Annotated in this window: 53 protein-coding genes and 1 other RNA gene; 32 read left to right on the top strand and 22 right to left on the bottom strand. The window is 42.8% G+C overall.

Translation table 11 applies throughout. The features are described from left to right. Positions 1-33 precede the first annotated feature (33 nt). Positions 34-162, bottom strand: coding sequence for a hypothetical protein (locus JWG44_RS22645; protein WP_408611941.1), 129 nt, complete (start codon positions 160-162; stop codon positions 34-36). Between JWG44_RS22645 and JWG44_RS22465 the strand changes: the two genes are divergently transcribed. After that, entirely contained in the window at positions 104-232 is a 129-nt protein-coding gene (locus JWG44_RS22465; RefSeq protein ID WP_269752202.1) for a hypothetical protein, read from the top strand. The two genes, JWG44_RS22645 and JWG44_RS22465, sit on opposite strands and share 59 nt — an antisense overlap. A gap of 74 nt (positions 233-306) precedes the next feature. On the opposite strand, the gene JWG44_RS22640 is transcribed toward JWG44_RS22465, so the two are convergent. From JWG44_RS22640 to JWG44_RS09375, 3 genes are all read right to left on the bottom strand, one after another. Then, entirely contained in the window at positions 307-408 is a 102-nt protein-coding gene (locus JWG44_RS22640) for a diguanylate cyclase domain-containing protein (RefSeq protein WP_205274696.1), read from the bottom strand. Between the two features lie 360 nt (positions 409-768). Further along, entirely contained in the window at positions 769-1,716 is a 948-nt protein-coding gene (locus JWG44_RS09380) for a sensor domain-containing diguanylate cyclase (RefSeq protein WP_205274695.1), read from the bottom strand. Positions 1,717-1,743: 27 nt separating this feature from the next. Continuing rightward, entirely contained in the window at positions 1,744-2,730 is a 987-nt protein-coding gene (locus JWG44_RS09375; RefSeq protein WP_205274694.1) for a sensor domain-containing diguanylate cyclase, read from the bottom strand. A 622-nt stretch (positions 2,731-3,352) separates the two neighbouring features. Here JWG44_RS09375 and mutL point away from each other — a divergent pair. From mutL to JWG44_RS09355, 4 genes are read left to right on the top strand one after another with little or no spacing between them, the layout of a single operon-like run. Beyond that, complete coding sequence (gene mutL / locus JWG44_RS09370) at positions 3,353-5,143, top strand: DNA mismatch repair endonuclease MutL (protein ID WP_205274693.1); 1,791 nt, start codon at positions 3,353-3,355, stop codon at positions 5,141-5,143. Beyond that, a complete protein-coding gene (locus tag JWG44_RS09365; protein ID WP_205274692.1) occupies positions 5,112-5,732 on the top strand; it encodes a YqaA family protein in 621 nt (206 codons plus the stop codon). The genes mutL and JWG44_RS09365 overlap by 32 nt, the downstream gene beginning before the upstream one ends. Positions 5,733-5,792: 60 nt before the next feature. Beyond that, positions 5,793-6,020 carry a hypothetical protein gene (locus JWG44_RS09360; RefSeq protein ID WP_205274691.1) on the top strand — a complete coding sequence of 76 codons (228 nt, stop codon included), beginning with the start codon at positions 5,793-5,795 and terminating at the stop codon, positions 6,018-6,020. Further along, the gene (locus JWG44_RS09355) at positions 6,017-7,288 is read left to right on the top strand and encodes a replication-associated recombination protein A (protein WP_205274690.1); all 1,272 of its coding nucleotides are present in this window, start codon (positions 6,017-6,019) and stop codon (positions 7,286-7,288) included. The genes JWG44_RS09360 and JWG44_RS09355 overlap by 4 nt, the downstream gene beginning before the upstream one ends. On the opposite strand, the gene JWG44_RS09350 is transcribed toward JWG44_RS09355, so the two are convergent. Then, a complete protein-coding gene (locus JWG44_RS09350; protein ID WP_205274689.1) occupies positions 7,289-7,459 on the bottom strand; it encodes a hypothetical protein in 171 nt (56 codons plus the stop codon). It lies immediately after the preceding gene. Positions 7,460-8,209: 750 nt separating this feature from the next. After that, positions 8,210-9,313 (bottom strand): histidinol-phosphate transaminase, encoded by a 1,104-nt coding sequence (gene hisC / locus JWG44_RS09345; RefSeq protein ID WP_205274688.1) that lies wholly within the window; start codon positions 9,311-9,313, stop codon positions 8,210-8,212. Between the two features lie 156 nt (positions 9,314-9,469). Here hisC and JWG44_RS09340 point away from each other — a divergent pair, with 156 nt between their 5' ends. Beyond that, entirely contained in the window at positions 9,470-9,640 is a 171-nt protein-coding gene (locus JWG44_RS09340; RefSeq protein ID WP_205274687.1) for a hypothetical protein, read from the top strand. Here the strand turns inward: JWG44_RS09340 and JWG44_RS09335 are convergent. From JWG44_RS09335 to JWG44_RS09325, 3 genes are all read right to left on the bottom strand, one after another. Next, positions 9,633-10,790, bottom strand: coding sequence for a M48 family metallopeptidase (locus tag JWG44_RS09335; RefSeq protein ID WP_205274686.1), 1,158 nt, complete (start codon positions 10,788-10,790; stop codon positions 9,633-9,635). The two genes, JWG44_RS09340 and JWG44_RS09335, sit on opposite strands and share 8 nt — an antisense overlap. Before the next feature lie 5 nt (positions 10,791-10,795). Beyond that, positions 10,796-11,755, bottom strand: a complete 960-nt coding sequence (locus tag JWG44_RS09330; protein ID WP_205274685.1) for a YjgN family protein — start codon at positions 11,753-11,755, stop codon at positions 10,796-10,798. A gap of 93 nt (positions 11,756-11,848) precedes the next feature. After that, a complete protein-coding gene (locus JWG44_RS09325; RefSeq protein ID WP_205274684.1) occupies positions 11,849-13,459 on the bottom strand; it encodes a peroxidase family protein in 1,611 nt (536 codons plus the stop codon). A 284-nt stretch (positions 13,460-13,743) separates the two neighbouring features. On the opposite strand from JWG44_RS09325, the gene JWG44_RS09320 reads away from it, so the two are divergent. Together JWG44_RS09320 and JWG44_RS09315 are read left to right on the top strand one after the other, a co-directional pair. Continuing rightward, a complete protein-coding gene (locus tag JWG44_RS09320) occupies positions 13,744-15,453 on the top strand; it encodes an EAL domain-containing protein (RefSeq protein ID WP_205274683.1) in 1,710 nt (569 codons plus the stop codon). 116 nt (positions 15,454-15,569) lie between these two features. Then, positions 15,570-15,959 carry a response regulator gene (locus JWG44_RS09315; RefSeq protein WP_205274682.1) on the top strand — a complete coding sequence of 130 codons (390 nt, stop codon included), beginning with the start codon at positions 15,570-15,572 and terminating at the stop codon, positions 15,957-15,959. Between the two features lie 58 nt (positions 15,960-16,017). On the opposite strand, the gene JWG44_RS09310 is transcribed toward JWG44_RS09315, so the two are convergent. Then, positions 16,018-20,460 carry a PAS domain S-box protein gene (locus JWG44_RS09310; RefSeq protein ID WP_205274681.1) on the bottom strand — a complete coding sequence of 1,481 codons (4,443 nt, stop codon included), beginning with the start codon at positions 20,458-20,460 and terminating at the stop codon, positions 16,018-16,020. Positions 20,461-21,208: 748 nt separating this feature from the next. On the opposite strand from JWG44_RS09310, the gene JWG44_RS09305 reads away from it, so the two are divergent. From JWG44_RS09305 to JWG44_RS09290, 4 genes are all read left to right on the top strand, one after another. Beyond that, complete coding sequence (locus JWG44_RS09305; RefSeq protein ID WP_205274680.1) at positions 21,209-22,741, top strand: LA_0442/LA_0875 N-terminal domain-containing protein; 1,533 nt, start codon at positions 21,209-21,211, stop codon at positions 22,739-22,741. Positions 22,742-22,775: 34 nt separating this feature from the next. Then, positions 22,776-24,869, top strand: a complete 2,094-nt coding sequence (locus tag JWG44_RS09300) for a methyl-accepting chemotaxis protein (RefSeq protein WP_205274679.1) — start codon at positions 22,776-22,778, stop codon at positions 24,867-24,869. A 275-nt stretch (positions 24,870-25,144) separates the two neighbouring features. Beyond that, complete coding sequence (gene tmpT, locus JWG44_RS09295; protein ID WP_205274678.1) at positions 25,145-25,780, top strand: thiopurine S-methyltransferase; 636 nt, start codon at positions 25,145-25,147, stop codon at positions 25,778-25,780. Between the two features lie 70 nt (positions 25,781-25,850). Next, the gene (locus tag JWG44_RS09290) at positions 25,851-26,264 is read left to right on the top strand and encodes a hypothetical protein (protein ID WP_205274677.1); all 414 of its coding nucleotides are present in this window, start codon (positions 25,851-25,853) and stop codon (positions 26,262-26,264) included. Positions 26,265-26,743: 479 nt separating this feature from the next. Here the strand turns inward: JWG44_RS09290 and JWG44_RS09285 are convergent, their stop codons facing one another. Next, on the bottom strand, positions 26,744-27,787 hold the full coding sequence (locus JWG44_RS09285) for a hypothetical protein (protein WP_205274676.1): 1,044 nt from the start codon (positions 27,785-27,787) through the stop codon (positions 26,744-26,746). 159 nt (positions 27,788-27,946) lie between these two features. On the opposite strand from JWG44_RS09285, the gene JWG44_RS09280 reads away from it, so the two are divergent. The 4 genes from JWG44_RS09280 to JWG44_RS09265 all read left to right on the top strand — a co-directional run bounded on the left by JWG44_RS09280 (position 27,947) and on the right by JWG44_RS09265 (position 31,253). Further along, a complete protein-coding gene (locus tag JWG44_RS09280) occupies positions 27,947-28,300 on the top strand; it encodes a hypothetical protein (RefSeq protein WP_205274675.1) in 354 nt (117 codons plus the stop codon). After that, complete coding sequence (locus tag JWG44_RS09275) at positions 28,275-29,657, top strand: PP2C family protein-serine/threonine phosphatase (protein WP_205274674.1); 1,383 nt, start codon at positions 28,275-28,277, stop codon at positions 29,655-29,657. The genes JWG44_RS09280 and JWG44_RS09275 overlap by 26 nt, the downstream gene beginning before the upstream one ends. Before the next feature lie 8 nt (positions 29,658-29,665). Further along, positions 29,666-30,439 carry an enoyl-CoA hydratase-related protein gene (locus JWG44_RS09270; RefSeq protein ID WP_205274673.1) on the top strand — a complete coding sequence of 258 codons (774 nt, stop codon included), beginning with the start codon at positions 29,666-29,668 and terminating at the stop codon, positions 30,437-30,439. 364 nt (positions 30,440-30,803) lie between these two features. Then, complete coding sequence (locus JWG44_RS09265) at positions 30,804-31,253, top strand: DUF192 domain-containing protein (protein ID WP_205274672.1); 450 nt, start codon at positions 30,804-30,806, stop codon at positions 31,251-31,253. A 33-nt stretch (positions 31,254-31,286) separates the two neighbouring features. On the opposite strand, the gene JWG44_RS09260 is transcribed toward JWG44_RS09265, so the two are convergent. Next, positions 31,287-31,892, bottom strand: a complete 606-nt coding sequence (locus JWG44_RS09260) for a DUF3332 domain-containing protein (protein ID WP_205274671.1) — start codon at positions 31,890-31,892, stop codon at positions 31,287-31,289. A 177-nt stretch (positions 31,893-32,069) separates the two neighbouring features. Between JWG44_RS09260 and JWG44_RS09255 the strand changes: the two genes are divergently transcribed. The 4 genes from JWG44_RS09255 (at position 32,070) to JWG44_RS09240 (ending at position 35,273) form a co-directional block, all read left to right on the top strand. Continuing rightward, the gene (locus JWG44_RS09255) at positions 32,070-33,524 is read left to right on the top strand and encodes an MBOAT family O-acyltransferase (RefSeq protein WP_205274670.1); all 1,455 of its coding nucleotides are present in this window, start codon (positions 32,070-32,072) and stop codon (positions 33,522-33,524) included. A 138-nt stretch (positions 33,525-33,662) separates the two neighbouring features. Beyond that, complete coding sequence (locus JWG44_RS09250; protein WP_205274669.1) at positions 33,663-34,022, top strand: PilZ domain-containing protein; 360 nt, start codon at positions 33,663-33,665, stop codon at positions 34,020-34,022. An 84-nt stretch (positions 34,023-34,106) separates the two neighbouring features. Next, entirely contained in the window at positions 34,107-34,709 is a 603-nt protein-coding gene (locus tag JWG44_RS09245) for an RNA polymerase sigma factor (protein ID WP_205274668.1), read from the top strand. Between the two features lie 6 nt (positions 34,710-34,715). Further along, complete coding sequence (locus JWG44_RS09240; RefSeq protein WP_205274667.1) at positions 34,716-35,273, top strand: LIMLP_12425 family protein; 558 nt, start codon at positions 34,716-34,718, stop codon at positions 35,271-35,273. Positions 35,274-35,775: 502 nt separating this feature from the next. On the opposite strand, the gene JWG44_RS09235 is transcribed toward JWG44_RS09240, so the two are convergent. The 3 genes from JWG44_RS09235 to JWG44_RS09225 form a co-directional block, all read right to left on the bottom strand. After that, entirely contained in the window at positions 35,776-36,717 is a 942-nt protein-coding gene (locus JWG44_RS09235) for a tetratricopeptide repeat protein (RefSeq protein ID WP_205274666.1), read from the bottom strand. Between the two features lie 68 nt (positions 36,718-36,785). Then, on the bottom strand, positions 36,786-37,073 hold the full coding sequence (hpf, locus tag JWG44_RS09230) for a ribosome hibernation-promoting factor, HPF/YfiA family (RefSeq protein ID WP_069609281.1): 288 nt from the start codon (positions 37,071-37,073) through the stop codon (positions 36,786-36,788). A gap of 191 nt (positions 37,074-37,264) precedes the next feature. After that, complete coding sequence (locus JWG44_RS09225; protein WP_205274665.1) at positions 37,265-37,714, bottom strand: tetratricopeptide repeat protein; 450 nt, start codon at positions 37,712-37,714, stop codon at positions 37,265-37,267. 126 nt (positions 37,715-37,840) lie between these two features. Here JWG44_RS09225 and rnpB point away from each other — a divergent pair. From rnpB to JWG44_RS09210, 3 genes are all read left to right on the top strand, one after another. Then, an RNA gene (gene rnpB, locus JWG44_RS09220) (RNase P RNA component class A) lies at positions 37,841-38,239 on the top strand. A 19-nt stretch (positions 38,240-38,258) separates the two neighbouring features. Then, a complete protein-coding gene (locus tag JWG44_RS09215) occupies positions 38,259-38,600 on the top strand; it encodes a hypothetical protein (RefSeq protein WP_205274664.1) in 342 nt (113 codons plus the stop codon). 464 nt (positions 38,601-39,064) lie between these two features. Next, positions 39,065-39,487, top strand: coding sequence for an acyl-CoA thioesterase (locus JWG44_RS09210; RefSeq protein ID WP_205274663.1), 423 nt, complete (start codon positions 39,065-39,067; stop codon positions 39,485-39,487). An 80-nt stretch (positions 39,488-39,567) separates the two neighbouring features. Here the strand turns inward: JWG44_RS09210 and JWG44_RS09205 are convergent, their stop codons facing one another. Beyond that, positions 39,568-40,014, bottom strand: a complete 447-nt coding sequence (locus tag JWG44_RS09205) for a DoxX family protein (protein ID WP_205274662.1) — start codon at positions 40,012-40,014, stop codon at positions 39,568-39,570. Between the two features lie 277 nt (positions 40,015-40,291). On the opposite strand from JWG44_RS09205, the gene JWG44_RS09200 reads away from it, so the two are divergent. Beyond that, positions 40,292-41,650: a peptidase C69 family protein gene (locus JWG44_RS09200; protein WP_205274661.1), complete on the top strand. Its 1,359-nt coding sequence runs from the start codon at positions 40,292-40,294 to the stop codon at positions 41,648-41,650. Here JWG44_RS09200 and JWG44_RS09195 read toward each other — a convergent pair. After that, positions 41,637-42,356 (bottom strand): TerC family protein, encoded by a 720-nt coding sequence (locus tag JWG44_RS09195; RefSeq protein WP_205274660.1) that lies wholly within the window; start codon positions 42,354-42,356, stop codon positions 41,637-41,639. The two genes, JWG44_RS09200 and JWG44_RS09195, sit on opposite strands and share 14 nt — an antisense overlap. 76 nt (positions 42,357-42,432) lie before the next feature. Here JWG44_RS09195 and JWG44_RS09190 point away from each other — a divergent pair, with 76 nt between their 5' ends. Both JWG44_RS09190 and JWG44_RS09185 read left to right on the top strand, forming a co-directional pair. Beyond that, positions 42,433-42,996: a SelL-related redox protein gene (locus JWG44_RS09190; protein WP_205274659.1), complete on the top strand. Its 564-nt coding sequence runs from the start codon at positions 42,433-42,435 to the stop codon at positions 42,994-42,996. A 72-nt stretch (positions 42,997-43,068) separates the two neighbouring features. Beyond that, positions 43,069-44,355 (top strand): DEAD/DEAH box helicase, encoded by a 1,287-nt coding sequence (locus JWG44_RS09185; RefSeq protein ID WP_205274658.1) that lies wholly within the window; start codon positions 43,069-43,071, stop codon positions 44,353-44,355. A gap of 739 nt (positions 44,356-45,094) precedes the next feature. Here the strand turns inward: JWG44_RS09185 and JWG44_RS09180 are convergent. Then, positions 45,095-45,529: a universal stress protein gene (locus tag JWG44_RS09180; RefSeq protein ID WP_205274657.1), complete on the bottom strand. Its 435-nt coding sequence runs from the start codon at positions 45,527-45,529 to the stop codon at positions 45,095-45,097. A 157-nt stretch (positions 45,530-45,686) separates the two neighbouring features. On the opposite strand from JWG44_RS09180, the gene JWG44_RS09175 reads away from it, so the two are divergent. Together JWG44_RS09175 and JWG44_RS09170 are read left to right on the top strand one after the other, a co-directional pair. Further along, entirely contained in the window at positions 45,687-46,535 is an 849-nt protein-coding gene (locus JWG44_RS09175; protein WP_205274656.1) for a sigma-70 family RNA polymerase sigma factor, read from the top strand. A 310-nt stretch (positions 46,536-46,845) separates the two neighbouring features. Next, complete coding sequence (locus JWG44_RS09170; RefSeq protein WP_205274655.1) at positions 46,846-48,648, top strand: methyl-accepting chemotaxis protein; 1,803 nt, start codon at positions 46,846-46,848, stop codon at positions 48,646-48,648. 13 nt (positions 48,649-48,661) lie between these two features. Here JWG44_RS09170 and JWG44_RS09165 read toward each other — a convergent pair whose 3' ends face one another. Continuing rightward, positions 48,662-50,128: a M20 family peptidase gene (locus tag JWG44_RS09165; protein WP_205274654.1), complete on the bottom strand. Its 1,467-nt coding sequence runs from the start codon at positions 50,126-50,128 to the stop codon at positions 48,662-48,664. Positions 50,129-50,130: 2 nt separating this feature from the next. After that, positions 50,131-51,591, bottom strand: a complete 1,461-nt coding sequence (locus JWG44_RS09160; protein ID WP_205274653.1) for an amidohydrolase family protein — start codon at positions 51,589-51,591, stop codon at positions 50,131-50,133. A gap of 98 nt (positions 51,592-51,689) precedes the next feature. Here JWG44_RS09160 and JWG44_RS09155 point away from each other — a divergent pair, with 98 nt between their 5' ends. Beyond that, positions 51,690-52,370, top strand: a complete 681-nt coding sequence (locus tag JWG44_RS09155; protein WP_205274652.1) for a TetR/AcrR family transcriptional regulator — start codon at positions 51,690-51,692, stop codon at positions 52,368-52,370. Positions 52,371-52,390: 20 nt separating this feature from the next. Here JWG44_RS09155 and JWG44_RS09150 read toward each other — a convergent pair whose 3' ends face one another. Continuing rightward, positions 52,391-52,756: a hypothetical protein gene (locus JWG44_RS09150; RefSeq protein ID WP_205274729.1), complete on the bottom strand. Its 366-nt coding sequence runs from the start codon at positions 52,754-52,756 to the stop codon at positions 52,391-52,393. A 327-nt stretch (positions 52,757-53,083) separates the two neighbouring features. Between JWG44_RS09150 and JWG44_RS09145 the strand changes: the two genes are divergently transcribed. Further along, a complete protein-coding gene (locus JWG44_RS09145) occupies positions 53,084-53,536 on the top strand; it encodes an acyl-CoA thioesterase (RefSeq protein WP_205274651.1) in 453 nt (150 codons plus the stop codon). Between the two features lie 85 nt (positions 53,537-53,621). On the opposite strand, the gene JWG44_RS09140 is transcribed toward JWG44_RS09145, so the two are convergent. Beyond that, on the bottom strand, positions 53,622-54,602 hold the full coding sequence (locus JWG44_RS09140; RefSeq protein ID WP_205274650.1) for a patatin-like phospholipase family protein: 981 nt from the start codon (positions 54,600-54,602) through the stop codon (positions 53,622-53,624). A 366-nt stretch (positions 54,603-54,968) separates the two neighbouring features. Between JWG44_RS09140 and JWG44_RS09135 the strand changes: the two genes are divergently transcribed. Further along, positions 54,969-55,961 (top strand): LA_2444/LA_4059 family outer membrane protein, encoded by a 993-nt coding sequence (locus tag JWG44_RS09135; RefSeq protein ID WP_205274649.1) that lies wholly within the window; start codon positions 54,969-54,971, stop codon positions 55,959-55,961. A gap of 290 nt (positions 55,962-56,251) precedes the next feature. Next, positions 56,252-56,551: a leucine-rich repeat domain-containing protein gene (locus JWG44_RS09130; protein WP_205274648.1), complete on the top strand. Its 300-nt coding sequence runs from the start codon at positions 56,252-56,254 to the stop codon at positions 56,549-56,551. The last annotated feature ends 1,120 nt before the right edge of the window (positions 56,552-57,671 follow it).

Genomic DNA, 57,671 nt, shown 5'->3' with positions numbered 1-57,671 from the left:
CATCATAGATTGCAGATTGTAACCTGAATCGTTTTATCTACGACTTGAACCTCGAAAATGAGTAGAGCGATTTTTACGGTTCGTTTTGGATTCGTAAAGGGCTTTGTCAGCTTCGTTTATCAAATCGATTGTCTTTTTGTTTTCCTCCGAAGATACGTACATCGTCGCGATTTCGATGCTGATCGTAACGGATCTTTTTTTCACGAATACGACTTTGGATTACGATTCTTAAATTCTCCGCAACGTTGATCGATCTTTGACTATAAATTTTTCTCCCCCGAAACGCGCAAGGACGTCGTTTTATTTTCAGAGTTTTAGAAAGAAGACCGCTAATTCGGCCAAAACACAATCCTTGGCGGGGTGTCCGAATCGGTCGTTATAACTTTTGAAAGGATCAGCGTCGATCATCCGAAGCGAAATAAACTCATCCTCAATAACCGACTAGGAAAATCCAAATGTTCCGGATGGGAACCATCGATACGCCGACGGAGCAATCGATTAGAGGGGCATCCGAAGACGCGCTGAAAGGAAGAATTCATCCTGAGAAGATTGCCGTTCAATCTCATGACGCATAACGTACCGAAGGAGCGATCTGAAAATTTATCCCGGCTGTTTTTACCTTTCGCGAATTTTTACGATTCGGTTTTGTTCATTTTTGGAAAACGGATTTAGAAAGCGAAAGATGGACTTTTTTAAGGAGCATGTTTTGCTTATAAAAAAATTGGAGGGAAAACGATACGGATGAAAATGCGATTGAGAATTTTATTTCTATTTTATACATTCGGAATTCATTTTCAAACTGTGGGTCGCTTGATCTCTACCGTTGACCTTGGAATGATAGAGGGCTTTGTCCGCGGTTTCGATCAGTTGCTGAACGCAGTCCTTGCTCTTTAACGAATAGGAAGAATCGAATTGAAACGTCGAGATTCCGATACTGATCGTTATATTTTTTTTCTCCCAAGCAAAATTTCGAATCGTTTTCGCCATCTTTTCGGCGATCGTAAGTGCAGATTCGACGGAGGTGTTCGGCAGCGCAAGGATGAATTCTTCGCCTCCATAACGCGCTAAGAGATCGTTTTCTCGCGTAACGTCGGAGAAAAGTGAAGCGATTCGGGTAAGAACTTCGTCGCCAGCCGGATGTCCGAATTGGTCGTTGAACGCTTTGAAATGATCCACGTCGATCATCATAAGCGAAATTCGACCTTCCTGTTTTTGCGCGCGGTGAATTAGATGGCGTAATTCGTCGTTGAACGCTCTTCGATTTTTTAGTCTTGTCAGTGGATCCGTTGAAGCTTGCTCAAACAATCGATCGTTTGCTTCCTGCAGTTCGGCCGCGAGTTCGCTGACTTTTAGATTGGACTCGACGAGCTCGGTGATGTCGCGACCGGTAATATATACCAAGCCGGCTTCCAGATCGGGAAACCCCGTCCAAGATAAATATTTGTAATTTCCATCCGCACATCTAAGTCGATTTTGTATGGAAGCTTTCGGAACCCCGCTGTTGAGTTTAGAAAATTCCCGTATCGTTTCTTCCACGTCTTCCGGATGCAGAAGGTCGAAAGGACTTTTACCGAGAAGTTCATTTTCAGACCAGCCTAAGATTCTTTCAAAGGCTGGATTGACCGAAATGACGGTTCCGTCTATTCTCTGAATGGAGAATAAGTCCAGGGAATAATTGTAAAATTTCTCAAGATTAAATTCTTCTTTATAAAGCATGATTAAAATCCTCCAATTGGAATCGTATCAGTTCGGTTTGAAGTCGTCAGATTTTGGGTGAGAGCAAAAGAACAAACTGTTTCGATCGATAAACGAGTAGTGAGTCACATGATTTCGACCGCTCACTTTTGAATGATAGAGAGCTTTATCCGCGTTCTCTATGAGGATTTTTTGAAAGTCCATTTTATCCCCCTTAAAAGCGGGATGAAACTGAATCGTAGCAATTCCGACGCTGATCGTGATTCTCTTTTTTTCCCAAGCAAAATTTCGGATCGTTTTCGATAAATCTTCCGCGATTTCGATGGCTTCGTTTGCGGATGTATCCGGCAACGCGACGATAAATTCTTCTCCACCGTAACGGGCGACAAGATCGGCATTTCTGGATTCTTCCAAAAGAAGAGAAGCCAATTGAACCAAAACTTGATCTCCTTCAGGATGACCGAACTGATCGTTGAACGCCTTGAAATGATCCGCATCGATCATCAAGAGTGAAATTTGTCCTTCTTTTCTCTGTGTATGGTAAATCAGATGACGTAGCTCTTCGTTGAATGACCTACGGTTTTTGAGTTTTGTCAAAGGATCCGTCGACGCTTGTTCAAAAAGTCGACTGTTTGCTTCTTTGAGTTCCGCTGCGAGTTGGCTGATCTTCCGATTGGATTCCACAAGATCGGTGATATCGCGACCGGAAGTGTACAGCAAACCTTCCTTTAGATCCGGATAACAAGTCCACGCAAAGAATTTATAGTATCCATCGGAACATCGAAATCGATTTTGAAACGCAAGTGTGGGAATTCCCTGATTCAATTTTTCGATCTCTTTTAGGGTAGAATCCAAATCGTCCGGATGTAAAAGATGAAAAGGATTTCTCCCTAAAAGATCTTTTTCGGACCAACCTAAAATTCTTTCAAAAGAAGGATTTACCTGAATAACCGTTCCGTCCATTCTTTGGATGGAGATCAGATCCAAAGAATTGTTTACAAATTTTTCAAGATTATATTCATTCTGGAAGTTCATTGACTTTTCGCTCTTTCCTCGTAGATTCAAGTTACCTATAGAAAAATTTTGATCGGCATAAAAGTGTTGAATCACTGTTGATTTCCAAAAACTCAATGTTTATCTTCTGAAATGCGCTTTCAAAAAAAATCATAAAAACCCGTTCCAAAACTAGGACAGGTTCTTGCAGCTTGATCTTTCTCATAAAGGATAATCGAGTTTTAGAACACACTGTAAAAAATTTGATAAAAATTCTTCTTCTATCGGAATGGACGCCGATTCAAAAATATTTCTTACGAAAGAAGAATTTTATTTAGTTAAAGTTACAATGATTTAATTCAAAATGGTATATCTAAATTATATAATATATTAAAATAAAATTAGGATATTTATAACAAGACCGGACTCTGCGAAGGTTGTCATAAAATGCTGAATATTTTGTCTGGAATTCTATTTCATATTGTAACTTGGATTTTCTGACTGTGAAAACTCCGGTTCAAAGTTACAAAATTCAATGGAAGAATCCCGTTTTGGATCCGCATTAGAATTCGAATCTTAAGGAACGGTTGTCGGAAAAATGGAGAATCCATTCCTTCCCGTCCTTGACAGTGGCGCTTTCCCTCCCGAGACTGGAATGAAGTCCATGGGAAAAATCAGGGAACTCAGTCCCGAGCTTATCAATCAGATCGCCGCCGGCGAGGTTATCGAGTCTGCACATTCCGTCGTAAAGGAACTTATGGAAAATTCTATGGATGCCGGGGCGACCCAGGTCGATATCGAATCCAAAGACGGCGGACTTTCTCTTTTGAGAATCACTGACAACGGCTCGGGAATCGACCCGGAGGATTTGGAACCAGCTCTTAAAAGACACGCCACAAGTAAGATCAAGGACTTTGGAGATCTGGAAAACGTTTTGAGTTACGGGTTTCGCGGAGAGGCCCTTGCTTCCATCGCTTCGGTCTCTCGCCTAACGTTGGAAAGCGGGACCAAGGATCAAAAGACCGCGTGGAAGATTCAATCGATCGGAGGCAAAATTTCCGAAAAAGAGGAGATCCCCGGTTTTACGGGAACTAAAATCCTCGTGGAAGAATTGTTCTTCAATACTCCGGTTCGTAGAAAATTCTTAAAGTCGATCCGTTCCGAAGACAAAAAGATTCGGGACCGAGTTACGACCCAAGCCTTGGCGCGAGAAGACATTCGTTTTCGTTTGTTCCAAGACGGAAAGGAAGTCTATGTGCTTCCTGCGAGAGAGAATAAAAAAGATAGAATCATCGATCTTTTCGGTGAAAACTTTCGAGATCATCTTTTAGAAGTCAATTTAGAGCGCGGCGGAATCAAGGCCTTCGGTTTTATCAGCGATCCTGATTTTTATAAATCCAATCGAACCGGCCAGTTTATCTTTATTAACGGCCGTCCGATCGAAATCAAATACAGTTCTGTTCTTTTAAAGAAGGCGTATGACGAACTCCTTCCTCCGAACGGACATCCGTATTGTTTTTTATTTTTTGAAATCGATCCTTCGCGGGTCGATGTCAACGTTCACCCGGCAAAAAAAGAAATTCGATTTTTAGACGAAGAAGGATTCAACGGGTTCTTCTTAACCCTCATCCAAAAAGAACTTCGTTCCAGCACTCCCGTTAGTTTTTTAGAATTGAAAAAACGTCTCTTAAGACCGACGCCCGATACGTTTAAAACCAGTTCTCTTTATCAAGCTCATTCGCCGATCGGAAGCGGGCAAAGCCCTCTTTTGAGTAGGGAACTCTTTGCGGACGTTCCTCGTCAGGAAGGTTTTGATCTGGATCGGATGGGACCGGGAGCCTCTTTGAACGCACTGACGGATAACGTTGTAAAACATTCTTCTTTTATTCCCAAAAAACATTTCGGGGTTTTGTTTGAGACTTTTATTCTCGCGGAAGCCGAAGACGGCTTTTATATCATCGATCAGCATACGGCGCACGAACGGATTCGTTACGAAGAAGTTTTGAGAAAACTCGAAAAGAAGAATTACGGGATTCAGCCGCTTCTGACTCCGATTCGGATCGACGTTTCCAAACAAGAACAGGAAGACATTTTAAATCGAAGAAAAGAATATGAGGAAGTCGGAATTTTCTTGGACGCGCTCGGCGAAGACAGCGTCGTACTTCGGGAAATTCCGGCTTATATGGAACCGGGTCAGGAAAAGGAAATCATTCTCGATTTTTTAAACAGAACGGAAGGAAAAGAATCCAGCGAACCCGAGTTATACGATCTTATGGCGAAATGTGTGGCCTGTCGTTCCGCGATCAAAAAGGGAGATCATCTTTCCGATCCGATCCTCGCAGAAATTTTGAACCGATTGAGTTATTGTGAAAATCCTTCCCGTTGTCCTCACGGACGACCTACCTTAGTTAAGTTGAGCAGAGATGACCTCGAAAGAATGTTCCACAGAAAGTGAAGAAGTTCCGGGCAAAGAACCGGATCGAGTCGTTCGTAAATTATTCCGCCAAACGTTAGTCGGAATTGTAATCCTCGTTTTGGGTGTCGTATTTCTCGCGAGGGTTTTTCCGGAGCCGGTTTTGAACTTCTCGCAAAAGTTCATCGAGATCACCGGAGTTTTCGGAGTAGGGATCGGAATTCTTCTTGCGGATTCTTTACACGTCTTTATTCCTCCCGACGTTTTTTTGATGATCGCCGTCGCAGGTAAATTGAATTCCATTTTGGTGATCGTTTCCGCGTCCGTCGGAAGTCTGATCGGCGGAACAATCTCGTATTTGACCGGAAGGATTCTTCTTCCGAAGATCGAAGGGATCGCGAGTTTTGTGAAGAAACACGAACAAAAACTCGAACACTATTTGCATCGTTACGGTTTTTGGGCTGTGGTTTTGGCTGCTCTGACCCCGCTTCCGTATTCCTGGGTTTCTCTCGCTGCGGGCGCAATGAAAATGAGATATCTTCTCTTTTTTCAGGGTTGTCTTTTTCGAATTCCCCGTTTTATAGTATTCTATTATCTGATTCAATTCGGTTGGGTCGGAGGCGGAATGTAAACTTTTCGCGTTTTGCCGCAGTCCTATCTAAGAAGAATCTATTGTATCAAGGTCTAATTTTTGGAAACCAATCAACCCAATTTATTTCCTAAAACAAGAGAAGAGGTCATCCGCGAAAATTTGGATCTGTTCGATCTTCCGATCCGGATTTCGGCTTTGATCGAAAACATTCTTCAAGGAAACATCCGAGAACAATCCCTGGTTTGTTGTCACAGCGCCTGCGACGTCTGCAACGCCACGATTAGAACTTGTCTTCGTAAGATTCGAAACGAATTGGAATCCAATTGAGCGATCTTTTTACAAAAAAGCCGATTCCACCTTTGGCTCATAAGATACGACCTTCTTCGTTCGAGGAAGTTATCGGTCAATCTCGCGCCACCAGACAACTAGTAAACTATCGTTCTCCCGTTTCGATCATTCTTTACGGTCCTCCCGGGACCGGAAAATCCACGTTAGCCGGAATTCTTTGCAAAAAATGGAACCTTCCTTTTGTGGAATACAACGCCGTTTCCACGGGAGTCGCGGAGATCAAAAAATTATTGGAGAGAGCGGAAAGGGAAGGAACGATCCTTCTTTTTTTGGACGAGATTCATCGTTTCAGCGCATCGCAACAAGACAGCCTTTTGAAAGGTGTGGAGACGGGTCATCTGGTTCTTATCGGAGCGACGACTGAAAATCCAGCTTTTCGTATCACAAGACCTCTTTTGTCGAGATGCCAAATTCTTAAAATCGAACCCTTGAGTCTGGAAGAACAATCTTCGCTTTTGGAAAGAGGCCTTTCCAATCTTTCACCTCCGATCAAACTCAGCGAAGAAGCAAAAGAAACTCTCATTCGATTCTCCGGAGGGGACGGAAGAAAACTTCTTTCGAACTTGGAAGGAATCAGTTTTAGTTTTCCTCCCGAGTCCGAAATTTCAAAAACCGATATCGAAGAATATCTGGAAAGCCGTGTGATCGAATACGATAAAAGCGGAGAATCGCACTACGACGTCATCTCGGCTTTTATCAAATCGGTGAGAGGAAGCGATCCTGACGCCGCGTTATACTACCTTGCCGTCCTTCTCGAAGGCGGTGAAGATCCGCTTTTTATTATGCGAAGACTGATCATCCTCGCGAGCGAAGATATCGGAAACGCTTCGGTAAACGGTTTACCTTTGGCCGTCTCCGGTTTGCACGCGCTCGAGGCGATCGGGATGCCCGAAGGAAGATTGATTCTTGCTCACGTTACGACCTTTCTCGCTTCTTGTCCAAAGTCGAACGCGAGTTATCAAGGAATCGGAGCTGCGCTTTCCTTTGTGAGAGAACACGGTACGGGAATTAAAATTCCGAACCGTCTGAGAAACGCTCCCACCTTTCTTCATAAAAAGGAAGGAGCGTCGCAGGGTTATTTGTATCCTCACGATTTCGGAGGTTTTAAGGAACAAAATTATTTCCCGGATGAGATCGCCGAACAACCTCCGCGTTTTTACTTTCCTACCGGTAATGGGATGGAGTTAAAACTCAAAGAATATCTGGAAAAGATTTGGGGAAAAACGCTTTGGAAGAAGGGGAGCTGATTATTTGTCGTAGAGTTCGGGACGAATTCTAAACTGTTTGCTTGTGGTTTCTAAAAAATTGTCTTTGGTTTCTTTTTCATTTTTCTGGATTTGGAATTCGGAAATCCGATTTGAAGAACTCCTTTGGATCGACGAGTTCGTTTGTTTTTGTTTTGCTTCCGAGTGGAACATGTTTCCTCCTTTCGAGGATAAGACCTCTCAGGTTTAGTATTCGTTTCGTTTTACAAAATACTAAACCTTTTTTTTAGGGGGAGAATTGCGTTTTGGTTACAAATCCGTTGCAACGGTCGTTGCAGATCTTCTTCTCGAAATTTTTACAATCTTCGTTTCAAAAATCGCCGGACTAAACCGGTCCAAAACAAAGTTTCTGTTTCGCCCTATTTTGAATGGGAGTGATTTTTTTTGCTTTTATTTCGATTATCTTTCTGACTTGTATATATTTGCTCACAAGTTGAGGCACTGTTTGGAATCAACAGGATTTCAAGATGGATTTTTGTCGGAGTTCCGACGAGGAGAATTTTACTTGCAAAGATAAGGTTTTTCTGATAGAGCAAAGTCAGCCGGAGTCTTTCGCCAGTCACGCCCCGCCCAAAAATCAGCATAACCTTCCCCACAAGTTAGAAAGTTATTTAGAATGAAGAAGGATCCCGGTAAAATTTCTTGTCGGAGTTCCTACAAAAGCTCTGAGAGAGAATTTTCCTTGCAAAATTATAATTTTGTGATATAGAAAAATCTCCCGAATTCTTCCGCCGCCCGCCCCTCCACCCGAAAATCGGGCGGGGCGCGCGACTTTCACAGAGGACTGCCGTAGTTCCGACAAGCCGTTCTTACAAGTCGATTCGTTTTAACGAACATACCTTTCGGACTTGCGTTTAGGACGTCCGAGTCTTGCATCGATCGAATTCGAAAATTATAAAATTCTTATATGAATTCATCTTTCAAAGCCTCTAAAACTTTTTCGTTCTGTTCCGGTCTTCCGATCGTAATTCGAAGCGCGTTCAGTTCGTAACTTTTTAGATCCCTCAGAATGATTCCTTTTCGCAAAAGAGACTGCGTGATCGTCGTCGCGGACTTCCCGTGTTTTCTCGCAAACAACGTGATGAAGTTTGCATAAGAATCGATAAACTCGATACTCTGTTCTCGGGCAAAATTCTCATACCGTTTCATTTCTTCTAAATTGGTCTTGAGATAATTTTCAACGTGATCTTCGTTTTTCAACGCTTCCGTCGCGGCGAGAGCCGAAAGATTGGCCACACTAAACGGCGGGCGCATCTTGTAGATATTTTTGATCAATTCGGCGTTTCCGATTCCATAACCGATTCTCATTCCTCCAAGACCGTAAACTTTGGAAAACGTTCCGGTATAAAAAACGTTCGGAAAAAGATCCGTAACTTCCTTTGCGGGAATGAATTTGTCCGGATCTTTCCTTTTTCCGAATTCCATATACGCGGCATCAATGACGACTAACGTATCAGGAGAAAGTTGTCTTAAGAATTCGTAAACGTCCGATTTGGAAAGGGCGTCTCCGACCGGATTGGACGGAGTGCATAAAAACAAAATTTTGGGTTTTACGACCTTTGCCAGATCTAAGAACGAGTTTAAGTCGTGGGGAACGGTTTCGGTCGAATGAATTTTTGCTCCACACTGAAGCGAGTAGATACGATACATCGCAAACGTGATTCGATTGATTAAGACGGAATCACCCGGCGTCAAAACACATCTGCAGGCAAAATCCAAAACCTGATCGCTTCCGTTTCCGGGAATGATTCTCTCGGGAGAAACGTCGAATTTTTGTGCGAGGGAGTTTTTTAAATCCAGATAAGAATCGTCCGGATAGAAGGACATTTTCGGCGCGAAGTTTTGGACGGCCTTTACGACCGCCGGAGAACAACCGAACGGGTTTTCATTGGATCCGAGTTTGATCACCTTTTCCGGGTCGATCCCGAATTCGCGAACAACGAGTTCGATCGGTTTTCCCGCTTCGTAACTTTTGAGAGAATTGAGTATCGGTTGAAACTGGACCATCATCTCCCATACTTTTGGGTCTAAAAAAAATGGGAATCGATTTAAGAATATTTTTTCCGAGTCTTTCGAAAAAAAATATTTTGTCGCGTTGGGTTTTTTCGGAATTTTCCCTCTAACCTTAACAAGGTTGCCGAATAAAAAAACGCTGGAAACAAAATGAAAGACACGCAGTTAGAACAAGAACTTTTGGAAGCGAAACCGCTGACCTCGTATGACCTGAAAAACGGCGAGGCCTTACTTCAAGAAATTCTAAAGTCCTTTGAAAGTTTCGATCGTGCGTTAGGAAATACCGTAAAGGAACTTTTTCCTTTGGACGATGTTAAATAGATTCGGAACAACTTTCCCGGATCGACTTCCAGTTTTGCAATCGAATCTCTTTCGTTCTCGTCTTCATTCCTTTTGAAAAATCCTTCGCCTTTTGAATCCGGATTCTATTGTCCGGATGTGTGCTGAACCAATCTAAGATCTTCGCTGGATCCCATTTTTTTTCTTCCTCATTGGAATGTTTTTGATTCCGATTTTTTTTATCAGAGTTGATTTTTGCCTCTTCTCTTTCAAAAAAATCGATAAAACCCTTCACGCCCACTTCCGATTTTTTAAGAATTTCAAACGCGTTCTCGTCGGCTTCTTCTTCAAATTCTCTCGAATATCTTAGAATGGTGAGAGTGTTGATGATTTCTGTTATCGTTTCCAAGGAACCGATATCTTCGAACCCGAGACCGATCGCCAGTTTGACAACGACCGAAATCCCCAAGAGACGAATCACTTGTCTGATACCGTGTCTTTTTTCTATATGAGAAATTTCGTGAGCCAGAATCGCCGCGATCTCTTCCGGGGATTCCGATTCCCGGATCAAACCCGAAAGGATATAAATTTTTCCTCCGGGAAGCGCGAAGGCGTTGATATCGTCGCTTCTCAAAATATGAATTTCATACAGGTCTTTTCTTTTTTTAGGAAGAATGGTTCTATAAATTTTTTCCACGCCGTATTTTAGCTTCCGATTTTTGCATTCGGAATAACTGGCTTCAAACCGTTCCGAAATGAGGTTTCCCAAAGATCGATCCGCCGATTCCGGAACAAAAATATAAAGTTGATCGAGTTTTGTAAAAAGGAGAAAAACGATTCCAAAGGCGAGAACACCCCCGATCAAAATCTGATATAAATTCGGAAGTTGTAAGAATCGAGAGACAAGACCGCCTAAACCGTCTCCGAAAGTTTTACTTCTGTTTTTCCGGATTTGTTCGGCTTTTTCATCGGATACGAATGTGAGAATCGAATCCTGTCCTTTTTCTTCCTCGCTTTCCAACTCGAGTCGATATTCGTTCCCGAGTTTTTCGAAGGATTGAATTTGTTTATAAGAAAAATGGAATATTCTTCCGACCGAATCTGTTGACTCGAAAACCAAGCCGGTCTCTTTGGGAATGAGATTTCCTGAGACCGGAACGGCGGATTGCCCGTCGTAATAAAGATCTGACATCCTTTTTAATTGCCGAAGATACTACCGATTGCCTCGCTCGCTTCGGAAATTCCGTCCGCTAAAGCGCTCGCTTTCGGATCTTTTACTCCCTGAATGGACGACAAATCGGGAGCGGATTCCAAATATAAAGAATCCGTTATGATTCTTAAACCTCGAAGATAAGCCCAAGGAACTCCGATCCCGAGCGTGAAAAATACCAATACGATCGAGATAAGTCCGTTTAAAAAAACGGTCCCACCTCTGAGTTCGGAACGAAAGGAAATTCCCTGAAACTTCGTGTGATTCCAGACGTAGTTATGGACGTTTGCATGAAACCAGGAGAAGTAAATTCCCGCGGTAAAAGGAGTAAATAAGATCCCTTTGAGATAAATAAAAAATAATTCCTTTCCGTTTCCTTCATACTGAAAGTCGGCGTTTCCTAAATGGGACTTTTCGATATAAAACTTTTCCAGACGATTGATAAACCAAGCCGAATAGATTCCGAAAGTAACGGCGGTTAAAAGCGCGCCGGGAATAAAAATTTTAAGCAGCTCCTCGACTTTTCCGTTAAACCGAAATCGAATATTGTTAAACGAAGTTCGGCTCAGAAAATACTTTCTAGATCCGATTACCACATACGGGATGACGCATAAAAGTCCCGCATAGAGCGCAACGGTAACGGCAACTTTCGCCCAAATTCCAAAAAGGGAAGCTACAAAATAGATTCCTCCCGCAAAAAGAGCTCCTACGATCATCAGTCCCAAGCCTTTTATAAAACCGATAAAATTTTCCTTACCGGTTCCGTGATAATCGAAACGTTGGCCTTGAAAAAGAACGTGTAGATGAACGAATTTTTGAGTGTTTACCTTTGCCCAAAAATAATAAACACCGAACGTGATAAGAGTAAAAAAAATGTTTTTTAGATAGATTAAGAAAAGATCTTCTCCTTTTGCATCGATCGAGAATTTCTGATTTTCATTCTGCATTTCTATCTCCTGAAATCATTGGTAAAAAAGCGTTGATCGATCAAGTTAGAGAAGATCCTGAATCGTTCAAGAAAAAATTTACAAAGAATACTTTTAAAGAGTAAGTTTTAAATACGTTCGAGTAAAATCCTCGAAAAATTTGTTTTGATTCAAAGCGTATTCCAGAACGAGGGCCCGAGACTCGTCGTTCTTTAATAACTCCCGATCGTTTGGAATTAAAAGCGGTCCTTCGAGTCCGGCTTTTAACAAAACGTGGAAGTAGCTGTTATCGAAATAATACGGATTGGCCGTAAAGGATTCCGCGCCCAACCATCCGATCGTTCTCGCTCCCGAGATCGTGACTAGGTCCTGCACGTTCAGATTCATTTTTCCTAAACACGGAAGCTGATCCTTTTGAGTCATCATTCCCAAAGGAAGAATTTGTTTGATAACAGCGGAGGATTTGTCCTCTCTTCCCGGTTCGATCGTTATTCTCGGGCCTCCCGATTTTTCGAGAGCTACAACGCCGGCTAACGCTAAAAAGTCGGCGAGAGAATAGGAGGTGCCGCTTTTTTGAGAAAAGTTTTTCTTCGCATTTATAATTTGATCCAGATTTGCTACGATATCCTGATTCTCTGGAAGGGAGCTGAAGTTTTTAAAATGAGCCGCTCCGCCGAGTCCTAACCAGTTTTCTTTTTCGTCAAAGAGACAAGCGAGATGATAGACTAACTTTAACCAACTTCCGGTCTCTCGCACAAGAATGATCTTTCGAAGATATTCTTTCGCTTCTTCCCAAGTATTGAGACTCGCTTTTTTGAGGATCTCGCGGATTTCGTAGAGTTTGTAATCTCCGGTTTTTCCTTTGAGTTTTGTGGAAAATACCCTTCCTTTTCGAACTCGATCGCGAATCTGCTCGTAAAAAGAATCGGAGATGAGTACGGTAGCGCCTGCCTTTTTTGTTTTGGACTCGATTCTACTCGCGATGTTTACGGAATCTCCGATCGCGGTAAAGGACATGTTCGCTGGATGTCCAAGTTGTCCTAATATGCAGCTTCCATAATGTATTCCGACTCCGATCCGAAAGTTTATATGAAAATGCGATTTCAAATATTCGTTGAGAGAATAGAGTTCGAGTTCCATCTCTTTGGCCGCTCGTAAAGCGTTGATACAAATTTCTTCCGGAGAACCTCCGTCCACTCCGAAAAGCGCCATAAGTCCGTCTCCGATATATTTGTCGATCTTACCTCCGTGTTTTAAAACGATATCCCCCATCTTATAAAAATAACGATTGAGTATGTGGATTACGTCGTAAGGAAGGTGGGATTCCGAAAAACTAGTGAAGTCGCGGATGTCGCTAAAAAGGATCGCAATTTCCTTTTCTTCTCCCGAGATCGTCGCCGACCCCGGAATCGTTAGATTATAGTCTTCTTCGTCCAAAACGATTCTTCGAACACGTACGTCTCCCGTTACTTTTGCTTGGCACGCGAGTCGGACCGCCTCCGGAAAGCCTTTCTTTTGCGACAGATCTTTTTCTTTTTGTTGAGGTTCCGATAAATTGGAAGGATTTTCCAAAACTAAGACGCGGCAAGTGGAACACCTTGCATTTCCTCCACAAGCGTGCGTATGGGGAATTCCATTTGTCAGACTAATTTCCAACAGACTCTGGGGAGCGGAATTTTCGTTTAAATTAATTTCCCTTTCGTTCTCAAAATTTACAAGAATCATCAAAACCTTCCGGATTTCATAAGAATATAAAAAAATAATTGGCGTTCTACGGGGAAGAGTATAATTACAGACCCGGTTGTCAAATCTAAGAACTTTGACCGTCCGGTTTGGGCCTTCGGCATTCAGAAAAACTAACGTGAGTTAGAATCAAAATCGGAAGTAGTATTTCAGCTTTTTTGAAATACATTCGGCGAAAAACTGAATTTGATTTTTAGAAATCAATTTTCGATCCGATAACTCGACGTTTGTATCATGTTAAACGAAACACTGTTTTAGGATCACGAATGAACGGAAACGAATTTTCTAAACAAGAAACCGGAGAATCCAAACCCGTCATACTCCTGGTCGACGACGAATTGATCATCCTGAGGGGTCTCAAGGAGCAACTCAAACTCGCATTCGGGAAAGAATACGATATTGAAACCGCAGAGGACGCCGAGTCTGCTTGGGAAATTTTAGAAGAATATCTGAGTCTTGGAATCGATATTCCGGTAGTGATCTGCGATCAAGTGATGCCGGGAGTTAAAGGAGACGAACTCCTCATTCGGATTCACAATCGAAATCCGGACATACGAAAGATCATGCTTACCGGTCAAGCGTCCGCAGACGCCGTGGGAAACGCGTTGAACCGCGCAAACTTGTATCGTTATCTTTCCAAACCCTGGGATTCGAACGATTTGATTCTTACCATTCGAGAAGCGCTCAAATCCTATTTCAAGGACGTCTCGCTCTTGGATCTCAATCAAAAATTGGAAAAAACCCTTCTCTATGACCGGGAAACCGAACTTCCCAATCTGGAAAGTCTTCGCAGGGCTTTGGATGAAAAAGAGGTTCAAAAAATTCCTTCCACACTTTCGGTGATCCGGATCGAATCTTCCACTTCTACAACTCATCATTTCGGAGTAGGAGTTTATCACAAGGTTCTCAATCAATTCTTAAATTCACTTTCCGCGTTTTTGGGAACGTCGGGAAGATTGTTTCATCTTTATCAGGACGAGGTCGCGGTACTTTCCGATATCGAAGAGAGTAAGTTCCATTCTCTTCTTGTGGCGTTTCGGATTCTTCTTAGATCTGAATATTTAGAGGCGGACGGAATTTCTTTTCGTGTGAACGTTTCCATCGGAGTGGCAACCGACTATTCGGCGTTATACTATAAGGCGAGAATCGCGATGATGAACGCCGCTCAAAACAGCGAACTCGAACTGATGCAGTATTCCAATGCGATGGAAGAAGGGGATCAGTATCAGATCAATCTCATTCTCGGCAGAAAGCTGAACGACGCGATCAACGCGGGCAACGTGATTCCTTTTTTTCAGGGAATCTACGACAACAAACTCGAGAGAATTACGAAGTTTGAATGTCTTGCGAGAATCCAAGAAGGCGGTCAGATTTTTTCTCCGGCGAGTTTTATTTCAATCGCGAGATCGACCGGAATCATTCGTCTTTTGACGCCGATCATGATCGAAAAATCGCTTCGATACTTTTCAAAACATCAAGAATATTCCTTTTCCGTAAACATCTCGGAATCCGATCTTGAAAAAAAAGGATTTGCACTTTGGGTTGTGAGTCGTCTTCAACACTACGGCGTTTTTCCCGAAAGGTTGACCCTCGAAATTTTAGAGACCGATCGCCTCGCGGGAGGAGATCGAGGATTGGAAACTATCAAGGAACTCAAGGAATGCGGTTGTAAGATCGCGATCGACGACTTCGGAGTGGATCAATCCAATTTCGAAAGATTGATGGAGATCGATCCCGATTATATCAAAATCGACGGTAAGTTTATCAAAGGAATTCACCTGAGTCAGACTCCTTTTCTTCTTACCTCTGCAATGACGGAAATGGCCCATCGAATCGGCGCAAAGGTGATCGCCGAATTTGTCGCCGGGAAAGAAGAATTTGACACGGTTCGTTCTTTGGGGGTAGAATATTGTCAGGGCTATTATATTATGGAGCCTTCTCCGGAAATTCTTCCCATACCGCAGATTTCACTTTAAAAGAGGTTTGTCATTTTTTTCCAAAATTGACTTGCCATTATTTTTTTTCCAAATACTGTAACGCCTTGCGTTTTTTTATGATTAGGCGAGTCGAATAGAATAGGTGAGTACATCAGTTGGATAAGGCAATTCTTTTTGTAGACGATGAAGCTCTGATACTTATGAGCATGAAATCTCAGGTGAAACGTCACCTCGGGGACGGGTATCGGTATGAAACGGCGTTAGACGCCGGCGAGGCTTGGCAGATCATAGAAGAGTTGATTCACGAAGACGTTAGAATTCTTATCATCATTTCCGATTGGTTGATGCCCAACGTAAAAGGAGATGAATTTCTTAGACAAGTCCACAGCAAATATCCCGACATTCAAAAGGTGATCGTAACGGGGCACGCTGACGATTCTTCCATCGAAGCTCTAAAAAAAGAAATCAATCTGCGTTCTTATCTCAAAAAACCTTGGGATGAAAAAGAATTGGTTTCCACGATCACAACCGCTTTGGAAGGATAAAATTTCCCCTTCTTAAACCCGACTTGGGCAGTAATTTTCACGCTCCGCAAACTATCGATTAGGCGCTTTGGGTAAGAATCGGGAGATAAATCTTAAACGAAGTCATTCCCGGAATACTTTCCAATTCGATCTTTCCGTTGTGTTTTTGTACGATCTTTTTCACGATATCGAGTCCGAGACCGCTTCCTTCTCCGGGGGCTTTTGTGGTAAAAAACGGTTCGAAAATTCTTTCCTGAATTTCCGAAGGAATGCCGGGTCCGTTGTCCTTGACTTCCACCATCAACTCTTTATCCATTCTTTTTAATCGAATTAAGATCGTTCCTTTGAACTGCATCGCCTGCAAAGAATTGTAGATGAGGTTCGTCCAGATATGAAGGAGGTCGTCCGGAAAACAAAGAATAGGGGGAACCTCCTCGAAATCCTTTTGTAGATCCACTCCTTTTTTGAGTTGGTTATGATAGATCGTAAGAACCGTTTCGATCGTGTCCTTGACCGAAGCGAGGATTCTTTCTCCCGCGATATCAAAATGGGAGAAGTTTTTGAGAGCGTAAAGAATTTTAGAAATTCGATCCACCGCGACCTGGATCGTCTTTGTGTTCCTAAAAAAGAAGGATTCCAAAGAAGAATATTCCAAAATCATTTCGGATTGTTCCAAAAGCAGAAGGGGAACGAATTTTGCGGGTAAATCACCTAACCCCATATCGACTAACGTATCCGCGTAGGATACGGCCAGACGCGTCGGTATTTTAAAAGATTCTAATACGCTTGTGATAGCTTTTTTGCGGTTTCTCTGTTCCATCCCCGTAAAGTGATCGTTGCTCGAAATCGCTTTTTCAATAAATTCGGCGAACAATTCCCTCGATTCGGAATTGAGAGAACCCATCGCTATCTGTACGTCGGGGAGAAGGGAACGAAATCGATTGAGACATTCCTGAATGTTTTGGTTGGAGGCTTGGACTGCTCCGATCGGATTGTTGATTTCGTGAGCGATCCCTGCCATCAATTGCCCCAACGCCGCCATCTTTTCGGATTGGATCAGTTGAGATTGGGTCTTTTTCAAATTCTCCAACGTATTTTCCAATTCCGTTTTTTGGATTTCGATGAGTCTGTTCCTCACTCGAATTTCGTTGTTCACGATTCTGAGTTCTTCAGCTTCCTTAAACGGAGAAGTGTCGATTACGTTGATCGAGTAGAAAATCTTTCCTTTGTTGATAAAAGTCCTTACGCTTACGATTGCGGGGAAAAAAGTCCCGTTCTTTTTTTTTGCGACGATTTCCGCCGAATCCTTTCCTCCCAGAGAAAAGTTTCTTTTTCTCAGATCCTTGAGGGAGCTTATGGAAAGAAGACGAATCAAATTCAAACCCGCCGCTTCCTTCGCGGAATATCCGAATAACTTTTGAAACGCGGGATTTGAATCGTTGATTAGAATATTACCTTTTTCTAATAAGATGATCGCTTCGTTTGAAAACTGGTAGAATGTTTGGAATCTCATTTCGGAAGTTTTGAGTTCTTCTTCGGCTTTTTTTCTTTCGGTGATATCGGTGACGGTTCCTACGATCCGCAAGGGTTGAAAATTCCGATCCCGATATAGTTTTCCTTTGGATTCGATCCAAGCGAGTTCGTCGTTGGGCAGGATTAACCGATGTTGAAAGTAATAGTCGTCTTCCGGATTTTTACCGTTGAGAAGATTTTTAAGGGTTTTCTCCAAAAGAGGTTTGTCTTCCGGATGTGTCAGATCCGATAACGCGTTGAGATTGCCCTTGAATCGGGAGGATTCAGTTCTAAAAATTTGAAACGCCTTTTCGGACCAAGTGATTTTATCTTCGTTTATATCCCAACTCCAGTTTCCCATATTCGCCGCGTTGAGTGCGAGACGAAGCCGTTCTTCGCTGTCTTTTAACATCTCTTCAGCTTTTTTCTTTTCGGCGATATCGATCATCGCCCCGAGCATACGAAAGGGCTGATTGTTTCCGTCATAGAGAAAGATTCCCCTGTCTTCGACTAGGATATATCCTCCGTATTTGGTTCTAAAACTGTAAATGGAACGAAACTTGGAGTGTTTTGCCATCGATTCTTCCAATTCGCGCAGAACCCGATCGAGGTCCTTCGGGTGTATGGATTCCAACCGTTTATCTATATTAAAATTTTGGAATTCTTCCAGTTTAAAACCGGTGAGTGAAAAAACGGCGCCTGCCCAGGTCACTTTTCCGGTGGAGATATCGTAGTCGTAGACGATACTTCCGGTTTGTTCGGCTACGGTTCTGTATCGTTCTTCACTCGCCTTGAGGGCTCTTTCTCTTAAGACGTTTTCCGTTATATCGGTAATTAAAAATACAAGGGATTGGATTTCTCCCCTTTGATTTTTTACCGGTGAACCGTTTATCGAAAGATATTTAACTTCTCCGCTCGAGGTCGCTATCGCGTGTCGAATATCGTAGACCGGCTCTCCCGTTTTCATCACCTGTGTAAACGGTTGGTCTTCATCTTTCCATTCTCCTTCGTCGAGCGACTTCGCTTCCCATTTTGGGGAATTGTAAGTTCTGGAAGTAATCTCCGAAATTTCGACTCCTAAAACGTGTTCCGAACTTTTATTGGCATACAGGATTTTGCCTTCCGTGTCCATGACCGTGATCGAAGTCGCGCTGTTTTCAGTGATGGAGGAGAGTAGGTCTCTTTCCTGTTTTAATTCGTCTTCCACTCTTTTTCTTTCCAGCGCATTGATGATGATCTCCGCGAAATTTCTCAAAAGTTGATTTTCCAGACGATCGAGATCGGGTTCTTTTTCGATTCCGATATTTTCGGATCCGAAACCGAGTCTTCCTTTTAACGTTCCCCCGATCATCAAAGGGATTGCGAGAAAGGATTGAAATCCGTTTCTGAGAAAAAGATCGCGATCGGAATTTGTACCGAAAGGAAGGTCTTCCAGTTTTTCAATTTTTGCGATTCTTCCAGCCTTCATTTCTCCCGTAATATAACTGTTTGGATCGATCGTTTCGATCTGATTTAGATTTTCTTTTTGTATTTTTGATTTTGGATGAATCCATTCATAGATTACCTTTCTGGTAGTGTATTTCGAATCGTAGAGGACGATATTTCCTCTTTGCATATTGAGAAACAGGGAAAGTTTTTCCAGACTCGATTGGATGGTCTGAGGAATTTCACGGGAAGGAAGGTTGATGATTTCGCTCGAAACTTTTGTCGTTAGGGTTTCGAAACCTAGACGGTATTGAAGAAGTCTTTCACTTTTTCTTTTTTCACTGACGTCCAAAATCGAACCGATAATTTTTTTTAGTTCTCCTTTTTCGTCGGAGATCAGTTCGCTTTGATTGAGGATGGTTTTAGTTTTTCCCGAAGACGTTACGATTCTATATTCAATTTCACGAATGTATCCGTTTTTGACCGCGTCAATGAAATACTTCTGCACTCTGGCCCGATCATCCGGATGGACGAGTTCTATACCGTAGACGCCCTTTGAGGATAAATTCTCCAGTTCGTAAATTTTGCCGAGATATTCGGAGACAAGCATCTTTTCTTCGGCAAGATCGTATTCCCAAGAGCCGATTCCGGCCAACTTTTGAGAACGGGAAAGAGCGGCTTCTTTTTCTCTCAATTGTTGTTCGACTTTTTTTCTACGATCGATATCCGCGTGGATCCCGTACATCTTGAGTGGTTTTCCGTTCGAGTCGAAGTCCTGCAGTTTTCCGACGGTAAGGATCCACTTCCAAGAACCGTCCTTACATTTTAAGCGGAACTCGCATTCGTAGACCGGAGTTTCTCCGGACATATATCTCTCCAGGGCTTGTTCCGCTAAGGGAAGATCTTCCGGATGAAGTAGGGATTTCCAAGTGTCGACGTGCGGAGCGAGTTCGTCCAGTTTATAACCTAACATCTCAGCCCAATAGTCGTTGTATGTATTCCCGTTAGTCGGAATATCCCATTCCCAAAGTCCGAGTTCTCCTCCGTAAATGGCGGATTCCAGACGTTTCTGATTTTTTTTGAGTTCGTCTTGGATTTTTTTCTGATCCCGAATGTCCAGGATACTTCCGCGAATGAGCAGACTTTCTCCAGGAAGAGAAATCAGCCGAACCTCACAAGGAATGATTTCGTCCGATTTGGAACGGTGAAGCCATTCAAAGGTGACTAACTCACCTTGACTCGCTCTTTTGAGATATTCTATTGCGGCTTCTTCGCTCGTTCTTCCGTCCTCTTGAAAACGGGGACTGATCGCAACCGGGCCGATCGTCTGAAATTCTTCAAGAGAATATCCGAATAAATCGGAGGCTCTCTGATTGACGGATTGAAACTTTCCGGTTTCCATATTCAGGATTACGATCGCGTCCGGAGAATTTTCGATGATCTGAGAAATTCTTTTTTCGGCTTTTCGGAGGGAATCTTTTAAGAATTCGTTTTCACGAAGTTGATTTTCCAGAGAATGAATCCGAAGTCTGGATTCTTCCAATTCTTTTTTTAAACTTCCGAAAGAATCTGTCTCGTTATTCATAACGGCTCTTCCCTAAATCCGATTCTAAAAACTGAAGAACGAAAACAGATTAGGATTTTATAATTCACTAAAAAATCTTTTTTTTGGGAAACAAAACTCGGAAAAAGAACGTTCGAAACAAAATCGTAAAGGTAAACCGCGTTTGTTATGATAGGATATAAGAATGGAGTCCGTCCCGTTTGCGATAAAGGTTTCGATCTGGGAGAAACTTTGATCGTCCGCTTATGTCTTAAATATGAGTGAATTATCATTTTTCTAATACAAGGGAGAAAGATATCTTTCGGAATTTCAGATTTAAATCGTTTCAGAAATTCAATCCATCCAAATTCTTTTTTCCATTTTTATTAAAGTTTCAATTTTAGAATTTGCTGTCTTTTCGACGATCCGAAGCCGATTCTTCCGTATTCGGACGCTTTTGAACCGTCAAGATCCGATCGGAGCTCCTTTCTAAGAGTATAATGCTTCTTTCTAAAACGCCGTTGAACTTTTAGAGAATTTTGCTCAAAAAAGACGCAATTTTGTCTCAATTCAATTCGATTGTTTTGCGCTTAAAGTTTCTGCTTTTGAAAGATCGTCTAATTGTGTTTCGTCGAAAGAAAAAGTTTTTTCCTAGTTGATTCTTCTCCCAGTTTTCTGTTTCTGTTATTCTTCCCGGATGTTATTAAGACGATGAACTTTGGATAGGAATTCATTTCTGCTTGATAATTTGAAAATTTGGAAATAAAAAATTGATAAGGTTGGAAGTTTTATGAGATCGAATGTGGTTCTTTTGTTTTTTCTTCTCTCCCTCTTTACATCTTCTCTTATCGCCGCCGATATAGTACGTTTAAAAAGCGGATTGATCTATCGCGGTAAAGTGATTTTGGAAGACGATGAAAAAGTTCTTCTCGCGCATGACGAAGACTTCATACGTTACATCAATAAAGACGCGGTCTTCAGCGTGACTTACGAAAAAGCTCAGGACAAAGGGAAGAATACGATCGTATCCGATAAGCCCTCGGCGTCTTCCAAAGGAGAGTCGAATCCGTATGCGGGAATTGCGGCGCCTATCGAAAGGGAACCGCCTCACGCCGGTTCTCAGGGAAAGGATACGACGATCGACGTTACTCACGAGATCGTTACCGACTTTATCTGGCGGGGTTTGAGTTTCTCCGGCGAAATGGCGAATCGAAGAAGAAACGAAAGTTATCCTTCCACTACGTTTGTTCCGTCCTACCAGCCTACGATCAATATCAATACTCCGCTAAAAGGTTTTATGGTTCAGTTTTGGGGTAATTTCCAGTTGAACGAAAGAAACGACCGAGACAGCGACGGACGTTTTCAACTTTCTCCCGGCGGCGCCGGTCCTGCGTATCCCGGACAAGGGCTTCCCTTTACGGCGCCTAATCCTGATTTGGCGAATCAAAGTTGTGTTTATGAAACTCAGTCAAACGTGATGAACGGGAATTATACGACCGGCCCTACCTGCGGCGGTTTGGCGCCTCGACCTTACAAAGAACAAAACGGTATGAAACGCGCGGACGGTTTATTCTACGCGTTTTATTATACGTTTGAAAAAACGAGCTGGGGTAAGTTTACCGTAGGAACTTGGTTCTACAATACGTTTAATAAAAACCCCGGTTATGTTTCTGCTCCTTTGGGAGGATACAATTCTCTTGCGGCGCAAGGTGTTACGAGTTCGAACAACACTTCCAATCAAGTGACACGGCTTGCTTGGCAGGAATATTATATCTTCTGGCAACTTCCGTTTCTTTCCTACGTGACTCCTACCATCTCCTTTTATACTCAGATGAGTCAGGAAAACGCCGGTTTGATGGCGGGTAAGAACTACCTCTCCCTTTACATGAGTCACGAATATTTCAGCGAGAAATTTTTTAGAATCACTCCCGCCGTCAATATCGGCTACGCGATGTCGAACAACATCGTAGACAATCGCAACGGGATTCAGGATATCACGAGTAGTGTGACTTTCTATTTTGGAAAGTTCTTTATCAAGGGGAATCACGTCTACAGACCGAATTTATATATGTATGACACCGATAATTACTACGGAGCTACCGGTGGATTTGTGAACCGTAATACGAAAGACGGTCTGATCGTGGATCCTTCCAAGGTGAACGGTCCGGTAAATCAGTATCTACTCGATCAAATCGCGAGCAGTCCGCTGATTCCCGATGCGGGCGACGGATCCTTAAGACAGATGATACGAGAATCGTATTTGTTGCAGAAAATTCCGGCTCATTTGTTTTGGTTTAGTATCGGCTTTTCGCACAGCTTTTAAAAAAAATAAAAAGACAAATTGATTCAGGAACATCATGAGCATACGGTTTAGAATTTCGTTATATCTTTCTCTCGTTTTATTGGCGGGTAGTATTGCGATCACAACGGTCAATACGATTACCACATATTTTAAACTTACGGAAGATATCAGGGGTTCCTCTTCGTTAGTCGCATCGCGATACGCTTTTGAAGTTCAGGATTTTTTTGATAATGCGCTCGGAGGTTTGAGAGGGTTGGAATTTCAACTTTCCCACGCAAGACCGAGCAGAGAAGAGACGATCGAAACCTTGAAGGATCTTGCGAGGACGGATCCGAATTATTTCGGTGCTTGGTCTGTGTTCGAAGCGGGGCAATTCGATTCTAAAGACGCTCAGTATAAAAACAAAACGGGCTATGACGCCACTGGAAGATTTATTCCTTATATCAACAAAGCGGCGGGACCGGACAAACCGCTTGTCTTAGAGCCTGTGATTTACTACGAAAATCAGGATGCGAGCGGATACTTTTACAATATTCCCAAAAAAACGGGAATTGATTTTATCGCGGATCCGTTCGCTTATCCGGTTTCCGGAAAAGAAATTCTGATGATCTCGGTCGTAAAACCCGTTCGAAGGTCGGGTCAGGTGGTCGGAGTTGTGGGAATGGATATCACGATGGAGAATATGCAGAAGATGCTTGCTCCGATCCGTCCCTATCAAGGAGAAGGATATCTGAGTTTGATTTCGCCGGGCGGTTTTTACGCGGCAAACGGTCAGGAACCGGGATTGGTCGGAAAGGATATTCAAGATCCTGAATGGAAGAAAACGATTCTTGAAGGAAGTAAAAAACAGGAACTTCAGATTCTCAAAAGAGACGGAGCTACTCATTTTTTCTATTCGTTTTTATTGGGAAATTACGATAAGAAATGGATTTTGGAAGTCAGCGTTCCCGACAGCGTATTTTGGAAGAATTTGGGACGGATTATCTTAGAAACCGTGGCTTCATCTTTGATCACGATGATTATCATCGTAATCGTATTAAATCTAATATTCCAAAAACTGATTACAAAAGGAATCAACGCCGCGATCTCTTTTTCGGAAGAAATCGCGTCCGGGAATCTTGTAGTAAATAACGGCTACGAAAGAACCGATGAAATCGGAAAGTTGCTTCAATCCTTGGATCAAATGAAGAATAACATAAAAGGAATTATTTTTGAGATCAAGGGTTCTTCCGAATCCTTAAATTCGACTTCGGATAAAATGGCCGAGTCATCCAAGAATTTTTACGACGTCGCGCAGGAACAGGCTTCGGCATCGGAAGAATCTTCAGCGGCCATCGAAGAACTCGCGGCTTCGGCGGAAAACGTCGGAGATTCGATGGTGAAAGCGATTTCGCACATGAAGGACATCGATGGAAACGTGATTCTTCTCAAAGAACAAATCGCAAGGATCAACGAAGAGATGAAATCCCTTGCATCGCTCGCCGGAGAATCGCAACAACAGGCGACAACGGGTGAAAGTTCTATGAATCAATCCACGAAAGCGATGGATGAAATCGGAGACAGCGCCTCAAGAATCAACGAAATTCTTTCCATCATCACCGATATTTCGGAAAAGACCAACTTACTCGCGTTAAACGCCGCGATCGAAGCCGCCAGAGCCGGAGAGGCGGGAAAAGGATTCGCGGTCGTAGCCGAAGAGATTTCCAAACTGGCTTCCCAGACTTCCAATAGCGTTCAGGAGATCGGGCAGCTCGTGGAATCTACGAACCGCGCGGTAATGAACGGAACGAGCAAAGTTAAGGAAGCGTCCGGAATTCTTGCAAAGTTAAGAACCTCCGTGGACATGTTCGGAGTCTCGGCTAAGAACGTTTTGGATTCCGTCAACACTCAGGAAAAGAATACGGAAAAGATTCATCAGAGCGCAAGTTCTCTTATGAGTTTTAGTCTTCAGATAGAAGAAGCCGTCCAAGAGCAAAAGCGCGCTTCGGAAGAAATCACAAAGACGATCGTCAGTATTTCGGAAGGAACTCAGGATATTGCGAGTGGTGCGGACGATCTCACGGGATTTTCCGGAAATATGCACACACAATCCGAAGGACTTCTTCGTTTGATCGACAAGTTTAAAATTTCGGAAAACGAAAAGAGCTGATTCAAAGCCTTACAATAAGGGAAGGGAGAATCGTAACTTCAACGTTCCCTTTTTGTATTCGACGAGCGGGTTTTAAAACGATACTTTTCAAAAAAAAAGTTTTTGCGATAGCGTATATTATACTATTCTTTTGTATCTAAAAATAGTCGCGACGATTCCGATCTTGAAAACTCCGCCGGGAAGTTTCCCGATAAAACTTCCTACCAACTCCGTAAATCCCGCTTTACTCTTTTGAAAACGGGTGAATTGATTACAATAAACTGATAGAGGTTTTTATGGAACCGAATTTTTGGCACCAGAGGTGGAGTAAGAATGAGATCGCGTTTCACGGATACGAAGCCAATCCGTTTTTAGTCGAGTATTTTAAAGAATTAAATTTAAACGAGAGGAGTCGCGTATTTGTGCCGTTATGCGGAAAGACCCTCGATATTCCATGGTTGCTTTCGAAAGGTTATCGTGTCGCGGGAGCCGAACTCAGCAAGATCGCCGTCGAACAATTGTTTGCCGAACTTGGAGTGGAACCGAAAATTGAAAAAACCGGCGAATTGGATCTTTATAGCGCCGAAGATATCGACATTTTTGCGGGTGATATTTTTCAATTGTCGAGTCCTATTCTGGGTCAGGTCGACGCGATTTACGATAGGGCGGCGCTCGTCGCTCTTCCGGAGGAAATGCGAACTCGTTATACGAATCATTTGATGGAGATTACGGGAAAACCGCCGCAGTTGTTGATCTGTTACGAATATGATCAAAGCCTAATGGACGGACCTCCTTTTTCCGTTCAAGACGAAGAAGTCAGACGACACTATTCAAATCAATACAAGTTAAATTTGCTGACGAGTAAAGAAGTGACGGGAGGATTGAAAAAATATCCCGCTAAGGAAAATATTTGGCTGTTACAAAGGGATTGATCCCGATTTGAACGAGGATTCTCTCGATCAAAAGTCTTTTAAAAATTTCACGATAAAAGGAAATAGAAAAATGAATTCAACTCTCAGAAACATTCTCTCGGTCTTTGCAGGTTTGATCTTAGGAAGTGTGGTCAATATGGGGTTGATCACCGTCAGCGGCCATATCATTCCGGCTCCGGAGGGAGCGGATGTGACTACGATGGAAGGCCTGAAAGCGTCTATCCATTTATTTCAGCCAAAACATTTTATCTTCCCGTTTTTGGCTCATGCCCTGGGAACGTTTACGGGTTCCATTGTTACCGCTATTTTTTGTATCAATCATAAAGCGAAATTTGCGTTTGTGATCGGTTTCTTTTTTTTGGCGGGGGGAATCGCGAATATTCTTATGCTTCCTTCTCCGACTTGGTTTATCGTTTTGGATCTTGTTTGCGCGTATCTTCCGATGAGTTATATCGCGGGAAGATGGATCATTCTCGAGAAGTGAGTTTTGCGTTAGAGGCGTTAAATCGAATATACGGAAAACCGTAATAGGATTTAGAATCACAATTGTCTATCACCTTACCCGCAAGTTAAAAAGTTATTTAGAATGAAGAAGGATCTCAATCCGGAAGTTTTGTAGGAGTTCCCGCAAAACTCTGAGAGAAAATATTCCTTGCAAAATTATGATTCTGTGATATAGGAAAATCTCCGGAGCTTCCCACCACCCGCCCCGCCACCCAAAAACAGGGCGGGGATTTCGTTTCACGGAGGATTGTCGTTGTTCCGACAGATTCTTTTAAAGATTCAACCCACTTGCGGGTAAGGTTATGACCCAATCAGGGTGGGGCGCGCGGCTTTTACGAAAAGGCCGTCGTAACTCCGACAGATTTATCCTGAGATTTCGACGAACAAAGCGGAAGTGAATTCGGCAAAAGTCGCACAGAAAGATTGCGGAAAGAAATTCTATTCCGACGTCAAAAACGCCTAACGTTTCTTTTGAAACAGACGATCTAAGAATTCCTTTTGTTTGCGACAACGTTCTTCAAGGATTCCGTTTTTCATTTCGAAAACCGTTTTTTTATCCTTGAGAATTTCCAAACGCCAGACTTTTTTTTGAAGGACTGAATGCACATACGAAACAAAGGAGTCCGCGAAAAAATCATCTCCGTTGGTCGCTGAATAGAGGGTAGGGAAGGGAGTTTTTGCTAAAGCCGGATAGATTTGATTCCAATTGGTTTCAAGATCCATAGGTTCGTTTGTATAAAACTTAACTTTTTTACGCAGGGGATAAACCGAATCAAAAGAGCTTTCCGATTCTCCGGACCAAACTCCATTAGAAAATTCAAAAGTACTAAAATCCCTTTCTTTCGAACGAAAATCCGGCACGATTTTTTCACGGACGGAAACTATATGGCCGATCTCGTGTAGAAGGATGTATTCGGTGGCGTGTTCGATATCGTTTCGGCTTGCGGATTCGATTTGGACCGAAATTTTCGTGTTCTTAGATCGAAAGGGAGAATTTTCCTTTTTTGTGATCCAATCGTTTGCAGTCTGCTTCAGCATTTCCGTGTCCAAAAACACGACTCCGCCGACCGGACCTCGGGAATCGTATACAAAACTAGTAAGGCCCGTTCCGCCTAAATTCTTACAAAGAATCACACGATAGAGTGATTCGTCCAAGATGGAATTTACGGAATCCGGAAGATTCTTTCTAACAGTGAATAGACGATTTTTCCAGAGTTCGAGATTCGATTCCGGTTGCGGAGAATCTAGGAATCCGTCGATTCGATTCATTTCCTGGATGAAGTTTTGTTCGTCCGGATCTAAACTGAAAACTCTCGTCTCCCAGCCCTTGGAGGGCGTATAACGCTCGACTTCGGTTATTTTATGATTTGAAAAGAGTTCCGCATAAGGATTATTTCCCATTGTATGCGGAGTCTCCTTGCAAAAGAAAATCCCCAAAAAAACGGATACGATCCAGAACATTCGGAAATGTTTTTCCAAGACATAGCGGGGAAATAATTGCATAGGAAAGATTTTTCCAGAGTCCAGAAAAAAAGTAAACTCGAAACCGGAAGACTCATGATTTGGGAAAAAAAAGGAAGCGGCAAACGGAATGGTTTGCGCAATTCCGGGAGCCTTGTAAATTTGGACTCAAAGTTCCCAGGCTCGGGAAATTCAGAAACGATGAAGTTCTATTTCCTTTTGCCTGTGTTTTTTTTTATGACCTTATCTTCCAATGCGGAAACCAATCCCTGGAGTCTTCCGATCCATGAAAGAATCATCAATAGAAAACACGTTTCTCATATCGTGATCGAAACGCGGAACGATCATCTAAGAGTCACACTTTTGTTAAGCGAACGTTTTCCTTACAATTATAAGGCGATCTCGGGTTCTTTTTTCATTCGAGTCAATACGGAAAAGGAAGCCTTGGAAATATCGGAAAAATTAGACAAGTATCTGGAGTCGGGTTGGAATCTAAAAATCTATCTTTCCGGATCGGAAATCACTCGGTATGACTTGGATAAAACGATTCAGTAGATTTAGATCCGGCTTTCTGAATCCCTTCACTTTTTTTGACAGGGAATTCAACTACAGCGAAGCGGAAGCTTGGAAGGATCAAACTCGGATCGATCAGTCCTTTATCCGACTTGCTTTTCTTCTTCATTTTACGATGTATCCGACTCTCGCGATTCCGGAAGTTCGAAATTCGGAAAGGGGAGTTCTTTATTTAGGAATCATCTTTTTGATCAACGTGATGAGTTTGGTTCTTTCCTTTCAGGAAAAATTTCTCTCTTCGGTGATTCAAATTTCAAACGTCGCCATCATCTTTTTGATGATGAATCTTTTTCACGAGTCCTTTTACAGTTTTCAGGATTTGGAAAGCCTGCAGATTTATAATAATTACTTTTTGCTCATCTCTCTTATCGTGATTTTTCAGATGTTTCGTCTAAAAAAAGGATCCTGTTTTTTTACGGGAATCATCGCCATCGCTCTTCATATCTTTTTTGTTTCGATCAAAAGAATCGAACTTGGTTTGGATGAGTTTCCAAGAATTCTTTTTGTTCCCGACGTAGTTTACGGACTCTGTATCGTCATAGGAACTTCTTCCGTGATCATCGTAAAACGATTGATCTCGATTTCTTCCGAATTGGATCTGGAATACAAATACATTCAACAGGATCTTACGATTGCAAAACAGGTTCAGGAGAATCTTTTTCCGGGACGGCTTAGTATCAAAGGGATCCGATACGAGGTGATGAGGATTACTCCGAATCATATCGGGGGAGATTTTTTCGACTTCGTTCAATTGCGGGAAGGAAACACCGGTATCTTTTTAACCGATATTGCGGGGCACGGGATCGCGTCGGCCTTGGTCGCGTCCATGGTAAAGATCATGGTTTCCACGATGCCCTATATTCTTAAAGTACATCCTTCCCGTTTGATGGATTATATAGACGATTCCTTACAAAAGCAGTTTCAATCGTATCACGCTTCCGCGATCTATATGTTTATGGATTTTATTTCCAAGGAGATCACGTTTTCCAACGCGGGGCATCCGTATTTGATTCACGGATCTTTTAAGAAAGAATTTTATGAAATCGAGACCGAAGGTGCGATTCTCGGTTTCGGAATCAAAAAGCCGATTGCGGAACAGATAAAACTTCCGCTCGTAGAAGAGGATCGATTCTTCTTATATACCGACGGGTTGATAGAAAACAAGAACGAGGAAGGAAAACAGCTTGGAACGGAAGGCCTCTTAGAAATATTGAATGAGAATCGATTCGAAAAGGATCTGATCGTCTTTAAGGCAAACGTGCAGAAAGCGGTGGAGAATTTTTTCGGAAACGTAACACTGGAGGACGACACCCTCTTTCTCATCGTGGAAGTGGAGTAATATAAAGAATGAGTGAAAAATTAATCAACGTAAACAAAGAAGGGCAAATCGCAATTCTTACCATCCAAAGACCGTCCGCGCTCAACGCGCTAAACAAAGAAGTTCTGACCCAAATCGGTCAAGAAATCGACGCTTTGGAAAAAGATAAAAATATTCGAGTGATGATTTTTACCGGTGAAGGAAAAGCCTTCGTCGCCGGAGCCGACATCGCCGAGATGAAAGAACTTGGGATCGCTCAAGGGGAAGAATTTTCCAAACTCGGAAATTCAGTATTCCAAAAACTGCATCAATCCAGAATCGTTTCCATCGCCGCTATCAACGGATTCGCGTTAGGCGGAGGAATGGAACTTACACTTGCATGTGATATGAGAATCGGTTCCGAAAAAGCGAAATTGGGATTGCCGGAAGTTTCTCTCGGCCTCATCCCGGGATTCGGCGGAACTCAGAGACTCGCGAGATTGATCGGATACGGAAGAGCGATCGAACTCGTTTTGACTGGAGAGATGATCACCGCAGAAGAAGGATATAGAATCGGAATTCTCAACAAACTCATCAAAGAGGGAGACGATCTATTAGGAGTTTGTAAAATGATTGCGAATTCCATCCTGAAAAAAGGACCACAAGCGATCGAAAGAGTGAAAAAAACAATCCAAGAAGGTCTGGACGTTTCTCTCAAAGAGGGAATTTCCATCGAAGAAAAAGCTTTCGGCGCCTGTTTTGACGGAGGTCAATCAAAAGAAGGAATGACCGCATTCTTAGAAAAAAGGCCGGCAAATTTTTAGTCTCCCGGAGGACGCAAAAAAAATCAAAGACACGGGTGTTGTCGTAGTTCCGACCGTCTCATTGGGGGCTTTTTCGCTTGAAAGATTTTGATTTTCTGATAGAGAAAAGTCTCTCCGGCTGTTCCCACCACCCGCCCCCCACCCAAGATCAGGGTGGGGCGTAAGTTTTACGGTGCGGTCGTACTTCCGACGAATTTTTCTTAAGGTCCTCCCCGTGTTTTTTGTCTGAAGAATATTCTCTAAATCTCTTGGAGGAGAAGAGAAGACGCTCCGGAACTTCGATTCTTTGCAAAAGAAAGGTCCTTTCTTCTGAATCTGTCTTTCGTTTTCAATCCGGAATTCTTAAAAAAGAGAATAGAAATAAATGTTTCAAATTCGATCTAAAATCCTTCTCCTTTTTCTCTTCACGGTTTCATACAACGTAACCGCAAGAGACATCGAAAAAATCACGATCTTTGTGGATGAACATCCGCTTCTTGTGGAAGTCGTGAGTAATCCCTCAGATCGCGCCCGAGGTCTGATGTATCGAAAATCCATGGGTGAAAACGAGGGGATGCTCTTCGTTTTTTCGGAGCCGGATTATTTGAGTTTTTGGATGAAGAATACTTGGATTCCCCTTAGCATCGCATACTTTAATCGGGACAAAAGAATCACCGATATTCACGACATGAAGCCGAATCAGACAAAGGAACTTTACCATTCGAGCGAAAAGGTTTTGTATGCTCTGGAAGTCAATCAGGGATGGTTTGCGAAAAGGAACATCGGTAAGTTCGGAGTATTGAAAATTCCGGATCGAGTGAGGACGGCAAAGTAATCGGGGGAAAATCCCCGATTACTTTTGAAATTCTTAGAGAGCTTCGGCGGTCAACTTCTCTTCCAATTCGTTTAACGTTTTGGTTTCGATTACTTTAGTGGACTTCAGTTTTCCTTGTTCTGCCATTTTTAGAATGGTCTTTGAACCGATTGTTTCAGCGCTCACCGCGATTTCTTCGAGCTTTCCGTCTTTTTCTACGAAAAACTTTCCGGGTTCGGAACGAAGAGTGGAGAGGAATTGTGTTTTTCCTTCCTTTTCAACCTGAAGATCCAGTCTGCTTCCAAAATTAGAATAGGTCAAAGTCAGTTTCTCGCCCTGTTCTTCGAAAGTTTTTACGTATTTTCCGTCTTTATCATATTCATTGTAACCGACCGGGTTGCTTCCGGACCAGAATTCGATGAGGTTGAACAGAATGATGTCGAAGAAAAATCCGACGGCGTAGAGAATACTGAAAGGGAAATACATTACCAAAGTTTTGATAATCTTCGCGAGTAGGCCGCTTCCGATATTGAAACCTTCGTTTACGTCATACACTTTTTTAACGATCGCAAATTTTCCGAAACAATTTGCAAATGAAAGCAGAGTGATCATCGGAATGAGGAGAACGACGAGAGACTTACGAAACTTATTTTGTTGCATGAAAAACAACTCCTTGGTCAGATTTCTGAGAATTGAATCCTTGAATCGAATTTTATGCAAGATTTTTCTTTTTTCAAACGGGAGAAATTCAAGCGGGAGCGGAAAAGGGGACCGTTCATAATTCCTTGACCGGATCCAGGTTCGGAAAAACATGAGAGGAACATCGGGAGTAGAAGTTTGCTTTTTCCTACTTTAGAATTTTTTGCATTTTTTGTCTTCGTATTCCTGATCTACTGGTATCTAATTCCCTTTTTTTTCGGGAAGGACGCGAGATCTCTCACCGTCACTCACGGTTTTCTCCTCATCGTAAGTTATTATTTTTATATGAGTTGGGATTGGAGATTCGGGGGACTGATTCTTCTTTCCACCGTCATCGACTTCGTGCTGGCCGAAAGGATACACGCAAGTGAAAACAAGGAAACCAAGTTCTTCCTCATCACGATCAGTTTGGTTCTCAATCTCGTCTTTATTCTCGGTTTTTTTAAATATTATAACTTCTTCGCGAATTCGCTCAATTTATTTCTGGGAACTTTCGGAGTCGGAAATTCTCTTCCGATTTTGAACATCATTCTTCCGGTTGGAATTTCGTTTTATACGTTTCAGTCTTTGAGTTATACGATAGACGTCTATCGAGGTCAAATTCTTCCTGAAAAAAGTTTTTTAAGATTTGCGCTTTTTGTTTCGTTTTTCCCTCAACTTGTCGCGGGTCCGATCGTCACCGCCAGAACCTTTCTTCCTCAGATGAATTCCGTAAAGAATATGACGGAGATTCCGTTTCGAATTGCGATCCGTTTTTTTATTCTCGGCTATATTAAGAAGGTAGTGATTTCGGATAACGTTTCTCCGATCGTGGATTTGATCTTTGGTCGTCCGGAAAATTTCGGAACCGCCGCACTTTGGCTCGCGGCGACTTTGTTTATGATTCAGATCTATTGTGATTTTAGCGGATACACTGACATGGCGTATTCTGCGGCGCTTCTTTTGGGTTATGAACTTCCCGAGAACTTTAGGATGCCGTTTACAGCGAGAAGTATCACCGAATACTGGAGGCGATGGCATATCACTCTTTCGACCTGGCTTCGTGATTACGTCTATATCTCGTTAGGCGGGAATCGTGCCGGTGTGTTTCGGCATAGATTCAATCTTTGGTTTACTATGTTTATCGCGGGTTTTTGGCACGGAGCCAATTGGACTTTTATCGTTTGGGGGAGTTGTCAGGGAACGCTTCTTTTGATCGAAGCGATGTACGGAAATTTCAAGGAGAAACATTTTCCGGATTTCAAAATCCTTCCGGAAAAGATCTTGGCGCCGATTCAAATATTTTTGGCCAATTTCGTTTCCGTAGCGGTAGGAACCTGTTTTCGCTCCGAGTCCCTTACAAAAGAATGGGTTATGCTTAAGACGATGTTTGTTTATACGGAAGGAGGTTTACGTCCGTATATGTTGAAGACCGGAATTCCCGTGATTCTCACGGTCATCATCGGGCAGTGGCTTGGTCATCTGATCTTTGAAAAAAAGAAAAACTGGGAAGTTCCAGTGTGGCTCGAGTTTACGTTCTATCCTGTACTGTTTGTCGGGTTGGCGCTTTTGACTCCGGATTTAGAAGTTCCCTTTATCTACTTTCAGTTTTGATCATTTAGGAGGCGGCTTCGTCTAACAATAATTCTTCGCTTACACGTTTCGTTTTGCTAAAAAACATGGATCGGTTGTAGAAATTGAAAATGAAAATCCTTCTCGACAAACATCCATTCCACCGTAACTCTGATCTGGATGTCCGCAAATCCCGATCAGCAGCCGAGAAGCCACCGTTACTATCCGGGTGTCTATGCAGACTATATCATACAAATCGAATTCGGTTTGATCACGCTTCATGCAAAACTCGGAAATATTTCCGAAACCGGCATTTGTCTTATTTTTAACGGAGAGGATCTGGAACCAACGGAGCCAGTCTACGGATCGGTTATAGAAAAAAAAACGGCCAGACGTCTCGAATTTGAAGGCGATATCGTTTGGTCGGGACCGGAGACAATTGATCATAAATTACGATACGTCTATGGACTTCGTTTTCGAGCGCCTATGGTTCTCACCGAAACGCTTGTTCTAATCAATCTTTCCCTCCAGGATCCTTAAACCATTCTTCTTTCCTTCTATTTTCCGGATTGCCATATCAGCTTACTTAAGGATCCTTGAATTTAGGATTCAACTTCTACAAGCATGGACCAAAAACAAATCATTCCAAAAAAACCGACCTTGAGGGAAATCGAAATCGGTCTTCTGAAAAAAATCAAAGAAGGCGACGACGAAGCCTACATTCAGCTCGTAAATCCATTCCGGGAGAGGCTTTATCGAAAAGCCATCTCTATGGTGAAAGACGGAGATGACGCTGAAGATATCGTTCAAGACGCTTTGATTTCCGGATATCGTTCCATTCGTAACTTTAGAGCGGAATCCGGAGTGTATACCTGGTTGTATCGGATCGTAGTCAACAAATCGAAGGACTTGTTAGCGAAACGGAAACGAGCTAAAGAGAATTCCATGGATGATAAGGAATATCAGGTAACGGATGAAAGAGTCGGATTCGAAAAAAAAATTGAACTTAGTGATGAGTCCAACTATCTAATTAGCAAAATCAACGAGTTGGAAGACCTTTACAAAGAGGTCATTGAACTTAGATATTTCGAGGAAATGTCCTACGCTGAAATCGCAGAGGTTCTGGGAACTAACGTAGGAACCGTAAAGAGCAGACTCTTTAAGGCAAAAGAATTCTTGAAACATTTGATTTTACAAGACGGCAAGGGTGAAGGATACTTCAGGTAGAAAAAGATGAAAAGTTACCATTCAAAATTCAAGGTTCCGCTCTTTCTTAGAAAAGAGGACGGGGATATGCTTAAGATAGAGAATTCTCTCGTAAAGACGATGTCCGAACTCAGAAACAAAGAACTCAGCTCGATCATGCTGAGTGATGAATTCTCCCTCCGATTGAAAAATCAACTCCAACAGATACAACCTGAACCCGAAAGAGGATGGGAAAGAATCCGAGAAAACATTCTTTCCAATCGTGGTTTGCAACTTTCTTTCTCTGCCGTTCTGGCATTAGCAATCGTATTCGTTTCTTACAACCGCTTTCATTCTTCCTCGTCCCCATCTTTAACGGAAAGATCCGGAACCGTTTTTGACCAGAATGAATCGGGAAGTTTCAAGGATATTCCTTCTTCCGGTTCCTTTTCATCTTCGATAGACGAAGCCCTTCTCAAACAAATTCCTTCAAACGCAGAAGCTCAAAAGACGTTAGATTCTCTTCAGAGATATTTTTCTGAAAAAGGGGACATCAGAACTGCGGAAGAGCTCGGAAAAATTATCGAGAAGACTCAAGGGAAATAGTTTTTTTTAGTCCTTCCGAATCGATGAAACGTTCCGCTGCTCTTTTTGGGAGCGGCACGTCTTTTCGGACTTTCTTTTTCTAAGCACGGACGAAGCCTGCTCTGTTCTAAAAAGTAGGAACTCACACACGTTTGTGCGACGAAGCCTGCTTTGTTCTAAAACGTAGGAACTCTCACACGTTTTGTGCACGAAGTCCACTTTGTTCTAAAACGTAGGAACTCTCACACGTTTGTGCGACAAAGTCCGCTTTGTTCTAAAAAGTAGGAACTCTCACACGTTTGTGCGACGAAGTCCACTTTGTTCTAAAAAGTAGGAACTCTCACACGTTTGTGCAACGAAGTCCACTTTGTTCTAAAAAGTAGGAACTCTCACACGTTTGTGCAACGAAGTCCACTTTGTTCTAAAAAGTAGGAACTCTCACACGTTTGTGCGACGAAGTCTTTTCGCGGATTTCGATTCGTCCGACAATAACTTCGAAGAAAAAACACCGGCTGCTAAATTTTTATTTCCGAATGCCGTCTTGTCGTCTCTGAAAAAAGCCTGGATCAACGAGATCGAGAATTCTTTTGGATTCCTGATAGATTTCGCTGTATTGCATCCCCCGGCAGATATCCAGAATCAGACAAGCGTGCTGAAGAATTCTACAACGAATCTTGAAATCATAAAGATCCTTTCTGGAATTTAGAGTATCCTTCAGGCGAATTAAATTATTATAATATTCCAATATTTCTTTTTCGGAATAATTTCTGGTTTCTTCAAAAATTCCCCTTTCCGCGAGGACAACCGGAAGAACTTCCTTTAGATCCGATTCTTCCTGATAGGAACTTTTTAGGGTTTCAATCCAGGTAAGAATGGGTTCCGATTTTAAAACCGAGAGCGGGGCAGTAGTCGGATCCTTGAGAAATGCTTCCCGAAACAAAATGAGAGCTCTTCTTTCTTCTCCGGTTTGAAAAAGGGATTCCGCACGGAGATAGAGAAACTCCGGAGAATTTCTCTCCACCGAAGACGCGTAGTTCAAAATTTCGAGAGCGTTTTTATAGTCTCGAAATCGAATCAACTCGCGAATGAGCCCTAAAAGCGCCGAAGGATCTTGAAAATGAAGCCCCTCTCTTTGTACCGAAATTTTCAACTGATCCACCGCTTCGGAAAGAACCGATTCCGAAATACAACGAAACGCGGAAGTTCCCGTAAATTTTTTGAGCTCGAATACGTTTTGAAAATCGGAAAAATATTGGATGAGGAGATGGCTTCTCTCCCTTCCTTCCTTTGTGTTGTGAATTCGATCGAGTCTATTGTCCCAATACGAAGCAATAAAGAATCCGGCGATAACCTCGGGATGTTCGGGATCCTCGTTTAAGAGAGAATCAAAATTCTTCTTTGCCTTTTCAAAATCTCCGTCGGAAAGATATTGATTCGCTTCTTCTAATTTTCGGGAAAAGGACATTCAGAATTTCTTTTTGGATTGAAATCCGGTGGAAGATTCCACCGGAGTGAGACACTTTTGAAATCGAATCAGTGAGTGGCTTTTTTATCGTGATGTTTGCTGACTTGTTTTACAATCTTGTCTTCCAGACCGTCTATACAAGCGTAGATATCTTTGTTGGAATTTTGCGCGTTGAATTTGTTTCCGTCTCCATGCAGATTCAGATTCGCGCTTACTTCTCCGTGAATCATTTCGAAAGAAATCTCGAAAGATTGAACGGAATGGAGGTATTTTGAAACGCGATCCAATTTACTATCTGCATATTCTTCGGCTGCTTTCGAATGATCTACATTCTTCCAGTTATAATTTATTTTCATAGGCGGCTCCGAATTTTTTTTTTGACCGGACCAGTTTAGACGAAGAGAGGAGTCAGAAAACGCAAAGATCCGGAATTTCAGGTTAGTCTTGAAAGGAGAAGAGTCAAATCAAAAAAAATCCCGCCCTTTCGGGCGGGCCAAGTCAGTTAGAACTAGAGATGGGATGAATTAATGGGCTCAAGTTACTTGAGTTATTGCGCGTTCGCAACATTCTCCATGTGGATGGAACAAGCTTCTTGGTATTTTTTATAGGCTTCTTCTTCCGCATTGAGGGCCGCGTCGATATCCCCGATTTTTTGATAGATCGAAATTACATTCTTAATGTTCTCAAGAGCCTGGCAGGATTTTCCTTGGCGAAACTCAGAGATGGATTTGAGATAGAGAACAAGTGCGTATCCGGAAGATTCTCTTTCCCCCATTTTTTCACGGACGATCAGAGATTGGTTATAAAGATCGATCGCAGAGTTATAATCTCTTACCTTTTGTTTGAGACTTCCTAAGGCGCTTAGCTTGTTTGCGAGTTGGATTTCGTTTTCCGGTGTAAACTTAATAAGCTCTTCTTCGACCTTTTGGGCCTCTGGCATTGCATAAAGTCCGGTAAAAATGCTTAAAAAGAGAGCAGTCATTATAAACTTGTTCATCTTATCACCCCTGAATCCTTGTTCTGTATAGATATATGCAAGTGCCGTGCCAGATTTTCATAAGAAACTCGGATTCTTTCTTTTTTTTCTGGTTCTGAGAGACGCTTCAAAAAATGTCTAACCCAAGCATTCTGCCGGATGGTCGCGCTGCTTCTTGGTAACGAGAAGGGTGAGGAAAGTCCGGACACCAGGAAACACGGGACCGGGTAATTCCCGGAATTCCGACTTAGGAGAGAAATCTCAGAGGTCGGGGTATGGACAGTGCAACAGAAAAGATACCGCCTCTTCCGAAGCGATTTGGGAGAGGTAAGGGTGAAATGGCGGGGTAAGAGCCCACCTCCGAGTTCGAGAGAAGTCGGGAACGGTAAACCCTCCCGGGTGCAATCTCAAATAGGCAACCTTTAGTCGTTTCTGCGGGGTTGCGGGTAGAGAGCAAAGACTCCGTTTGGTAACTTTCGGAGCAAGATAAATGGCCATCCATCTCTTTGGAGAGGACAGAATCCGGCTTACAGGCAGAATGCCCAGAAATTATAATGAATGAGAAATGAGTTTTTTTAAAACGGAGTTTTTGCGTTTATGCGAACTTCGTGAAAGCGCCGCAACGACGGAGACTTTTTCTAAACAGGGGCTGCCCTGCGTTTATGCGAACTTCGCGAAAGCGCGGCGACGACGAAGACTTTTCTCTAAACAGGGGCTTGCTCTGCGTTTATGCGAACTTCGTGAAAGCGCCGCAACGACGGAGACTTTTTCTAAACAGGGGCTGCCCTGCGTTTATGCGAACTTCGCGAAAGCGCCGCAACGAAGGAGACTTTTCTCTAAACTGGGGCTTGCTCTGCGTTTATGCGAACTTCGTGAAAGCGCGGCGACGACGAAGACTTTTCTCTAAACAGGGGCTTGCTCTGCGTTTATGCGAACTTCGCGAAAGCGCCGCAACGACGAAGACTTTTCTCTAAACTGGGGCCTCCCCTGCGTTTATGCGAACTTCGCGAAAGCACGGCAACGACGAAGACTTTTCTCTAAACTGGGGCCTCCCCTGCGTTTATGCGAACTTCGCGAAAGCGCCGCGACGACGAAGACTTTTCTCTAAACTGGGGGCTTGCTCTGCGTTTATGCGAACTTCGCGAAAGCGCCGCGACGACGGAGACTTTTCTCTAAACGGGCCTCCCCTGCGTTTATGCGAACTTCGCGAAAGCACGGAAATCATTCTAAATTGAGAATCCAAAGTTTTTTTACATCGTAAAAAACTTGCTTTGAAGAAACGGATTCTAATCAAAAGATTGAGTAGGAAGCGATGAATTCGAGAACGAGTTTTCGTCTTTCGAAAGGTCCGTCTTAGGAAGAATAAAAAGAATGCCGAAACCGATTCGTTACCAGTACAGTTATTCCCAGAAAGTTGTTTGGGGAGATATGGACGCCTTTGGGCACGTAAATCACGTCGTCTATGCGAGGTATTTTGAAAATGCGAGGGCAAATTACTTTTCCGATCTAAAACTCTGGGATTCGCCCGATCGCCCCTCCGAAGGCGGCCCGGTCATCACTCATATCGAAGTTGATTATAGAAAACAAGTTCGTTATCCGGAAATACTCGAGATCACTCTGCAAGTGGATTCCGTTACTTCCCGTTCTTTCCGAATCTCTTGTACGATGTGGAATCAAGAAGCCGATTGTGTGGCGACGGCAAAGGGAGAATTTCTCTGGTTCAACTTTGCCACTCAAAAACCGACCCAACTCCCGGACATTTACAAGACACTTTTTCTCCAAGGACAGACCTAAGGTAAACAATCGGAGAAACTTCGCTGAGATTGAGCGTTCTCTCAGCGAAACGAATTTCTTTTTTTCTATACAATCAAATTCTAAAGTAGGCTCAGAATCCATGAGTCCAAAGAGTAAGCGCCGGCGCCCGTAAAGACCAAGGTCAAAGCCGCTCCGATCGCGAGAAGATGGAATTCGTAACCTTCTCCTTTTTGCGCCCCAAACCAGTTGATAAAAAAACCGTGTTCTCTGTGAACAATGAGGGTCGCTCCCAACATGATGATCGCGATGCTCAGAGCCGTAAAACGGGTCAAAAGTCCGAACACCAGGGCTACGGAACCGAAGGATTCGCCGATGATCACAAGAAAGGCGACAATGGACGGAAGACCGGCAGTTCCGGTAAAATAACCCATGGTTCCTTTGAAACCATAACCCCCAAACCATCCGAGAAGTTTTTGAGCTCCGTGTGGAAAGATCACGATTCCAAGGATCAATCTTAAAAGAAAGGGCCCCAGGTCGGAACTTGTTGATAAAAGTGTTTCTAACATTATAATTCTCCATTTTTGCAATCTTCAATACTTTATGTTTGAAGTAATTGCTTTCATTGTAAATAGTTTAAACTTAAAGTATTTTGTCAAACCAAAAATCTCCGCATTCATTCTTTCGGAAAAGGAAAGAATCGGATTTTTGCTTCGGAAAAGACGAGGAGGCCTCAGAAAATCTAACTTCTACTCTTATAACTTAGAGCCTATTTGGAATCTCTGCTTCTAAAACTCGGCTTAAAAAGACTTGCTAAGCTTTGCAAAAGAGAGAGTTTCTTTCGTCATGTGCGATACATTCTTAGCTACTCCTTCTTTTACCGGAAACGGTTCCATGATCTTTGGGAAGAATTCGGATCGAGAACCCAATGAAGCGCAAGCGCTTCTGCGTGTTCCTTCCCGTTTGAATGAAAAAGAGACGATGTGCACGTATATAAAAGTTCCGAGCGTAAAAGAAACGCAGGAAGTCATTTTGTCCAAACCCTTTCAGATGTGGGGCGCCGAAATGGGAGCGAACGCTTCGGGAGTTGCGATCGGAAACGAGGCGGTCTTTACAAAAATTCCTTTTGAAAAAAAGAACCAGGGTCTTACGGGAATGGATCTTCTCCGTCTCGCTCTGGAAAGAAGTAAGAATGCGGAATCTGCAAGAGAGACCATTCTTCAACTTTTAGAACAGTTCGGTCAGGACGCTTGCGGCGGTTATTCGAATTCTTCGTTTTATTATCACAATAGTTTTTTGATCGCCGATTCTAAAGACGCCTTTGTTCTGGAGACCGCAGGTAAGTTCTGGGCTTGGAAAAAAATCGAAGGTTTTTATTCGATCTCGAACGGTCTTACTCTGGAAGAGAATTACGACGCGATTCACCCCCGCGCGATCGAGTTTGCCCTAAAAGAAGGTTGGTTGAAAAAGGGAGAATCTTTTTCGTTTCGGAAAACTTTCTCGGATTCTTTTTTTACTTTTTTTAGCAAGTGTAAGGTTCGGCGCGCAAGAACGGCTTCTATGGGAGAATCCAAAAAAGGAAATCTCGATCCTCGTGCCGCGATGGAAATTCTGAGACAAGAAGGGGAGCCGGGAAACATCCGTTCCTTTTATCCTTCTTCTTCGGATATGGGTTCGGTTTGTCTTCACGCGACCGGCCCGATTACGCCTAACGGTACTACGGGTTCTTTTGTCGCGGAGTTAAAAAAAGAAATTTCCAAAAATCGTTTTTGGTTTACGGGAACCGCGATCCCTTCGATTTCACTTTTTCTTCCCGCGGGTTTTCCCGGGACGAGTTTTTTGGAGAAGAATTTTGAACAACCGGGCGCGTCCCTGGACACGTCCCTCTGGTGGACTCACGAAAAATTTTACAGAGAGATTCAACGTTTTTATCCGGACGCGAAAACCTTGATTCAACCTCGAATCGCTTCTTTAGAAGAAGAATGGTTCCAAGAACTTTCCAAGTTGGAGAAGAATTCCAATCCTTCCAAAGAGATCGATCTTCTGAGTGAAAAGGCCGCGAGAGTCGCTCTTCAGGAATACCGTTTTTGGAACGCGAATTTGTTAAACGAATTGAGGAAAAAACGCCCCAAGAAGGCATTTGCTCCGTTTTACAACCTGCAATGGTCTTCTTGGAATCAGAAAGCCGGAATCAGCGTTTTTTAGAAGTCGATTTCCGAATTCTTAAATTGATGAGTTCTACGCCGAGAGAAAACGCCATCGAGAAATAGACGTATCCTTTCGGAATGTGAAAGTGAAGTCCGTCCGCAAACAACATCGCTCCGATCATGATGAGAAATGAAAGCGCGAGAATTTTCATCGTAGGGTGCTCGTTGATAAAATCGCTCACGGAACCCGAAAAGATCAACATCACGATCATCGAAAGGATGACCGCGACGACCATTACTTCGAAATTTCCGGAAAGGCCGACCGCGGTTACGATGGAATCCACCGAAAAGATGATGTCTAAAAGGATGAGTTGTATAATGACTCCCCAGAAGGAAACTTTTTCTTTCTGAGATCCGGATTCTCCTTCTTCGGCTCCTTCGATTTTGCCGTGAATCTCGCTTGTACTTTTGGCGATTAAAAAAAGTCCTCCGCCCAACATGATTAGATCTCTTCCGGAAATCGCAAATTCGAAGACGGTAAAAAGCGCATTCGTGAGGGATGCGATCCAGGTGACCGCAAAAAGAAGCCCGATTCTAAAACCGAGGGCGAGTGTGAGCCCTAAGTTTCTCGCCTTGGCTTGTTGATTCTTTGCAAGTTTTCCCGCAACGATGGAAAGGAATACGATGTTATCGATTCCGAGTACGATTTCCATAAGGGTTAGGGTAAGGATTGCGATGATTTTATCGGGAGTGAGGAGTTCCATTCAAATGCAGTTAATTTTTCGAAAACTAAGAAATCAATCGATTTACAAGGAAATTTAAGAGGTCATACTGGAAGTTATGGAGTTTCTTCCGGAAGTTTTTCGAACCAAAGAGGTGAACGGAATTCACCTTCGTGCGAAGACGATTCTTTCGTGTCTTCCTCCTCGTTTGAGTCTTTTGGTTTTTTTGAGACATTCCGGTTGTATTTTTAGCAGAGAGGCCGTTCAGGATCTGAGAGAAATCTCGGAGACTTGTCTTTCCTTTCCCCCGATTCTTTTTTTCTTTCCCGGCGATTCGGAAGACGTGAAAGAATTTTTTGACGGAATCTGGGAAGATGCTTCGGTGGTTGCGGATTCTCAGATCGAATTCTATCGAAACCTGGGTTTAAAAAATGCGAAGATCGTTCAACTCGCCGGTCCGGAAGTTTTGCTCGGAACCGCAAGAGCGACTCTCAAAGGCCATTTTTACGGTCTTCCGGGAAAAAATTCTCTGCAGATGCCGGGAGCCTTTTTGGTCGTGAAGGATCGAATCGTTTGGGAACATTCTTACAGACATATCGGAGATCATCCCGACTGGAGAAATCTCCCCGGTGTCACTTTGCTTCCCGGCGCGGAATTCGGTCCGGACGTGATGCCGGCGTAAAAATGAAAACTTATTCTTCTATTCTCTTTGGGGATCTTTCAAATCCTGGATGAAACAGAAGTCGGTTTCCCATTGCACAATTCAATAGAAAATTTTTCCAATCTTCCACTCGCTCCTCCCATCCTACAATCCATCCAAGACGTCGGTTATTCTAAACCGACGCCGATCCAAATTCAGGCGATTCCTCCTTTGCTGGAAGGAAAAGATCTTTTGGGTTGCGCCCAAACCGGAACCGGTAAGACGGCCGCGTTTGCGCTTCCGATTCTTCATCGTTTATTTTCAAATCCCCGAAAGGCCGCTCCAAAACAAACTCGAGTTTTGGTCCTGACTCCTACGAGAGAACTTGCGATCCAAGTTCACGATAGTTTTAAAGTTTACGGTCAACATCTGAAATTAAAAACCGCGGTGATCTTCGGCGGGGTCGGTCAGAGTCCTCAGGTAAAAAGTCTTTCTTCGGGTGTGGACGTTCTGGTGGCGACGCCCGGAAGGCTCGTGGATCTGATCGATCAGAGATTCTTAAGTTTGAGCGAACTCGAAGTTTTTGTTTTGGACGAAGCGGATCGAATGCTTGATATGGGTTTTATCCATTCTATAAAAAAGATCATCTCGATGTTGCCGAAAAAACGTCATAATCTTTTTTTCTCCGCCACGATGCCTCCCGATATTGAAAAACTAGCGGGGACGATGCTCGTAAATCCGGTTCGAATCGAGGTGACTCCGGTTTCTTCCACCGTAGAATTGATTCAGCAATCCGTAATGTTCGTGGATTCGGATAAGAAGAAGGAACTTTTAAAACACCTTTTTAAGAATCCTGAATTAAAAAGAGTGATCGTTTTTACTAAGACAAAACACGGAGCCAATCGTGTTTCCGAACTTTTGGCGAAGAGCGGAATTTCAGTGGACGTGATTCATGGAAACAAATCCCAATCCGCGAGACAGAGGGCGCTTGAAGATTTTAGAGCCGGTAAAATCCGGGCTCTCATTGCGACCGATATCGCTGCGAGAGGAATCGACATAGATGAAATCTCCCATGTGATCAATTACGAAATTCCTAATATTCCGGAAAGTTACGTTCACAGAATCGGAAGAACCGCGAGAGCGGGAACCCAAGGTGTCGCGATTTCGTTATGCGACATGGAGGAAAGGGCCTTTGTTCGAGACATCGAAAGGGTGATCGGTCAGAAAATTCCGGTGAATCAGCAACAACCCTTTCATTCTGAAAACGTAATGCACTTTACCGGGAGAATAAAACCGAAGACGAATTCGGGAGGAAGACCTCCTCAGAAATTTCATTCTTCTCCCAGCCGTAAAAATACGAATTCTCGTTCGAAACCTTCAAAGCAGAGATCTTTTCGTTAGAGGGAGATCTGTCGGAACTCCGACGATTTTTCTATGAAAATCTGTGCGTTCGGTCCTACGGCGCGATCCTTAGAGAACGACGCATTGAGTTGTAGCGGCGACCCATCGCGAGCTATGCGCCGAGTTCCTTGGGTTATAATCTTACCGGCAAGTTGGAAAAGCGATTTCGAATCCGGGCGATCCCAATCAAAATTTTTGTAAGAGTTCCTACACAAACTCTGAAAGAGAATATTCCTTGCAAAATTATGATTTTGTGTTATAGGAAAATCTCCCGGCTTCTTCCGCCCCCCGCCCCTCCACCCAAAATTTGCATAACCTTACCCACAAGTTAAAAAAACGATTTCGAATCAGGGCGATCCAATCAAAATTTTGTAGGAGTTCCTACACAAATTCTGAGAGAGAATATTCCTTGCAAAATTATGATTTTGTGATATAGAAAAGTCGCCCGGTTTCTTCCGCCCCCCGCCCCTCCACCCAAAATTTGGGCGGGGTGCGCGTTTAACGGAGGACTGTCGGAGTTCCGACAAATTCTTTTTAAGATTCAGCCCACTTGTGGGCAAGGATATTCCCTGATAGGGTGGCGGGATGTCTCAATGCGCCGCTCTCAACGGACCCGAGACGCAGGGAAAAACTCGGACAACGTTTTTCTATCAGAAAGTTCAACGTTTCGCAAGTAAAATCCCCCTCTCACAACTCTGCCGGAACTCCGACAAAGTTTCCGTTAGAACCAGGCTAACACTTATCTTACAACGGTGACGGAGCAGGGAGCGTGGTGCACGATTCGATCGGAGACCGAACCTACCAAAAATCTACCGACCGCAGAAAGTCCTCTCGAACCGATTACGATCATATCATATTTTCCCTTTGCGGCCGTTTCCACGATCGTATCCGCGGGATAACCCTCCAGGACCAAACGATCCCATTTGATTTCGGGAGATTCGTCCAAGGTGGAATGAATTTTTTCAAATCTCTGTTCGCTGATCCATTTTACACGATCCTTTCCTTCGGGAGCCTTTTCATAGTAACCGGGGAGGGGACCAAACTCTTCGACAACTTCCAAGATCGTCAAACTCGCGCTGGAAGCCTTAGCGAGCGCGATTCCCATCTCCAGCGCTTTTTTCGAACTCTCGGAACCGTCCACAGGAACCAGTATTTTTTTAATCAGTCTTTGCATGTTTCATCTCTTTTGCAGAAGTGTATCTCCCCGAGTTCGTTTTCCAATCAAAAAATGGAGAATTTTATACAAAGGAACATTGATTTTGATCAAAGGTGGAAAAAAGAACCGCCAAAAGTTTTAGACAAAGAAAGCTAAAATTCTCTCTTTCTTGACTATGAATCAAAAGACCGATGTGGATAGAATATTAGTAAATTCTTATTTAGAATATAAAAAAACCGGGAAACCGGACCTTCTCCTGAAACAAGCCGACTTTTGGGTCCAAAGATTTGCGGTCCGTAAATATTTTTTGGACGAAGACGGGAGGTCGGAAGTCCTCCTCAAGTTTCTTCAAAGAATCGAAATCTTCGTAAAAATCTACGAGACAAAAGGATATAGAAATTTCCCGGCCTTTGCATTCGTTTTTTGGAAACACCTAGTCTTCAATCAATGGAAAAAGGAAAGAAAACTTTCCCAAAAAGAGGCGGCCTTTTTGGATCCGGATCGGCTGGAAGGAACTCCTTCATTCGAACCAGCTTACGAAAATACGATCGATCCGCTCCGCAATTTTCTCCGCGAAATCTGGGAGAAGGAGGATCGAAGGGGAATTCTCATCTTCAAATTGAAACACAATCTCCATTTGGAAAAAAAGGAGGTTCTTCTTCTCAAAAGGATACTCCTCGCCTCGGGGAACTCGATTCCTGAATTCCTAAAGGAAAGAAAAGAAAAACGGTTTCGTTCCAGAAACAGAGAACTTGTCCTTCTGGAAAAATTGGAATCCTCGCATCAGATCTTATTCTCCAAACGAAAGGGCGCAAACTTTGTCTCTTCCAGACTCAAAGAAAAATTCAAAAGAAAACTGCTCAAAGCCGATTCTATCTATACCTTTTTGGAAATCGGACTTTGGTTTGGATGGAGCGAACACGGAGTCAAAAGACTCTATCACCAAACAATGAATAGTCTAAAACGATCCGGAATCGACTCGGAAGAGGAAGAGACTTTCGGACAAGAGTTCAAGTCCGCCTAATGTGGAACGGTTTCTATCGGAAGAATCACCTTCGAAAAAATCCAATTCAAAAAAAGTAACCTTTCCAAACGAAACCGCGAAGTCGATTCGGGACTTCGCAAAGGGGATCAAATCATTTCAACGATTCCATTTTTGGAGACCAGTTGCAAATTTTGTGTCAGAATCCCGTCTTTTTGAGGCGTGAAAGGTTTCTTAGAAAAGAATTATGGATCAACATGTATGTAGAAAAAATTAGGCTCGTCGGATAATGTGTAGATCGGTTCCATACTTCCCATACAGTGGTTGTTCCAATTTTAAAAAAGAGTAAGAAATGAATCAGTTAGAGTCACGTAAGCTTCGATGGAAATTGACGATCGGTCTGGAATTGCTCACTACAATTTTGGCGGTTCCTTTGGCGGTTTTGTTTATTATCTCCGCGGGAGGTTACGACTTCGACCAAGCGATCGCGCTTATCATTGCCGCACTGATTTCAGTCACAACCTCTTACTTGGTTCCGACGATTCGTTTTTTTTATCTGGGAAAAATCCTTCGAAATCTGGAAGATAGGAACTGGTTTTCCCTCAATACCCAGGAACGGGTCGCCGTAAAAACAAAAATTCTCAACTTCCCGGTTTACAATTCGGGGTTTTATCTGGTTCAATGGAGCACGGGAATCCCGTTCGCTTGGTGGCTCATTCATTTCTTTTTTACTCCCACCTTTTTGGAATCGCTTCCGTTCGCCTTTCTTCCGTTGATCATTTATCCCATCTTGGGAGTTTCGCATTTTTTTCTTACGGAATCCAGCTTTGTCGATATCTTAGAATCGGATCGTCTCAACGAAGTGCAGATTGATTCGGATCGAATTCGTATGGTGGGAGTTCACGCGAGAATTTTCAGCACGATCACTGCGATTGCAATCCTTCCCATCATCATCCTCGGTTATCTCCTTTTCGAAGAAACTTCGGGTTGGATCAAACTCGGCGACGTTACCGTTCCTCTGATTTTGACTTTGGTCTTTATGTTGATCGCGGTCATAGTGGCTTCTTATCAACTTTCTCTCACGATCCGAAGAAATTCCGAAAATATGATCCGAATTTTCGGAGAGATGTCCAACGGAAATCTTACTCACGTCCTTCCCATGGTATCGAGCGACGAGTTGGGTTCCAACAGTCGTGCGTTAAACGAATTTGTTAAGCGACTTCGTATTATCGTAAAAAGTGTTTCGAGAGAGGCGGAAAAACTTTCGGGAAGTTCCAAAACACTCGGAGACAACACGAAAGAATTGTCCAGAAAGATGCAGGATCAAGCCGCATCGACCGAAGAGATGAGTTCCGGAGTGGAGGAAATCGCCGCTTCGATCCATTCTACGGCGTCTAGAGCGGATGGTCAGACTCAGATCGCCAAAAAAGCGCAGGCGTCTCTCGAAGCTTTGGAAGGAAGAATCCGTCAGGTTCACGCGGCTCTTCTGGAAACCAAAGTAGACGCGGATCGAATGAGAGCCGAAACCAAAAGCGGCGAAGACGCGTTACAAGGAACTCAAAAAGCGATGGAAGCGATCGAAGAAAGTACTTCAAAAATGGGAGCTACCGTAAACGTAATCAAGGACATCACGGATCGGATCGGCTTACTCTCGTTAAACGCCGCGATAGAAGCCGCAAGAGCCGGTGAAGCGGGAAAGGGATTCGCGGTCGTCGCTCAAGAAATTGCAAAGTTAGGGGAACAGACTCAGGACAACGCAAAAAGAATCACTTCGGCGATAGCGGAAGCGTTAAACGCGACCAAAAGCGGAAGGGACGTGATCGAATCGACTCAGACCGTATTTAAAAGAATCGGGGATACGGTGGGAATCACACTCGACAGAGTTTCCGAAGTGGCGCAACTATCGGATTCTCAGCTCGTAGCGAGCGAACAAGTAAAGTCGGCGTTTGCCGATCTTTCGATTTCTTCCGATGAAATTCGAAATCATACACAAGAACAGGCACAGACGTCGACCGAGTTTTCCAAAACGATCGTCGCCATTTCGGAAACTACCGAATTCTTAAATCAAGTCGTGTCCGAAATCGACGAACTCGCGGTCAAATTAAACGAACAGGCCGGAAAACTCAAATCCGAAGTGGAATTTTTTACCACCTAATCTACTTCGTTTATCAATTTGAAGAATTTAGAATCAATCTGAGATAAAAACGGATCATCTCCTCGTAATTTGAAATCGAAATTCTTTCGTCGATTCCGTGGAATCTTTTCACGTCCTCCGGTTTTACCCTCACCGGGAAAAAACGAAACGCGTTATCCGCAACCGCGCCGTAGTGGAGAGAATCCGTATAAGCGGAAACGATCGCCGGAGCGACGATTATGTCCGGGATCGTCTCCTGAATCGAACGTCGAATCGTTTCAAATCCGATCGATTTAACGTTCGAAACGGAAGAGGGTTCGAAAATGGTGTCCGGAGGAATCAGACGGATTCTTTCGTCGTTTAGAATTTTCTCGGTTCGCTCCAAAACACCTCGGTGAGAATCTCCTTGAAGAATTCTAAAATTTACCGTGGCTTCCGCGTTTGCCGGAAGAACGTTGTCCTTAAAACCGCCCGAAATTTTTGTGATCGCCGAAGTTGTATGAAGTTGCGCCCTTGTGGAATTCTTTTCGCTCAGACTCAATTTAAGAATCGGACCAAAAAGCCAGAGGTTGCTCATGATCCAGCGGGATCCGAATTTCATCTCGGGTGCGAGCCATTGAAACGTAGTCTTTTGAACTTCACCCAAAAAAAGAGGAAACGGATTTTTCTCCATCCGAGACAAACCGGAGCTTAGAATTCCGATCGCGGTTTCTTTAGGAGGCATGGAAGAATGTCCTCCTTCTTTGAGATCGACTTCGAGTCCGAGAGAAAGATACCCTTTTCCGGCGATTCCGATCAGAGCGATCGGTTTTTCGATACCGGGAATCAAACCTTCCGCGATGACCTGACCCTCGTCCAAAACATATTCAAAACGGATGTTTCTTTTTTTAAAAACTTCGGTGATGGCTTTGGCTCCGAGTTTTCCGTAGATCGTTTCCTCGTCCTGACCGATCGCGATAAAAATCGAACGTTCCGGAACGTGTCCCCGCCTTATAAGAATTTCAATAGATTCTAATATAGCAAAGACGCTGCTTTTGTCGTCCCAGGCTCCTCTTCCCCAGACAAAACCGTCTCGAATTTCTCCGCCGAAAGGGTCTTTTGTCCAAAGAGAAACCGTAGATGGATCCACGTCCACGACGTCGGTGTGGGCGCAGAGAAGGGTCGGTTTTAGATTCGGATTTTTACCTTCCCATTCGTAAAAAAAGGAAAAGTTACTCACCTTCGTTTTTTTGAGTTTTGATTCGACGGAAGGATAACTTTTACGGATGTGTTCGTTTAACAAAAGGAATTCCTTCGAATTCGCGTTTGTATCGGAGAGGGAGGAAACCGTTTTAAAACGAACCCCCTCGGAAAGCCGCTTTAATGCGGCGTCGATCGGAATATTTTCCTTGGGAACCGGCTCGATCTTGGACTGAAAAGACCGGATCGAAAACGTCTGAACGACCGTAAACAAAAGGACGAGTAAAAGAACGGATAACGTAAGAAAAACGAATTTTTTCATGGTCAGTGTTTAAACTCCTTTGTTTGTTTTTCCAACGCTAATTTTCCGAGAAACATGGAAAGTCGATCGAAAATAAATTTGGATTGTTGTTCCCTAAATTCTTGAACTAAAAAATCCAAATCTTTTTTGAGATAAAGTTTTCCTTGAGAGACTATCGCGTAAAGAGTCGAAGTTTTTGCGAGGTCGCTCGTCGGATCCTCCCGAAAGATCAAAAGATCGGGAGACGCTCCTTCTTGAATGGAAAACGAAGCCTCGTTTCTGATCGCACGATTGGCGTCGACCGTCGCCATTTTCCAGACGTCGTAAGACGGGATTCCCGCTTCCTGAAAAAGACTCATCTCTTGGCGTAGACTGGCTCCCGGAACCACAAAGGGTTGTTGCGAGTCGGAGCCAAGATAAAGAGTCGCGCCCGCTTGAAAAAGTTTTAGAAGCAGAGATTTCTTTTTCAAAATCGCGGTTTGTACGTAATTTTGAAGATATTCTTTTTCTATGGATCGATACGCCGGAATTCCGATTTCAGGATTCCAGACAACTTCTCTGTAAAACCGCGGCATTAGAGAAACCGCCGGATCTTTTTTGGCGGTTTCGTAATCCGAAAAAAGCAAAAGTCTTTCGGATGCGACTAACGTAGGAGTATTTGAAATTTTGTTTTGGACCGAATGTTTTACGATGTCGTTTAACAATTTATCGTCAACGTTCCCCCAATCCGATCCTCGATTTAAGACGTTGTCCCTTTTTAAGGATCCGGGTCTTGGAATTCCGAAAAAATGTTGAACATCCGGAATTCCGGATTCTTCGTAAGTCATTCCGAAAGGTACGTGTCCGATCACGGGCAAACCTTCTTTATTCGCTGTTTCGACTAACGCCTTAATCATAGAGACGTTTAAGTTTTCATAGGATTTGATACAATCGGCTCCTTTTTTTTTGAGCGCGCGTACGGCTTCGGAAGCCTCTTCCGGAGAATTTACAAGGATGGAATTTTTCCACCTTGGAATTCCCGAAGTTACAAAAGCGTCGCAGGAAACGATCTTGGGTCCGAAAAAATCTCCGGCTTCGATTCCCTTTTTTGCGTAGGGAACGGAGGTGCCGTCGATATCGCCGGCGATTCGAATGCTCGTAACTCCGTGAGAAAGGTAAAGAAGCGAAAAATAAGGAATCAGATCCAAAAGATTGTGAGGAGGAAGATGGGCGTGCATGTCCACGATTCCCGGAGTGACCGTCATTCCGGAAAATTCAGCGGATGTCCCTGGATGATCTTTTCTGATTTTGAAAATCCGATTGTTTCTAAATTCGAGACTGAGTTTCGAAAAATTCTTACGATCCGGATTAAAAACGCGGACCTGATCCAAAACAAAATCCGTTTTCGGATAAATTCCGATCACGGGATAAGACAAGGATCTCCAAAGAATCAGGATTAAACCGGAAAGTATACACAATAGAGTGATGATAATTTTTTGTTTCATAAAATTCCCCGTTTTGTATAAAAGTGAGTAATCCTCATTTTTATACAATTCTAAATTATGAGCATTCCTCACTTTTTTGTCAAGAATGATTTGATTGAATGAAAAAAGAAAGAATAGAGGATGGCGGAATGAATGGAGAGTCAGTTTCGCTTACAAGGGCAAACCCGGTGCAGAAAAGAGCTCGGGAAAAGCAGGAATCTATTTTGAATTCCGCGAAAGAATTGATTCTAAAGGTCGGCCCGGATCGTTTTACTCTGCAGGAAATCGCCGATTACATCGGTTCTCCGATCGGGACGATCTATCGTTATTATTCCGGAAAACCCGCGATCTTAAGAGCCATCGCTCAATCTCATCTCGAAGCTCTTCGTTCGGATCTTGAAAGCGAACTCGGTCAATATCGGGAAAAAAAACCGGATGAGATTCAATTTCAGAGGGTGATCAAAAAGATCTTAGAACTTTTTGAAAAGGCTTATTCGAACGATCCCGTTTTCCAGATCGTCTGGAGCGGTTCGCAGGCGTATCCGACGCTTCGAGAATTGGATTTGGAAGATACAAAAAAGAATGCGGAGATCATCGCCGACTCGATCGAGTGTTTTGTTCCCCGGATGAAAAAACAAAGATTGATGGATCTCTGCGTTCTCGTTTGCGACTCGATCGGAAGCGCGCTTCGACTCACTTCGATGATGGAAGAAAAAGAAAAAAGAGGGGTTCTGTTACAATTGCGGGGAATGATTACGAACCACCTCTATATGGCTTATAAGAATTTTGGACCGGGATAAAACTTTTTTTCTTTTGGAATCTAATTTTTAGCGAACTGGAGAATCGGTGTTTTCAAAAACAAATTCATTCCCCCGATCACGGAACCGAAAATCAGACTCGCCACAATCAAAGGAACTAAGTGTTGGTAGTTTCCCGGTATGACGACTAACGCGATCAACCAAGGAAGATTCATAATTTCGGTAAGGATCAAAGCGGTCCAGAATTTCGAAAACCCGGTTTCAGCAAAACTGACGATGAAGCCGCAGGAAAACCAAAAAAGAATCGATTGTAATAACGTCCAGGTTCCCACGTTTGGATCCGCAAAACCGACGAGTAGTCCTTCTAAAATCCCGGCGGTAATCCCGATTAAGAAAGCGTTTCTCCAACGAATTTGAATTTGATTCATATAAACTCCTTTTTTATCTTCGCTGAGAATTTCAGCTCTTTTGAGGCGGTAAAATAAAATTCGTTTCAAAGAGATATTTTATCGATACGGAATATGCATATCTTCTAAAGTAGCTTCCGAAATCCGTCATATATTGATTTCGAAGAATTTTTTTTGAGGGTCTTTTTGACAAAACCTAAAAAAAAGAATAAACCGGCTCGATTCAGGAACAAATCGCCGAAATTCGGGAATAAACGGTCTCTCCGTTTTTGAATTCATAAGCAATGGAAGTTTTGGATTTTGTTGTATTGAAAGAAAAAAAGACCGGCTTATGCCAGGAGTGAAAAGATGCAAAATTCGAACGTAGAATCCAAACTTCTTCAAACGCAGGAATATTTTACGGAAGTGCGTTGGCAGGAAATCGATCAAAATCAACACGTAAACAATATAGTTTTTTTGGGATATTTTGACGAAGCGAGGTTTCGCGCAATGGTTCAGTCGGGAGTGGATATGAATCGTTTGCTCAAGGATTTCGGAATCAGTCCCGTCGTCACGAAAATCGAATTGGAATACAAAAACGAACTGACCTATCCCGAAAAGATCAGAATCGATTCCAAAATCAGATTCGAAGGAAAGTTAAAAGCCTTTCATGATCAGTATGCGTATCGTCTTTCGGACGGAAAACTCGTGGCGGTCTGCGTCGCCCACTGGTTTTTTATGGACATTCATAAACGAAAACCGGTCGCGCTCGCACAAATCGGAATCGATTCCGTAAATCCGGAAATGTCCTCTCTAAATTAGAATTTTATAATTTCCTGTTGTTTTGAAACGGATTCAAAGTCGAACGATTTTGGGGAATCGTTCGGCCTTTTTTTGAAACGTAAAATTATAAAATTTTCCAACCCTTGTCTTTGAGTTTGGTCTTGAAATGGGAAAACTCTTCTTTGATCGAAGCAACCGCTTTAAAACCCGCTTCGATGCCTCGATTGACGGAGCGGGTCAGTTTTTCCGCGCTCGTCGTGACCATCGTCAATTCTTGATACGTCGGCGCGACTACCTGGATTCGAACGTCTTTCGGCGGATGTTTGATGATCTGCATCGCACGATTGTACATCGTATGGTGCACTTTTGTAATCATGTGATTGAGTCTTTTGTTGGAAGGATAGGCGAGCCAACCTTCCAGCTTTGAAATGGGATTGGAGAATTCGTCTTGGTTGTTATTTAAGACAACCGTAATGTCCTTATACCCTGCTTCGATCACCTTTTCGAGAGGGATCGGATCCGCGATTCCTCCGTCCCCGTAAAACTGACCGTCCAATTTCCATTTCCCGCGGGTTGCGATCGGAAGAGAGGTCGCCGCCTTGAGAAGATTGAGTGCGTTAGACGCCGATGTCTTGATGTATTCCGCCTGAAGTTTCGCTAAATTGGTTACTACGACGTAGAGAGGAGGAGCTTCCTTTTTATCGAAGTTTTCGGAAGGAAGCCGATATTTTTCGCCGAAAATATAATCGATGAGATATTCCTGATCTAAGAGGGTTTTACCTTTGAAGGGATGAAAGAAAGAGATAAATTTATTTCCAATGAGTTCCTTTTTCCAGATGTCCAGAATCTTAAGGGATTCTTCGTAACTCTGCTCGTAACCGGTTGCGTAGTAGGCCGCGGAGCAGGAACCGGAGGAGACTCCGACGATAAGATCAAAATGTGTGGAGGGGATGTATTGATGAAGAGCTGCCAACACTCCCCCGGCAAAAGAACCTTTCATTCCACCACCGGCGACGATGAGAGCGGTGGATTTTTTTCCGGGTTTGGGGAGAGTATCGTTGTCCCTTTTAAAAGATTCCTTTCCGGGAGTAAAGTAGGAGCTCATACGATCAGATTTAAAAAGAGGAGGATTCTTTCAATGAGATATCCGATTCTTTTTTAAGAATTTTGAATTTCCCCTTTGGAAAAACGAACCTTTCACTTTGAACAAAAGTCGGGATCCGTTGTGTCTAACGGCTTGAGGATAATGGATTCGAAGAAACGAACGAAAAACGGTTCCGAATAGAACTTGAAGATCGGTTTAGCAAAATTGTAGAAGATGGGCCCGCAAAATTCCGGTTGATTCCATTCCATTCTTGATGATTCCTTGGTAGGACCGATTGAAATTTCAAGGACGACTCCAAATCATAAAACTCAAACTGGATCGTTCGATTTTCGGTTTTTAAAAAAGTCGATTTGTGAGAGGGAAAAAATGCGAAAGAATAGAATCCGTTCTCTTTTTCAAAAAGAATCTTCGTGGACTTGGACAATTTTAACCGTAATTTTTTTGAGTTGGAATTCGCTTCCCGCGCAGACAAAGGAAGAATCCGATCTCGGAGAAAAGAAAAAAACGTCCTTCGAACTTCTCATCAAAAGACAAACCTATCAATGGACTCCTTACGACTATACTTCGTATTCGGAACATTCCCCATTGGAAAATTCGATCAAAACGGAATCCGTCAAACAGAATCAAAAGGTTTTGATTCCTCTTACGTTTCGCTACGACAACTCGGAGAAAAAGTTTAGAATCGAGATCTCCGCATACGAAGTTGAGTTGGCGAATGCAAACATGAACGTAACACGGACGGTTTCCGGAGATTTTCAGGTTCGAAGACAGTATTTGAATCCGATGATGCGTTCCGAGTCCGAATTCAATTATTATAAAATTCTAAACTTAACTCCGGATTGGAAATTGTTCGCGGGAATGGGAATCCGAAATATCAATAAATACAAATACGGATATTTTCTGAGAGAAGGAGCGTATCAGGAATACTTTTACACATATGGTCCTCAGATTGTCTTAAATACAGAATATAAACTCTGGAAAGAAATTTCCGTTCATATGAGTTTCGATCTGTTTTATACGCAAGGAAACCGATTTTACAAAGAACAAACCCTTTTTCCGGACTCCATAACGGTTTCAAACGGGAACGCAGGAGTCAAAGGGATCTATCGAGGATACGAGATTGATTTTTCCTTGAGTTATAAATTATTGGAAGCCGTGAAATTTTTTGCCGGTTACAACTATATCTATTCTTACTTTAGTTATTACGGATTTAAACTGACGGATTTTAATTTGGTAAATTCTTCGATTGATCCTTTTCGAACGACGACGGGAAATCCTCCGCTGATTTCACAACCGATTCGTTCGGGGAATCACGAGATTCTACAGGGTTTTTACCTGGGAGTTTCGGTGGGTTTTTAGAGGAAGAGGGCATTATTTCGTCACTCTTTTTTTTGTAACTCAACCGAGTTTTGATTTTTCTGTCTTATAGCCTATATTATGCTTTTAAAATATAGAGACTCCCACAAAATTTGAACGATATTAGAACTGCTTGAAATTTCGGGTGTGACGCAATTTATAGAAAATCCTGCATTTGATTCGAAATTTCTAAAGATGATTCTATAATTTTTTTAGGTTTCGAGATCTGTTTTTAATAGAATGCTTATTATAAGATAAATGGAAAAAATTACTTTTCTACTTATCATTCTTTTATGAAATTTCGCATAAGGCCGATTCACTTTCAAAAAACTACAAACTTTCTTCTGACCTTTCTCTGTTTCTTTTCCGAATTACAAGCCGACGCGGGAGTTTATACGAACTTAACTTCAGCATCTAAAAATCCGTCCGATGTTAGAGTTCTGGATTTGAGTCACCAAAGTCTAACCGCTTTACCCAAAGAAATTAGACTTTTGCAAAATTTACAAGAGTTGGACTTGAGCAATCACCGATTGGAAAATTTTCCAAAAGAAATTTTGGAATTACAAAATCTAAGAAAGCTAGATATTAAGTAACAATTGGGAAAGCTGGTCGTTTTTATTTGGACTCTTTAATCCCATTATAGAGTTCTTTCAATTCAAAACTCTCCCAAAAGAAATCCGAAATCTTCGCAACCTAAAATACACTGAATCTCAGCTATTTTGAACTCAAAACGCTTCCGGATGAAATAAGACATCTTCAAAACTTAAAAGAATTAGATTTGGAACGACTTTCTTTTTCACCGCAAGAAAGGGAAAGGGTTCGTAAACTGCTTCCAAAATGTGAAATTTACTTTTGAGATAAATGAGTTTTATGGAATCTTCTCTTCCAGACAAAACGAAATCCCGGGGAAAACTTAAAATGAAATATATTTAATGATGAAACTCTTTCAAAGCGCAATAGAGTTTCTCAAAAAAATCAATTGGCCGTTACCGATTCGTTTCCAAATTCTTCCCGCACTGGGTCATTGATTTCTCCTCCCATGCAGACGTTTTTTATCCGTTAGGTTATCATTGGGTCATTCATTCGATTCGGAGGACGCATAACGTGTTCTCTGGTGCTTGATGGAATGAAGTTTGTGTCTGCGATGAGCAGCCTTGCAATTCCGACCTAAAAAAATCAAGTGTTACTTATGAAAATACAACATACGGATCTAAATAAAAACGGATCTCTATTTTTCGGTTTAGAAAAAAAAATCAAACAACTTAAGAATCTCCGACTATTAGGTTTGCTAAACAACCCGTTCGAACGAATGCCCAAATAGATGGAGAGCTGCACGCTAAAGAGGGATTAATCTTAAACACCGAAATGATTTGAGAAGAAGAAATACTTACAGTCTGCTTCCAGACGCTGTAGAATTTTTCATCTTGCCTTCACCGCGAACCGACCTTCTGAATTAGTATATTCTGAAAAACGAATCTTCTATTTTAGAAGCTTTGATTATTTCGGGCAGAGAAGATAGACAAAATAAACTGTGTATAAGTTCGGAAGAGCGCTTCCGCAGAATTCAAAAAGTTATTTCTAAAAATGGAAAAATGCGGGGGAAAATCTCGATTTTGAAGAAGAATTTGAATCGTTCGCCTATTTAAAATTTTTATAAAATTCGGTTAATTTTTTCAAAAACGGTTTGACCGGTTGAGTGACGTAATTAATTTG

Origin of the sequence: Leptospira ainazelensis (assembly GCF_016918785.1) — a bacterium.
Taxonomy (GTDB): Bacteria; Spirochaetota; Leptospiria; order Leptospirales; family Leptospiraceae; genus Leptospira; species Leptospira ainazelensis.
This window is presented reverse-complemented; position numbering and strand designations above follow the sequence as displayed.

Excerpts from the sequence above, each read along its gene's own strand:
- JWG44_RS22645 (WP_408611941.1), bottom strand. The coding sequence starts at position 162 with ATGTACGTATCTTCGGAGGAAAACAAAAAGACAATCGATTTGATAAAC.
- JWG44_RS22640 (WP_205274696.1), bottom strand. The coding sequence starts at position 408 with ATGATCGACGCTGATCCTTTCAAAAGTTATAACGACCGATTCGGACAC.
- JWG44_RS09380 (WP_205274695.1), bottom strand. The coding sequence starts at position 1,716 with ATGCTTTATAAAGAAGAATTTAATCTTGAGAAATTTTACAATTATTCC.
- JWG44_RS09375 (WP_205274694.1), bottom strand. The coding sequence starts at position 2,730 with ATGAACTTCCAGAATGAATATAATCTTGAAAAATTTGTAAACAATTCT.
- mutL (WP_205274693.1), top strand. The coding sequence starts at position 3,353 with ATGGGAAAAATCAGGGAACTCAGTCCCGAGCTTATCAATCAGATCGCC.
- JWG44_RS09365 (WP_205274692.1), top strand. The coding sequence starts at position 5,112 with ATGACCTCGAAAGAATGTTCCACAGAAAGTGAAGAAGTTCCGGGCAAA.
- JWG44_RS09350 (WP_205274689.1), bottom strand. The coding sequence starts at position 7,459 with ATGTTCCACTCGGAAGCAAAACAAAAACAAACGAACTCGTCGATCCAA.
- hisC (WP_205274688.1), bottom strand. The coding sequence starts at position 9,313 with ATGGTCCAGTTTCAACCGATACTCAATTCTCTCAAAAGTTACGAAGCG.
- JWG44_RS09340 (WP_205274687.1), top strand. The coding sequence starts at position 9,470 with ATGAAAGACACGCAGTTAGAACAAGAACTTTTGGAAGCGAAACCGCTG.
- JWG44_RS09335 (WP_205274686.1), bottom strand. The coding sequence starts at position 10,790 with ATGTCAGATCTTTATTACGACGGGCAATCCGCCGTTCCGGTCTCAGGA.
- JWG44_RS09330 (WP_205274685.1), bottom strand. The coding sequence starts at position 11,755 with ATGCAGAATGAAAATCAGAAATTCTCGATCGATGCAAAAGGAGAAGAT.
- JWG44_RS09325 (WP_205274684.1), bottom strand. The coding sequence starts at position 13,459 with ATGATTCTTGTAAATTTTGAGAACGAAAGGGAAATTAATTTAAACGAA.
- JWG44_RS09320 (WP_205274683.1), top strand. The coding sequence starts at position 13,744 with ATGAACGGAAACGAATTTTCTAAACAAGAAACCGGAGAATCCAAACCC.
- JWG44_RS09310 (WP_205274681.1), bottom strand. The coding sequence starts at position 20,460 with ATGAATAACGAGACAGATTCTTTCGGAAGTTTAAAAAAAGAATTGGAA.
- JWG44_RS09305 (WP_205274680.1), top strand. The coding sequence starts at position 21,209 with ATGAGATCGAATGTGGTTCTTTTGTTTTTTCTTCTCTCCCTCTTTACA.
- JWG44_RS09300 (WP_205274679.1), top strand. The coding sequence starts at position 22,776 with ATGAGCATACGGTTTAGAATTTCGTTATATCTTTCTCTCGTTTTATTG.
- tmpT (WP_205274678.1), top strand. The coding sequence starts at position 25,145 with ATGGAACCGAATTTTTGGCACCAGAGGTGGAGTAAGAATGAGATCGCG.
- JWG44_RS09290 (WP_205274677.1), top strand. The coding sequence starts at position 25,851 with ATGAATTCAACTCTCAGAAACATTCTCTCGGTCTTTGCAGGTTTGATC.
- JWG44_RS09285 (WP_205274676.1), bottom strand. The coding sequence starts at position 27,787 with ATGCAATTATTTCCCCGCTATGTCTTGGAAAAACATTTCCGAATGTTC.
- JWG44_RS09280 (WP_205274675.1), top strand. The coding sequence starts at position 27,947 with ATGAAGTTCTATTTCCTTTTGCCTGTGTTTTTTTTTATGACCTTATCT.
- JWG44_RS09275 (WP_205274674.1), top strand. The coding sequence starts at position 28,275 with ATGACTTGGATAAAACGATTCAGTAGATTTAGATCCGGCTTTCTGAAT.
- JWG44_RS09270 (WP_205274673.1), top strand. The coding sequence starts at position 29,666 with ATGAGTGAAAAATTAATCAACGTAAACAAAGAAGGGCAAATCGCAATT.
- JWG44_RS09265 (WP_205274672.1), top strand. The coding sequence starts at position 30,804 with ATGTTTCAAATTCGATCTAAAATCCTTCTCCTTTTTCTCTTCACGGTT.
- JWG44_RS09260 (WP_205274671.1), bottom strand. The coding sequence starts at position 31,892 with ATGCAACAAAATAAGTTTCGTAAGTCTCTCGTCGTTCTCCTCATTCCG.
- JWG44_RS09250 (WP_205274669.1), top strand. The coding sequence starts at position 33,663 with ATGTCCGCAAATCCCGATCAGCAGCCGAGAAGCCACCGTTACTATCCG.
- JWG44_RS09245 (WP_205274668.1), top strand. The coding sequence starts at position 34,107 with ATGGACCAAAAACAAATCATTCCAAAAAAACCGACCTTGAGGGAAATC.
- JWG44_RS09240 (WP_205274667.1), top strand. The coding sequence starts at position 34,716 with ATGAAAAGTTACCATTCAAAATTCAAGGTTCCGCTCTTTCTTAGAAAA.
- JWG44_RS09235 (WP_205274666.1), bottom strand. The coding sequence starts at position 36,717 with ATGTCCTTTTCCCGAAAATTAGAAGAAGCGAATCAATATCTTTCCGAC.
- hpf (WP_069609281.1), bottom strand. The coding sequence starts at position 37,073 with ATGAAAATAAATTATAACTGGAAGAATGTAGATCATTCGAAAGCAGCC.
- JWG44_RS09225 (WP_205274665.1), bottom strand. The coding sequence starts at position 37,714 with ATGAACAAGTTTATAATGACTGCTCTCTTTTTAAGCATTTTTACCGGA.
- JWG44_RS09215 (WP_205274664.1), top strand. The coding sequence starts at position 38,259 with ATGAGTTTTTTTAAAACGGAGTTTTTGCGTTTATGCGAACTTCGTGAA.
- JWG44_RS09210 (WP_205274663.1), top strand. The coding sequence starts at position 39,065 with ATGCCGAAACCGATTCGTTACCAGTACAGTTATTCCCAGAAAGTTGTT.
- JWG44_RS09205 (WP_205274662.1), bottom strand. The coding sequence starts at position 40,014 with ATGTTAGAAACACTTTTATCAACAAGTTCCGACCTGGGGCCCTTTCTT.
- JWG44_RS09200 (WP_205274661.1), top strand. The coding sequence starts at position 40,292 with ATGTGCGATACATTCTTAGCTACTCCTTCTTTTACCGGAAACGGTTCC.
- JWG44_RS09195 (WP_205274660.1), bottom strand. The coding sequence starts at position 42,356 with ATGGAACTCCTCACTCCCGATAAAATCATCGCAATCCTTACCCTAACC.
- JWG44_RS09190 (WP_205274659.1), top strand. The coding sequence starts at position 42,433 with ATGGAGTTTCTTCCGGAAGTTTTTCGAACCAAAGAGGTGAACGGAATT.
- JWG44_RS09180 (WP_205274657.1), bottom strand. The coding sequence starts at position 45,529 with ATGCAAAGACTGATTAAAAAAATACTGGTTCCTGTGGACGGTTCCGAG.
- JWG44_RS09175 (WP_205274656.1), top strand. The coding sequence starts at position 45,687 with ATGAATCAAAAGACCGATGTGGATAGAATATTAGTAAATTCTTATTTA.
- JWG44_RS09170 (WP_205274655.1), top strand. The coding sequence starts at position 46,846 with ATGAATCAGTTAGAGTCACGTAAGCTTCGATGGAAATTGACGATCGGT.
- JWG44_RS09165 (WP_205274654.1), bottom strand. The coding sequence starts at position 50,128 with ATGAAAAAATTCGTTTTTCTTACGTTATCCGTTCTTTTACTCGTCCTT.
- JWG44_RS09160 (WP_205274653.1), bottom strand. The coding sequence starts at position 51,591 with ATGAAACAAAAAATTATCATCACTCTATTGTGTATACTTTCCGGTTTA.
- JWG44_RS09155 (WP_205274652.1), top strand. The coding sequence starts at position 51,690 with ATGAAAAAAGAAAGAATAGAGGATGGCGGAATGAATGGAGAGTCAGTT.
- JWG44_RS09150 (WP_205274729.1), bottom strand. The coding sequence starts at position 52,756 with ATGAATCAAATTCAAATTCGTTGGAGAAACGCTTTCTTAATCGGGATT.
- JWG44_RS09145 (WP_205274651.1), top strand. The coding sequence starts at position 53,084 with ATGCAAAATTCGAACGTAGAATCCAAACTTCTTCAAACGCAGGAATAT.
- JWG44_RS09140 (WP_205274650.1), bottom strand. The coding sequence starts at position 54,602 with ATGAGCTCCTACTTTACTCCCGGAAAGGAATCTTTTAAAAGGGACAAC.
- JWG44_RS09135 (WP_205274649.1), top strand. The coding sequence starts at position 54,969 with ATGCGAAAGAATAGAATCCGTTCTCTTTTTCAAAAAGAATCTTCGTGG.
- JWG44_RS09130 (WP_205274648.1), top strand. The coding sequence starts at position 56,252 with ATGAAATTTCGCATAAGGCCGATTCACTTTCAAAAAACTACAAACTTT.